The organism is Micromonospora sp. NPDC048040 (assembly GCF_055587185.1).
This window is the reverse complement of record NZ_JBVJGT010000045.1, coordinates 1-57,076: the sequence shown is the minus strand read 5'-3', so window position 1 is coordinate 57,076 and position 57,076 is coordinate 1. Positions and strand designations below refer to the sequence as shown.

Annotated in this window: 44 protein-coding genes and 8 pseudogenes (1 of these 52 cut by a window edge); 29 read left to right on the top strand and 23 right to left on the bottom strand. The window is 69.7% G+C overall.

Going from position 1 to position 57,076, the window contains the following annotated elements; all coding sequences use genetic code 11:
• From ACZ6O2_RS28635 to ACZ6O2_RS28615, 5 genes are all read left to right on the top strand, one after another.
• Window positions 1–800 carry the 3' portion of a hypothetical protein gene (locus tag ACZ6O2_RS28635; protein ID WP_466025007.1) on the top strand. The gene continues 178 nt to the left of window position 1, outside the view, so 800 of the gene's 978 nt are visible here — the last part of the coding sequence; the start codon falls outside the window, past its left edge; it ends in the stop codon at window positions 798–800.
• Window positions 801–969: 169 nt separating this feature from the next.
• Entirely contained in the window at window positions 970–1,431 is a 462-nt protein-coding gene (locus ACZ6O2_RS28630; RefSeq protein WP_466025006.1) for a UPF0158 family protein, read from the top strand.
• Window positions 1,432–1,544: 113 nt separating this feature from the next.
• Window positions 1,545–2,048, top strand: coding sequence for an NUDIX hydrolase (locus ACZ6O2_RS28625; RefSeq protein ID WP_466025005.1), 504 nt, complete (start codon window positions 1,545–1,547; stop codon window positions 2,046–2,048).
• 840 nt (window positions 2,049–2,888) lie between these two features.
• Complete coding sequence (locus ACZ6O2_RS28620; protein WP_466025004.1) at window positions 2,889–3,524, top strand: DUF4304 domain-containing protein; 636 nt, start codon at window positions 2,889–2,891, stop codon at window positions 3,522–3,524.
• 248 nt (window positions 3,525–3,772) lie between these two features.
• Complete coding sequence (locus tag ACZ6O2_RS28615) at window positions 3,773–3,994, top strand: hypothetical protein (RefSeq protein WP_350712722.1); 222 nt, start codon at window positions 3,773–3,775, stop codon at window positions 3,992–3,994.
• Window positions 3,995–4,146: 152 nt separating this feature from the next.
• Here ACZ6O2_RS28615 and ACZ6O2_RS28610 read toward each other — a convergent pair whose 3' ends face one another.
• Both ACZ6O2_RS28610 and ACZ6O2_RS28605 read right to left on the bottom strand, forming a co-directional pair.
• On the bottom strand, window positions 4,147–4,434 hold the full coding sequence (locus ACZ6O2_RS28610; protein ID WP_350712721.1) for a hypothetical protein: 288 nt from the start codon (window positions 4,432–4,434) through the stop codon (window positions 4,147–4,149).
• A 686-nt stretch (window positions 4,435–5,120) separates the two neighbouring features.
• A complete protein-coding gene (locus tag ACZ6O2_RS28605) occupies window positions 5,121–6,239 on the bottom strand; it encodes a hypothetical protein (RefSeq protein ID WP_466025003.1) in 1,119 nt (372 codons plus the stop codon).
• Window positions 6,240–6,634: 395 nt separating this feature from the next.
• On the opposite strand from ACZ6O2_RS28605, the gene ACZ6O2_RS28600 reads away from it, so the two are divergent.
• The 3 genes and pseudogenes from ACZ6O2_RS28600 to ACZ6O2_RS28590 all read left to right on the top strand — a co-directional run.
• Window positions 6,635–7,393: a methyltransferase domain-containing protein gene (locus ACZ6O2_RS28600; RefSeq protein ID WP_466025002.1), complete on the top strand. Its 759-nt coding sequence runs from the start codon at window positions 6,635–6,637 to the stop codon at window positions 7,391–7,393.
• A 112-nt stretch (window positions 7,394–7,505) separates the two neighbouring features.
• Complete coding sequence (locus tag ACZ6O2_RS28595; protein ID WP_466025001.1) at window positions 7,506–7,634, top strand: hypothetical protein; 129 nt, start codon at window positions 7,506–7,508, stop codon at window positions 7,632–7,634.
• Between the two features lie 687 nt (window positions 7,635–8,321).
• Window positions 8,322–8,784 (top strand): annotated as a pseudogene (locus ACZ6O2_RS28590) (transposase); the annotation flags it as partial.
• A gap of 95 nt (window positions 8,785–8,879) precedes the next feature.
• On the opposite strand, the gene ACZ6O2_RS28585 reads toward ACZ6O2_RS28590, so the two are convergent.
• On the bottom strand, window positions 8,880–9,326 hold the full coding sequence (locus ACZ6O2_RS28585) for an anthrone oxygenase family protein (RefSeq protein WP_466025000.1): 447 nt from the start codon (window positions 9,324–9,326) through the stop codon (window positions 8,880–8,882).
• 89 nt (window positions 9,327–9,415) lie between these two features.
• Between ACZ6O2_RS28585 and ACZ6O2_RS28580 the strand changes: the two genes are divergently transcribed.
• Window positions 9,416–9,994: a TetR/AcrR family transcriptional regulator gene (locus tag ACZ6O2_RS28580; protein ID WP_350711913.1), complete on the top strand. Its 579-nt coding sequence runs from the start codon at window positions 9,416–9,418 to the stop codon at window positions 9,992–9,994.
• Between the two features lie 530 nt (window positions 9,995–10,524).
• On the top strand, window positions 10,525–10,884 hold the full coding sequence (locus tag ACZ6O2_RS28575) for a hypothetical protein (protein WP_466024999.1): 360 nt from the start codon (window positions 10,525–10,527) through the stop codon (window positions 10,882–10,884).
• Window positions 10,885–11,216: 332 nt separating this feature from the next.
• Here the strand turns inward: ACZ6O2_RS28575 and ACZ6O2_RS28570 are convergent, their stop codons facing one another.
• Complete coding sequence (locus ACZ6O2_RS28570) at window positions 11,217–12,926, bottom strand: 3-ketosteroid-delta-1-dehydrogenase (protein WP_466024998.1); 1,710 nt, start codon at window positions 12,924–12,926, stop codon at window positions 11,217–11,219.
• A gap of 145 nt (window positions 12,927–13,071) precedes the next feature.
• Here ACZ6O2_RS28570 and ACZ6O2_RS28565 point away from each other — a divergent pair, with 145 nt between their 5' ends.
• The gene (locus tag ACZ6O2_RS28565; RefSeq protein WP_466024997.1) at window positions 13,072–13,632 is read left to right on the top strand and encodes a TetR/AcrR family transcriptional regulator; all 561 of its coding nucleotides are present in this window, start codon (window positions 13,072–13,074) and stop codon (window positions 13,630–13,632) included.
• A gap of 184 nt (window positions 13,633–13,816) precedes the next feature.
• Here the strand turns inward: ACZ6O2_RS28565 and ACZ6O2_RS28560 are convergent.
• Window positions 13,817–13,954, bottom strand: a pseudogene (locus tag ACZ6O2_RS28560) (IS30 family transposase); the annotation flags it as partial.
• 63 nt (window positions 13,955–14,017) lie between these two features.
• On the opposite strand from ACZ6O2_RS28560, the pseudogene ACZ6O2_RS28555 reads away from it, so the two are divergent.
• Both ACZ6O2_RS28555 and ACZ6O2_RS28550 read left to right on the top strand, forming a co-directional pair.
• Window positions 14,018–14,248, top strand: a pseudogene (locus tag ACZ6O2_RS28555) (integrase core domain-containing protein); the annotation flags it as partial.
• A gap of 49 nt (window positions 14,249–14,297) precedes the next feature.
• Window positions 14,298–14,703: pseudogene (locus ACZ6O2_RS28550) on the top strand (winged helix-turn-helix domain-containing protein); the annotation flags it as partial.
• Between the two features lie 88 nt (window positions 14,704–14,791).
• On the opposite strand, the gene ACZ6O2_RS28545 reads toward ACZ6O2_RS28550, so the two are convergent.
• From ACZ6O2_RS28545 to ACZ6O2_RS28535, 3 genes are read right to left on the bottom strand one after another with little or no spacing between them, the layout of a single operon-like run.
• Window positions 14,792–17,839, bottom strand: a complete 3,048-nt coding sequence (locus tag ACZ6O2_RS28545) for an LLM class flavin-dependent oxidoreductase (RefSeq protein WP_466024996.1) — start codon at window positions 17,837–17,839, stop codon at window positions 14,792–14,794.
• Window positions 17,836–22,962 carry an amino acid adenylation domain-containing protein gene (locus ACZ6O2_RS28540; protein ID WP_466024995.1) on the bottom strand — a complete coding sequence of 1,709 codons (5,127 nt, stop codon included), beginning with the start codon at window positions 22,960–22,962 and terminating at the stop codon, window positions 17,836–17,838. Before ACZ6O2_RS28540 ends, ACZ6O2_RS28545 begins: the two co-directional genes overlap by 4 nt.
• An 8-nt stretch (window positions 22,963–22,970) precedes the next feature.
• A complete protein-coding gene (locus tag ACZ6O2_RS28535) occupies window positions 22,971–23,867 on the bottom strand; it encodes a DUF5829 family protein (RefSeq protein WP_350711940.1) in 897 nt (298 codons plus the stop codon).
• A gap of 170 nt (window positions 23,868–24,037) precedes the next feature.
• Here ACZ6O2_RS28535 and ACZ6O2_RS28530 point away from each other — a divergent pair, with 170 nt between their 5' ends.
• The 7 genes from ACZ6O2_RS28530 (at window position 24,038) to ACZ6O2_RS28500 (ending at window position 31,024) form a co-directional block, all read left to right on the top strand.
• The gene (locus tag ACZ6O2_RS28530) at window positions 24,038–25,237 is read left to right on the top strand and encodes a beta-ketoacyl-ACP synthase III (RefSeq protein WP_466024994.1); all 1,200 of its coding nucleotides are present in this window, start codon (window positions 24,038–24,040) and stop codon (window positions 25,235–25,237) included.
• On the top strand, window positions 25,234–25,476 hold the full coding sequence (locus ACZ6O2_RS28525) for an acyl carrier protein (protein ID WP_350711942.1): 243 nt from the start codon (window positions 25,234–25,236) through the stop codon (window positions 25,474–25,476). Before ACZ6O2_RS28530 ends, ACZ6O2_RS28525 begins: the two co-directional genes overlap by 4 nt.
• Window positions 25,473–26,687, top strand: coding sequence for a beta-ketoacyl-[acyl-carrier-protein] synthase family protein (locus ACZ6O2_RS28520; RefSeq protein ID WP_357461039.1), 1,215 nt, complete (start codon window positions 25,473–25,475; stop codon window positions 26,685–26,687). The genes ACZ6O2_RS28525 and ACZ6O2_RS28520 overlap by 4 nt, the downstream gene beginning before the upstream one ends.
• A gap of 50 nt (window positions 26,688–26,737) precedes the next feature.
• Entirely contained in the window at window positions 26,738–28,285 is a 1,548-nt protein-coding gene (locus ACZ6O2_RS28515; RefSeq protein WP_350711944.1) for a GMC family oxidoreductase, read from the top strand.
• The gene (locus tag ACZ6O2_RS28510; protein ID WP_466024993.1) at window positions 28,282–29,763 is read left to right on the top strand and encodes an aldehyde dehydrogenase family protein; all 1,482 of its coding nucleotides are present in this window, start codon (window positions 28,282–28,284) and stop codon (window positions 29,761–29,763) included. The genes ACZ6O2_RS28515 and ACZ6O2_RS28510 overlap by 4 nt, the downstream gene beginning before the upstream one ends.
• 201 nt (window positions 29,764–29,964) lie before the next feature.
• Window positions 29,965–30,501, top strand: coding sequence for a flavin reductase family protein (locus tag ACZ6O2_RS28505; protein ID WP_350711946.1), 537 nt, complete (start codon window positions 29,965–29,967; stop codon window positions 30,499–30,501).
• 313 nt (window positions 30,502–30,814) lie between these two features.
• Entirely contained in the window at window positions 30,815–31,024 is a 210-nt protein-coding gene (locus ACZ6O2_RS28500) for an MbtH family protein (RefSeq protein WP_466024992.1), read from the top strand.
• Window positions 31,025–31,318: 294 nt separating this feature from the next.
• Here ACZ6O2_RS28500 and ACZ6O2_RS28495 read toward each other — a convergent pair whose 3' ends face one another.
• Window positions 31,319–31,834 (bottom strand): hypothetical protein, encoded by a 516-nt coding sequence (locus tag ACZ6O2_RS28495; RefSeq protein WP_466024991.1) that lies wholly within the window; start codon window positions 31,832–31,834, stop codon window positions 31,319–31,321.
• Window positions 31,835–32,824: 990 nt separating this feature from the next.
• Here ACZ6O2_RS28495 and ACZ6O2_RS28490 point away from each other — a divergent pair.
• The 3 genes and pseudogenes from ACZ6O2_RS28490 to ACZ6O2_RS28480 all read left to right on the top strand — a co-directional run bounded on the left by ACZ6O2_RS28490 (window position 32,825) and on the right by ACZ6O2_RS28480 (window position 36,191).
• On the top strand, window positions 32,825–35,434 hold the full coding sequence (locus ACZ6O2_RS28490) for a DUF4132 domain-containing protein (protein ID WP_466024990.1): 2,610 nt from the start codon (window positions 32,825–32,827) through the stop codon (window positions 35,432–35,434).
• A 363-nt stretch (window positions 35,435–35,797) separates the two neighbouring features.
• Window positions 35,798–35,923 (top strand): annotated as a pseudogene (locus tag ACZ6O2_RS28485) (IS30 family transposase); the annotation flags it as partial.
• Window positions 35,904–36,191: an integrase core domain-containing protein gene (locus tag ACZ6O2_RS28480; protein WP_466024989.1), complete on the top strand. Its 288-nt coding sequence runs from the start codon at window positions 35,904–35,906 to the stop codon at window positions 36,189–36,191. The pseudogene ACZ6O2_RS28485 and the gene ACZ6O2_RS28480, both read left to right, overlap by 20 nt.
• A gap of 243 nt (window positions 36,192–36,434) precedes the next feature.
• Here the strand turns inward: ACZ6O2_RS28480 and ACZ6O2_RS28475 are convergent, their stop codons facing one another.
• Window positions 36,435–37,109, bottom strand: a complete 675-nt coding sequence (locus ACZ6O2_RS28475) for a cytidylate kinase family protein (RefSeq protein ID WP_466024988.1) — start codon at window positions 37,107–37,109, stop codon at window positions 36,435–36,437.
• A 479-nt stretch (window positions 37,110–37,588) separates the two neighbouring features.
• Window positions 37,589–38,245 (bottom strand): hypothetical protein, encoded by a 657-nt coding sequence (locus ACZ6O2_RS28470; protein WP_466024987.1) that lies wholly within the window; start codon window positions 38,243–38,245, stop codon window positions 37,589–37,591.
• A 554-nt stretch (window positions 38,246–38,799) separates the two neighbouring features.
• Here ACZ6O2_RS28470 and ACZ6O2_RS28465 point away from each other — a divergent pair.
• The gene (locus ACZ6O2_RS28465) at window positions 38,800–39,372 is read left to right on the top strand and encodes a GNAT family N-acetyltransferase (RefSeq protein WP_350712472.1); all 573 of its coding nucleotides are present in this window, start codon (window positions 38,800–38,802) and stop codon (window positions 39,370–39,372) included.
• A 168-nt stretch (window positions 39,373–39,540) separates the two neighbouring features.
• On the opposite strand, the gene ACZ6O2_RS28460 is transcribed toward ACZ6O2_RS28465, so the two are convergent.
• Window positions 39,541–40,068: a VOC family protein gene (locus ACZ6O2_RS28460; RefSeq protein ID WP_466024986.1), complete on the bottom strand. Its 528-nt coding sequence runs from the start codon at window positions 40,066–40,068 to the stop codon at window positions 39,541–39,543.
• Window positions 40,069–40,247: 179 nt separating this feature from the next.
• Here ACZ6O2_RS28460 and ACZ6O2_RS28455 point away from each other — a divergent pair, with 179 nt between their 5' ends.
• The gene (locus ACZ6O2_RS28455; protein WP_466025010.1) at window positions 40,248–40,814 is read left to right on the top strand and encodes a DinB family protein; all 567 of its coding nucleotides are present in this window, start codon (window positions 40,248–40,250) and stop codon (window positions 40,812–40,814) included.
• A gap of 219 nt (window positions 40,815–41,033) precedes the next feature.
• On the opposite strand, the gene ACZ6O2_RS28450 is transcribed toward ACZ6O2_RS28455, so the two are convergent.
• Window positions 41,034–42,116 (bottom strand): FAD-dependent monooxygenase, encoded by a 1,083-nt coding sequence (locus ACZ6O2_RS28450; protein ID WP_466024985.1) that lies wholly within the window; start codon window positions 42,114–42,116, stop codon window positions 41,034–41,036.
• Window positions 42,117–42,201: 85 nt separating this feature from the next.
• On the opposite strand from ACZ6O2_RS28450, the gene ACZ6O2_RS28445 reads away from it, so the two are divergent.
• Together ACZ6O2_RS28445 and ACZ6O2_RS28440 are read left to right on the top strand one after the other, a co-directional pair.
• Window positions 42,202–42,798, top strand: coding sequence for a TetR family transcriptional regulator (locus ACZ6O2_RS28445; RefSeq protein ID WP_466024984.1), 597 nt, complete (start codon window positions 42,202–42,204; stop codon window positions 42,796–42,798).
• 315 nt (window positions 42,799–43,113) lie between these two features.
• Window positions 43,114–43,776 (top strand): Type 1 glutamine amidotransferase-like domain-containing protein, encoded by a 663-nt coding sequence (locus tag ACZ6O2_RS28440; RefSeq protein WP_466025009.1) that lies wholly within the window; start codon window positions 43,114–43,116, stop codon window positions 43,774–43,776.
• Window positions 43,777–44,140: 364 nt separating this feature from the next.
• Here ACZ6O2_RS28440 and ACZ6O2_RS28435 read toward each other — a convergent pair whose 3' ends face one another.
• From ACZ6O2_RS28435 to ACZ6O2_RS28395, 9 genes are all read right to left on the bottom strand, one after another.
• Window positions 44,141–45,163 (bottom strand): C40 family peptidase, encoded by a 1,023-nt coding sequence (locus ACZ6O2_RS28435; RefSeq protein WP_466024983.1) that lies wholly within the window; start codon window positions 45,161–45,163, stop codon window positions 44,141–44,143.
• Window positions 45,164–45,525: 362 nt separating this feature from the next.
• The gene (locus tag ACZ6O2_RS28430; protein WP_466024982.1) at window positions 45,526–46,515 is read right to left on the bottom strand and encodes a DUF932 domain-containing protein; all 990 of its coding nucleotides are present in this window, start codon (window positions 46,513–46,515) and stop codon (window positions 45,526–45,528) included.
• A gap of 74 nt (window positions 46,516–46,589) precedes the next feature.
• On the bottom strand, window positions 46,590–47,774 hold the full coding sequence (locus ACZ6O2_RS28425) for a MarR family transcriptional regulator (protein WP_466024981.1): 1,185 nt from the start codon (window positions 47,772–47,774) through the stop codon (window positions 46,590–46,592).
• Between the two features lie 370 nt (window positions 47,775–48,144).
• Entirely contained in the window at window positions 48,145–48,876 is a 732-nt protein-coding gene (locus ACZ6O2_RS28420; protein ID WP_466024980.1) for a hypothetical protein, read from the bottom strand.
• An 81-nt stretch (window positions 48,877–48,957) separates the two neighbouring features.
• Complete coding sequence (locus ACZ6O2_RS28415) at window positions 48,958–49,647, bottom strand: hypothetical protein (protein WP_466024979.1); 690 nt, start codon at window positions 49,645–49,647, stop codon at window positions 48,958–48,960.
• 309 nt (window positions 49,648–49,956) lie between these two features.
• Complete coding sequence (locus ACZ6O2_RS28410) at window positions 49,957–50,811, bottom strand: replication-relaxation family protein (RefSeq protein ID WP_466024978.1); 855 nt, start codon at window positions 50,809–50,811, stop codon at window positions 49,957–49,959.
• A 209-nt stretch (window positions 50,812–51,020) separates the two neighbouring features.
• The gene (locus ACZ6O2_RS28405) at window positions 51,021–53,489 is read right to left on the bottom strand and encodes a type IV secretory system conjugative DNA transfer family protein (protein WP_466024977.1); all 2,469 of its coding nucleotides are present in this window, start codon (window positions 53,487–53,489) and stop codon (window positions 51,021–51,023) included.
• Complete coding sequence (locus ACZ6O2_RS28400) at window positions 53,486–55,189, bottom strand: VirB4 family type IV secretion system protein (RefSeq protein ID WP_350712488.1); 1,704 nt, start codon at window positions 55,187–55,189, stop codon at window positions 53,486–53,488. Before ACZ6O2_RS28400 ends, ACZ6O2_RS28405 begins: the two co-directional genes overlap by 4 nt.
• Window positions 55,190–55,233: 44 nt before the next feature.
• Window positions 55,234–56,136: a PrgI family protein gene (locus tag ACZ6O2_RS28395; RefSeq protein WP_350712485.1), complete on the bottom strand. Its 903-nt coding sequence runs from the start codon at window positions 56,134–56,136 to the stop codon at window positions 55,234–55,236.
• Between ACZ6O2_RS28395 and ACZ6O2_RS28390 the strand changes: the two are divergent.
• Window positions 56,094–56,288: pseudogene (locus ACZ6O2_RS28390) on the top strand (DUF5372 family protein); the annotation flags it as partial. The gene ACZ6O2_RS28395 and the pseudogene ACZ6O2_RS28390 overlap by 43 nt on opposite strands.
• Window positions 56,289–56,520: 232 nt before the next feature.
• Window positions 56,521–56,841: pseudogene (locus ACZ6O2_RS28385) on the top strand (recombinase family protein); the annotation flags it as partial.
• Here ACZ6O2_RS28385 and ACZ6O2_RS28380 read toward each other — a convergent pair.
• A pseudogene (locus ACZ6O2_RS28380) lies at window positions 56,810–57,076 on the bottom strand (transposase); the annotation flags it as partial. The pseudogenes ACZ6O2_RS28385 and ACZ6O2_RS28380 overlap by 32 nt on opposite strands.

The following is a 57,076-nucleotide window of genomic DNA, read 5'->3' as shown; positions in this document are numbered from 1 at the left end:
GTGCCACTAGCCAGCTCGTCGCAGCGGGCGATAAGCACCAGATTGTTGTTCTTGACCACAACGGCGCAGTCCTCTGGCGTAGCAGCTGGGATCGACTCGGCGGCAGTGCCACCGTCGGCGCCGACTTCGACCTGGACGGCGACGACATCCTCTGGGTCCGTTTGGCCGGCACCAAGGAACTTGTCGCCATCCACGCCGCGACCGGCAAGGAGATCAACCGCACGCCGCTGCCCGGCCCCGAGGCTGCCTCGTTCGTGCACCGTCCCGCGGACACCTGGACCGGCTTGACGCTGCCCCATCCCGAGCCGTCACCCTCCATGCTCATCGGTCTTAACGCCGGACACATCGTGCTGCGACCGCTGGCCGGTGACGACCTCGCCGGTTTCAGCCCAGCGGGCGACCGCTATCTGACCACGGCATTCGACGGCTTTGTGTCCGTCCGCAACGTGACCACCGACAACGTGATCGCGGAGCGACACCTCGAGGACCTGCCGGACACGCCACGAGGCTGGCGATACGTGGACCGAGCTGTGTTCCTCACCGACGAACTGATCCTGATCGCTGTCAGCACCGCAGACCTGCCGGACGACGCCGAAGGCCATCTACTGCTGTCGGCGTGCAGGCTGCGATGCCGATCTCAGATGCGGTACCCGCACCCCCACAGATTCGGTTCCATCCATCCTGCACAGCAGCCAGGCCGATGGCTCACCCGCCATCATGAGGAGGACCTGCTTCGGCTGTGGCAGCTCGACGGTCGCCTCGACGATGAGCCGCTGCCGGGTCAGATCGCGCTGCTCTGACCGCACAACGCTGCGCCGGCCATGCCCGTTCGAGGGGAACGCCCGACGCCCGGATCTGCCGCGATCCGAGCGTCACGTAGCGAGCGTGGACGGCACGCCGGTAGGCGCCCGGACTGTCGCGTGCTATCGCTGGTCGAAACGCGGAATGAAGCGGGTTTATGGTGGCTGGATGCTTGACCTGAGCAGGCTGGACCTGGAGGAGATCGCTACCGCGCTCGAGGACCAGACCGACTGCGAGCACCGATGGCTGATCAACCCGCATTCCGCTGAGATCGTGTTCTGGACGACGGACGGCGGCATCGACGGACACACGCCCGTCGAACTTGACGACCTCGACCTGGTGGGCATCGATCCGCTGCGGTCCTACGTCTGGTACCAGGACTTCGCTGAGAGGATCAGTGACGCGGCGGCCGGCCGCCGACTCGCGCGAGCTATCCAGGGCCGGGGTGCCTTCCGGCGGTTCAAGAACGAGTTGCACGAGGAGTATCCGCACCTGCTGCCAGCATGGCACGCTTTCCGCGAGGTTCGCGCAAGGCGGCGGGCGGTTGAATGGCTGGTCGACAACTCGCTGGTCGACGAGGAAGCGGGCGAGCGTTTCGCGGCCGAGCACCCGGATCCCGACCTTCCCTGAGCTGGCGTCCACGCCGCGACTTCCTGTACGACAAACGCACGGATCTGCCGCAGATAGTGAAAGCTGTGACGTGCCCGTGCCCGTGCCCGTGCGCGGTGCTGAGGTGAGGTTGAATGGCCCCCGTGCCAAGCATGAGTCGGTCCCGGTACGCCGGCGTTCTCGCACATCACGACGACAAAGTCGTTCTCGTGTACGAGGAGTACCCACGGTGGGGCGGCCCCTACTGGAACATCCCGAGCGGGCGGATCGAGGACCACGAGACGCCGTTTGAGGGCGCCCGCCGAGAGTTGGCCGAGGAGACAGGTCTGGTCGTCGCAACCGCGGACCTCGTTCTTCATGGCACGGCGGCGGTGACCGGAGCAGTCACCGTCAGCCGGGTGTGGAACTTCACCGTCGACGTGGTGGATCCGACCCTGCACGTCCGCGACCCAGATGGTCTGATTCAGGAGGCCCGCTGGTTCCCCGTCGAAGAAGCAAGCCGCTTGCTTCATGAGTTGCCCTACCGGCCGCTGTCGAAGCCGTCAGTTGCGGTCCTCACCCGTCAGGCTCAGCCGGGCGCCCATTGGGCGTATTCCGATCCGGAAGCGGAGCCGGTTGTCACCTACCCCAACGGGTGAAGGACATTTGCCACGTCCCTGTCCTGCTGATGACCAAGATGCCCCGAGACCTTGCTGGACCGCGGCGACGAGCCCCGCGGACGGACTACAGCGTGTTCGCCTCCCGAACCGTTCTCGATCTCTGTCGTTTACCGGATCTGCCGCTGACATGGCGCGCCAGTCGTCTCGACAGCATCACTGTCAGTCCGGCATCCAGGTCGGCCGCCGCATCGTCAGACCATGATCGTCGGCGGCAGATCTGGCCAACAGCACCAGGGCCGGCGCGACTCACCGTGATTGCTGGAGCGGGCATCAACGCGAATACAAGACAGTCGGATTACCTGACCCTGCCAGTCATCCGCCGCGACTCGGCGTCCCGGCCGTCCCGGGCCGCCTCGCAGCGCTCCGCCAGCTCGTACTTCAGACTCCGGCGCCGGCCGCCGCTCAGGCTCTGGTCTTCCACCACCACACCACCCAACGACACCACGCCGCCGCCGGGTGGCACCTGGAACCGCTACAACCGTCATGACGACCTATCCAGGAGATCTCTTCCGGAGGTGGCCGCTCGCGGCTCTCTACAGCAGCAGCAACGAACCCCTTCGTCACTGCTGGTGAAGCCGCTCAGCGTCCGCCCACATGCTGATTTGCCGATGACAGTACGTTTGAAAACTGATGAACATGCATTTCGGCGTAGGTTGCCCGAGACCTCTGGAGTTTAGGCGGATTCGAGGTACGTGCTCTCGGTTTGTGTAGGTGTTGATCGGCCGGGTTGGTGGTGGCCCGTGCGGCGGAAGGGATGTTCCCCTGGGCCGCTGGTTTGCGTGCTACCCGGGGGTTGGCGGGTCACAGTATCGTCGGGACGTGTCTGATCTCGATACGCTGGTGCGGGGCCTAATGCGCGACGTCGGGGCGGCGTTACGCCCGCTGGGGTTTCGTGGTTCCGGTGGCCTGTGGCGGCTGGTCACGCCCGAGGGCGTCGCTGTGGTCCAGAAGCAGGGATCGCAGGGATCGACCTTCGACGCGAAACTTTTCTATCTAAATACGGCCGTGGTGCCGGCGGCGTGGTGGGAGTGGACAAAGGGGCTTGCCAGCCCGATCGACAAGGCGGGCGAGGCCGACGGGATCCGCGTGCTAGAAGGCAGGGTCGAGTGCGCCGATCCCGCCCACTCCGATAGCGGGTACGCCGACCGCTGGCGGGTGGCGGCCGATACGGACGTGGACCGGCTGCGCGCCGATCTCCTGGCTGGGGTGGCGCGGGCGGCGGACCGGCTGGTCGAGCTGTTGGAGCCGGGCCGCTACCTCGACGAGCTGCTGGCACTGCGCGACAAGCAGGTCGGCCACTGGCAGCCATTGGTGGTGCTGCTCGCCGCGCGCGGACCGTCGTCGGAGTTGGACGCCGCATGCGTCGGGCTGCGGGACGCTTTCGCCGGCCGTCCCCGCGCGGCCGAACATGTCGACCGCATCATCGACTGGGCACGGGCTCGCGCGTTGCGCTGACCGTCCACGCACGGCGCCAAAGGCGCAGCGGGCCTGGACCCATTGAAGGTCATCATGGCCACAGTATCCATGGAGATCGCGATGGCGAAGGAAGGCGTCTGGATCTGCCGCTGAGCGGGCGTCCCGGGTGTGTTACGAGGGTGCGTGCAGCGAACAGCCGTTCCTTTCCGGGATAGTGCGCACACCTGGCTCAGCCCGGATGGGCCACGATACGGTTCGAGCGTGATGGCCGGCCTTGCCAACAGCCCTTGATCTTCGTCGATGTCGACGGACCGCTGATCCCGTTCAAAGCCCGGCCGGTTACCCGCGAGCGGTCTCTGGGCGGTGCCGTCGTGCAGCCACTGGACGGTACTGGCAAAGTCGGCGGCCTGACCGCCGCGTTGGCGCCCCGGGCCCGCCGGCTGTTGGTCGACCAGGTCCGGCGGTACGCGGCGGGCGAGCCGCTCGCGAACGTCGTTGTCGGGCCGTAACCTGCGGGTTGATGTCATCGAGGGCCTGCAGGAGCGGGCTGGGCTGCCCGCCGTGTAGGACCGTGCTGACGACGTGTCGGCTCCCGGGTAAAGCCCGGGAGCCGCCGCGGTGAGGATTACGCCAGCCCGCAGTTGGGGCGGCACTGCCAGTGTCAGCAGTTGGCCTGGTACACGGCGAGGCCCTGCTGGTAATACGTGAAGTAGCGGCGTGCCAGGGTGCTGTAAAGGGTGCGGGTTGCCGGATCCTTGCTGCTGAGCGCCAACATGTTGTACTTGAGGTACATGTTGAGGTCGCTGGTGTACTGCGCCTGCAGGTCAGCGCAATAGGGGCTGGTCACCGATGTGGCCGCATCGGCCGCGTGGGCCGGTCCGGCGAGGCCTGCCACTGTGGTGGCGGTGATGGCGGTGGTGAGTGCGATGCGGAAAAGGGAATTACGCACGCCGCTCCTCCTTAATTGAGTCTCGTGAGTCCGCCGGAGTCGGTTGCCGGGCGGACCAACCTCTCGCAACAACCGGACGCGAACCTGAAGGCTTGAAGCGGTCTCGGCCGTGGGTGATTGCGATCGCTTGTTGCTGACATGGATGTTAGGAACGGCGTGCCTGCTTGGTCGTCGACCGCGGGGTTGATCAACGGGTGGACGACACCCGGTTCTCGCTCCACCCGTGGATGGACCCACGGTGGCCGCCCGGGCTCGGCGCGAGCAACCACAGGGCTGGTCTACGGCACACCAAGCGGGAGGCCGACCAAGGGAACATCCGCGCGATCTACTCTGACGTACGGCCAGCTGTCGGCACGGCGGGGCACGTCTGGTCGCCGACGAGTACTACAACGACTCGTCGCGGTTTGGACCGACGCCTGTATGACCTGCCACCAACCCGTGAAACCGTTACACCGCAATGAACGCCACAGAACCCAACGAAGCACGACTAGCACTCCAGCCGCACTTGCCTGATCTGAAGTTTTGGCAGCTCATCGGCATGATCGACGTCCGAGTTATGCCGGCTGCGCAACTGTGGATGTCGATGCTATTCGACGGATGGGTTGCGTGGTCGCACTATCTGTCTGTTGTGGTCGGTCGGAGGGCGGACAGGCTCCCGTGCTTGTGTTGATCGATGCTGCCGGTGCTCAGTAGGCAGCGCCGGGCCGGTGGGCAGCGGCGATTCGAGCACCGTCGAGCGTGACTGTTGTCGGTGATACGCCCAGGGCTGGCCACTCCATCGTGAGCTGCAGCGAGTGCCCGGGTGGTCGCGGCCACAGCCACGCCCGGTGGTCGGCGACCACGTAGTCCCGCATGACGGTGGCGCCGTGCCAGTAGCCCACGAGAGTCGGCCCGTCGGGTTGCTGGCTGTCGGTATCCCTGGCCTTCGCCGAAATCACCGGTGGCTGGCCCGGCCAGGCGATGCTCAGCCGGAGCGCATCGGGATGGAGTGGGCGGCGAACGGAGTGTCCGGGGAAGCCGAATCCGTGCTGTGCTACATCGCTGAACCTCTTCCATCCGGGCAGGTCCAGATCTGACCGCCGCGCATGGACGTTGAGGAGAATCAGGCACCCCGTCCGGTACACGGTCACCGCGGTCACGGTCAAGTCGAGACGGGCCGAGCGAAGGACGGCCTGGTCTACCGGCACTTGTACGCCGGGCTCGTCTGGCCACCGTACCCAGTCAGGGATGGACCACAGCGCTGGTGAGGTACGAAACTCCACAGTCGATGAAGTCCAGCCGCCTCGCCGAGTTTCCTCGTGTCGGTGGTAGGCCCCGACCCGGTCGGTGGCCTTGTGCACGACGGCGTGCGGAACGTCGGGGATCCTGTCGGCAGGCCAGACCAGGATCAGGTGTTCCTCGATCGGCTCGTCGTTCTCGCCCTTGGGGTCGTTTCGGGCGTCGTCGCGTCCTCGCGCCTGCAGCCGGAGCCAGTAGGCACCACTACCGGATGCAATGTCAAAGGTGGCGGCCGGTCCCGCCATGAGGGTCCGGATGGTCAGCCTCGCGCTGGGCAGCTCGAAACTCACGTCCACGACTTCGTCCCAGGATTCCGGGTCGAGGGCCGGTGGGACATCATGCGCCTCGACCGTGAGCCGAACCGGGCCGTACGCAGTGCCGGTGCACACGAGGGCCGTGTCGCCCCGCGGGCCGATGAGTCCGGTGCCTCCGGTGGTGGACTCACGGCTGATGTTGGCGTCGTGATCGGCCACAAGATACTGGCTGTGGTCAGCATCGACGGTGGTACGCACGCGGTTGAGCAGCATGCCGGACCATAGCAGTTACCGCCCGCTCACAGGATCCAGTGCCCGGCACCCACCGCCTGCGTTCGCCGGCACGTCGTGCCGTTGTTGCGATCAACAACGGAATGTGCGGGTCATGACCCTGCGTGGAGAATCAACGCACTGATTTGTCGCCGAGCGAGCGCTACGTCGCCCGGCGTGCTGCCACCCGCTCGCGCTGATGAGCGTGATGAGCCCCGCTTTTCGATCGCCCGCAGTCAGCAGCCAGCAGCCCAGGCACTTCCACTCCCATGCACTCATCTGCCGCGAACCGCTCGTCACGCAAGTAGCCGCTCACGGGTGTATGCATCCGGACGTGCCGATGAGCGGACGCGGCGTGGCCACGCAAACCAGTTGACGGCACCGGCAGGGTACTTGGTGTGCGTACGTTCAGTGAGTTGGTCGATGAGGCCGCCGTAGTGGACGTGACCGGCTGGGACTTCGACTGGCTTGAAGGCCGGGCAACGGAAGAGCGTCCGCCGTGGGGGTACTCGCGGTTGAACGCATCACGCCTGCCCCACGTCACCTCGGCCTTGGACATCGACACCGGTGGCGGCGAGATCATCGCCGAGGTGCCGCACCTACCGCCGAGAATGGTCGTCACCGAAGGCTGGCTTCCGAACGTCGAGCGCGCCCGTCACGCGTTGTCGCCCCGCGGTGTCGAGGTCGTGCCCGTCGAGCATGGACGGCCCCTGCCCTTCCCCGACGCCAGCTTCGATCTCGTGACGAGCCGCCATCCAGTGGACCCCAACTGGAGCGAGATCGCCCGCGTGCTCACCGATGACGGCACGTACCTCGCCCAGCACGTCGGGCCGGCATCCGCGTTCGAGCTCATCGAGTTCTTCCTCGGCCCGCTGCCGCAGGAGCGGCTTGGCCGTCACCCCGATCGTGAGGCCGCGGCAGCGCGGGCGGCCGCGCTCGAGATCGTGGACCTGCGCACCGCTCGCTGCCGGATGGAGTTCTTCGACATCGGCGCGGTCGTCTACACCCTGCGCAAATGCGTCTGGTGGGTGCCCGGCTTTACCGTGGAGCGGTACCGGGACACCCTCGAGCGACTGGACGCCCACATTCGCAACCACGGTGCCTTCGTGGCCCACTCGACTCGGACCCTCATCGAGGCCAGACGTGCACCCCGCTGAAACGCTCACCGAACGGCTTCCCTGAGGCTACCGCTCGTGCCGCCGGGCGAGCGCACTGGGCAGACGCGGCTCCGAAGGCTTCTTCGCCCGGCTCGACAAGGACCGCAACCTGATGTGGATCGCGGCGCTGACCGACTCCAACCCGTTCGAGAGAGTGGAGGTGCACGGCTGGCCGGTCGCGTTCACCAACAACTGGGGCAACTCGGTGACGGTCGACCTCAACCATCCCGACTTCGCCTGAGCCTCTGGCGCATCGGCAACTGGCGGGAGCAGGGCCGCGGCTCCGGCGGCGCCACCTCGTACCTGCTGCACATCGGCTGGTCGGCGCCGGGTGCTGCTGGACGTGGAAGGCGTCGCGAACTGTTACGCCGTCTCCTTGAGTAAAGTGGCGCGGCTCGGTTGGCGCGGTTGGGTCGAGCACCCATCGGCTGCGGTCCGGGGCCGCGGACCGTTACGACGGCTTGACTACGGGCATCCGGACTTGCCGAGGAGAGTGGGGGTGCTCGCAGGATTTTTACGTTGATGTCCGTGTGTGCTCTGGCGGGTATTGTCGTCGGGTGCCCGAGTTGATCGCACCTACCTTCCGCCTGCACGGTGCCTTGGCTTGAGGCTCATGCGGAGTGGGGTCCCGGGTTACACGAGGACGGCTTCGGGCTGGGCCCCTCCGACGAGGTGGATTCGCCGGCCGGGTTCGCGGCCTGGGTAGCGCGGCTGGCGGACCAGTCGGATCCGGCGAAGACGATCGACGTTCGCAAACGCCGTTGCACGCATCGATGGATCGTCGAGAGCGATCGCGTGCTCGGCGGGATTGCACTGCGGCACGGTAGCGACGACTACGTGCGGTGGGCCGGTCACATCGGGTACGGCATCCGGCCGTCCGCGCGTCGGCGCGGACTTGCCGCCTGGGCGCTGGGCCGGATACTCGTTGGGGCAGGCGGCCGACAGCCCACGGTTCATCCCGGTGCTGGGGAAGATCCGGATCCGTGGCCCAGTGGGGCGGCCTCGCACCAGGCCGGACGCGGTCGCCGGGGACAAGGCGTACTCGTCCCGCGGCAACCGCGCCCACCTGCGCAGGCGCGGCATCAAGGCCGTCATCCCGGAGAAACGGGACCAGGCCGCCAACCGGAAGACGAAGGGTCGCAAAGGGGGACGCCCCGTCGACCACGACGCCGAGTTCTACAAGGAGAGGAACACCGTCGAGCGCCTGATCAACAAGCTCAAGGCGTGGCGGGGGCATCGCGACCCGCTACGACAAGACCCCGGAAAGCTACCTCGCCGGGCTTCGGCTACGTGCCTCGGTGATCTGGATCAAAGACGTCATCCGAGTCAGAGCCGGGAGCCGCGCAGGTCATCGAGGGGCGCAGTTGTCGGGATCGCAGTTGTGGCTCTGAGCGGCAGCTGCATTCCGGGATGTCGGGATTTCCATGGCCCGCTGCCGCCCGGGGAGTGGGGATTGTGCGCCACCGGCGCGGTACCGGCCCGCGGGTCAGATGAGGGCGGCGACCAGCAGGGCGAAGGCGGCGATGATGACGGCGACGCGGACGTAGTGGAAGCGGTCCCAGCGGTTCATCTGCTGCTTCCAGTCGGCGGGCCGGTTGTCAGAGGTCCACGTCTTGCCCCGGTTGTTGATTGGGACGAGCAGCAGGATCGACATGATCACGCTGAGGATCAGCAGCGCGCCGGCGGTGACGACGAGGCCGTTGCCGTGGTGGTGCCATCCGGCGATGGCCCAGACCGCGACGAGGATGAGCGAGGTGATGTACCAGACCGGCATCACGGCGCCGAGCATCCGGCCTCCGTGGGCGCGGCCGAGTTGGCCACTGTCACCGGGGAGTGCGTTGAGGATCGGGTTGATGACGAAGGCGACGGAGAACTCCACCCCCACCATCAGGCCGACGACCACGATGGTGAAGACCTCGAGTGCGTTGAGCATGAAACCCTCCTGGCATCTAGTGTTGCTAGCCGGTGAGGCAACGCTAGTGCTGCTGCCGCTTGATTGTCTAGCGGTGCTAGGATCGAATCATGTCGGTACAGGAACGCAAGGAGCGCGAACGGGCGGCGCGCGAGCGCCTCATCGTGGCGACAGCCCGCGAACTCGCCGAGCAGCAGGGCTGGGACGCGGTCACGACCCGCCGGCTCGCAGAGCGCATCGAATACAGCCAGCCCGTCCTCTACAGCCACTTCCGCGGCAAACGCGAGATCATCGGCGCCGTCGCCCTCGACGGCGCCGCCGAGATGGCCGCGGCACTGCGGGCCGCGACCTCCACCGCGGACGGCCCACGCGCCCGGGTCACCGCCCTCGCCCGCACCTACCTCGACTTCGCCGCACGCAACCCGGCGGTCTATGACGCCATGTTCGAGCTCGACGGCGGCCTGGCCTTCGCGAGCGAGGACACCCCACAACCTCTTAAGGAGGCCTTCGCCGCCCTGCTGGAAAGCCTCGGCGAGGTCGCCGGGGACGGCGTCCACCCGGCACTGTTCACCGAGGTGTTCTGGGCGGCCGTGCATGGGCTGGCCACCCTGACCCGAGCGGGACGGCTGCCGCCGGAGGACACCGAGCCGAGGGTGGAGCTGCTGGTGGACCGGCTCGCCATGGTCTGACACACCATCCCGGCGGGCATGCAGCCGGGGCCCTCGGGCCCCGCCGCTGCCTGCCTGCGGCATCGCTTCCGGTCACTCGCGCCCATACGGCGCAGCCGCAAATCGCCGGGCCCCGTACCCCGGACGGGCACCCGCCCCGGAAGCTGCGATGCTCATTGATCACGACCCGATACGCGCGCTAAGTCGATCGAGCGGTGTGGCGGCGTCTTTGAGGGCATCCGGGACACCAAGTTCCGCCCCGCCCGGCGTTACTGGATCGAGATTTAGCGATAGGGTCAGGCGCGCGTATCTGCCACCAGTCGAGCGAGACCCGCCGTGACCGTACGTCGAGCCGGTGTGTGCGCGGACGTGCCGATCAGAGAACGAACGGCATCGGCCCCGGTGGCCGGGTATCGAGTACGTCTGATTCCTTCTGTGGCAGCATCGGGGCCGGGTGGCTGCCTTTTCGACACGTTGACGGTGTTTGACGAACTCCTGCCCACGTGTCGCGGCGCTGGGGCTGGACCGTTCTGTGGGAGGTAGGAGGATGCATGGCACTGGGGCGAGTGCTGGTGGTCGGTCTCGATCCCGTCAGGATCCCAGGCTGGGATCCTGAGCCGGTTGCGGCGGCGATAGCGCGCGGTCAGGCCCGTTTCGGCGATCACGGCATCGAGGCCGACCTGTGTTTGGTGGCGCCCGACGAAAATCCCGAGGGAGCGATCATCGAGGCGTTGACCCGCAAGGACTACGCCTGCGTGGTGGTCGGTGGCGGCATCCGCAAGCACGAGCCGTTGCTTGAGCTTTTCGAGAAGGTGATCAACCTGGTCCGGCAGCATGCTCCCGGCGCGGCCATCGCCTTCAACAGCAGCCCCGAGGACACCGCCGACGCCGCGCTGCGGTGGCTGCGGTAGGCCGGCAAAGACACCGCGTCCGGCCCGCGCCATCGATGCCGGTCGACGCCGTGCAAGGCGGGGATGCGATGCGCTCCCATGACCCGGAGGCCGGAATCTCGGCAGGCCTGGACGCAGGAGACTCGCGCCGGTTGGGCAGTGACCCGCGGCGGGGGTGAGGTGCTGGGCGGGGTGACACTGGAGCCAGCGGATTGAGTGCTCGACCGAGTCTTCCGGCCACGGCCTCCGTGCCGCATGGTGAGGTGCCGAGGAGCCGTCCAGGCTCGGATCGCACACGGCGGTCCTGACCACCCCGGGACTGGTCAGGACCGCCGTGTCGTGCGGCCGCTGCGCTAGGCAGCGGCGGCTCGCTCGGCCGCGTCGGAGGCGATGATGTAGCCGAACACCAGGCCCTGGCCGATGGTGGCGCCGGCGCCGGGGTAGACGGCTCCGAACACGTTGGCGGCGGTGTTGCCCTGGGCGTAGAGGCCCTCGATCGGCTCGCCGGCCTCGGTGAGCACCCGGCCGCGGCCGTCGGCGATCAGGCCGCCGCAGGTGCCGAGGTCGGAGAGCACGACCTTGACGGCATAGTAGAGGCGGCCGTCGAGGGGGCGCAGGTTGGGGTTCGGCACGACGGTGGGGTCACCGTAGTAGCGGTCGTACGCCGAGTTGCCCCGGCCGAAGTCCTCGTCGGTGCCGGCGCCGGCGTTCGCGTTGAAGCGGGCGACGGTCGCCTCGAAGGCGGACTCCGGGACGCCCATGGCGCGCGCGAGCTCGGCAGGGGTGGCGGCCTTGTGGGCGATGCCCGCCTCGTACCACTCCTTCGGGAGCGGCATCCGCGGGAAGGAGCCGCCCGCGAAGACGTAGCTGTTGCGGTAGGTCTGGTCGAAGACCAGCCACATCTCGCCGACCGGGTCGCCGTCGCGCTCGCGCTGGAGCACGGTCTGGCCAAAGGTCATGTAGTCGGTGGACTCGTTGATGAAGCGCTTGCCCTGGGAGTCGATCATGAAGGAGCCGGGCAGCGACCGCTCGGCCAGCAGGATCGAGGGCATCGCGCCGTCGGCGACCGGGTGCACGGCCGGGAACCACCACGACTGCTCCATGTTGCCGATCGCTGCGCCGCTCTCCTGGGCGATCCGGATCACCTCGCCGGTGTTGCCGACGGCGCCGAGGCTCACGTCCTCGACCAGCGAGGGCGACTGGTACTGCTGGCGCATCGCCATGTTGTGGTCGAAGCCGCCGGCGGCCAGCACTACGCCGAGACGGGCGGTCACGGTGACCTCGCGGCCTCGCTGGGTGAGTACGGCGCCGGTGACGCGGCCGTCCTCGACGACGAGACGGGTCAGTGCGGTCTCGGTCCAGATCGGTACGCCGGCCTCGATGAGTCCGGCGTACATGCCGCCGGCGATCGCCTGGCCGCCGGCGACGTACTCACGACCAATGACCTTGCCGCCCACGCCCTGCAGGACCCGCCTGATCGCCTTCGGGAAGCCCTTGCCCGGCTTCTTCGCCATCAGGTTGAGCCACTTGTAGTCGGCGCCGGTGATCGGCATCGGCAGCGGCGCCTCCATCGTGGCCGGCTGGAAGCGGCCGCGCTCCTTGCCCAGCTTGTTCAGGTTGAACGCCCGCGACTCGACCGAGCGACCGGCGGCGCTGCCGCCTGGCTTCTCGGGGTGGTAGTCGGAGTAGCCCTTGGCCCAGAACAGCTTCAGTGGTGTGGTGCGCTCGAGCATCCGCACGGTCTCGGCGCCGTTGTCGATGAAGGGCTGCCAGCGCTCGCGCGGGCTGGAGCCGGCGACCACGGCCTCGACGTACTCGGCGCCGCGCTCCTCGGAGTCGATCGCGCCGTCGCGCTCGAGCACCGGGTTGGCAGGGATCCAGAAGGCGCCGCCGGAGCGGGCCGTCGAGCCGCCGACGTGCTCGGTCTTCTCGGCGATGGCGACCTTCAGGCCCCGCTCGTGGGCGGCCAGTGCGGTCGCCATGCCGGTGCCGGAGCCGATCACCAGCAGGTCGACGGTGGTGTCCTCGACTCGGAGAGGCTCGGAGGGGTGTGGAGCACCCATGACACGGGTTCCTTTCTCGGTGGGTCGTAGCCGTGGCGCGGCGCTCTTCCCGTGGTGCCTGCCGGAACGGTGGTTCCAGAGCGTCGTGGCGAACATCGCCATCCTAGCCGTTCGGCTAGCAGGTGCTTGCCGCTAGGCTGGGAGAATGGTCACATCGAAGCCGGCCGCGCCGGGCCGCGACGGAGTCCTCGCGGCGGCGCTCGAGCTCTTCGCCGATCGCGGGATCGGCGCCACCTCGCTGCAGATGATCGCGGACCGACTCGGGGTCACGAAGGCCGCCGTCTATCACCACTTCCGGACCAAGGCCGACATCGTCATCACGGCGTTGCGACCCGGCCTGGACCAGCTCGCCGCGGCGGTGCAGCTGGCCGAGAGCCACACCGACCAGCGGGCACGGGCCGGCACGGTCATCGCCGGCATGGCCGAGTGCCTGGTCACCAATCGCCTCGGCTACCAGGTGATGATGTCGGACCCGACCGCCACGCGACTGCTGGAGTCCGACCCCGAGCTCGCGGAGCTCTTCAAGCGGGTACGCCGTGCCCTGGGCGGCCCGAGCCCCGACATGACCACCCGGATCGCGGTCGCCTGCTTCCTGAGCGCCTGCCTGGGGCCGGCCACCGACCCCGGCTGTGCCGACAGCACCGACGCCGAGCTGCGCGCGGCCGTGCTCGACGCGGGGGAGCGGCTGGTCCTTAGCCGCCTCTGAGGCGGATCCGTCCCGGAGGCAAGCTCGGGGCGCACGACAAGGATGGAATCGCCTGTGAGAAGGCCTGAACTCGGTCAACCTTGCGGCCAGGTCGCCCTGAGTGGCCGACCTGGCCGGGGCGGAGATCACTCGCACCTCCGACGGTGGCGGATGCGCCTATCCGTGGCGGTGACGGCCGCGGCCGAACCCTCATCGACTCATCATCCGGGAAGTCGAGGGGAAGCCTCCGGGCAATCTGCTCCGGACTCCACGCCCGCCCCCACCGCCGGTCGGCCCGCCGCCCGTGCCTGCGCCCGATCCACCGCACCGTCGGCCCGGCCGCCGCCCATCGATGTGGTGAAGACACCTTCACGTACGCCTCGGGCGAACGCCTTTCGCGGAACGCTTCGTGCGCAGCGTCCGCGCCGAGTGCACCGACCGGGTACTGATCTACAACGAACAGCACGCCCGCACCGTGCTCCGCGCCTACGAGGACCACTACGACTGCCACCGGCCGCACCAGAGTCTGGACCAGCATCCACCGACTACGACCCCGGCGCGGTCATTGCGATCGACAAGCCGGTCCGCCGGCGACGGGTCCTCGGGGGCGCGATCAACGAATACCGCCGAGCCTTAATCCACTCGCAAATCCCCAGCTCACGAATGCGACACACAATTTCGGCACGGTACAGGGGCTCCGCGCGGGCGCCGACGACTACGTGGTGAAGCCGTTCTCCATGGCGGAACTGCCGGCCCGGATCGAGGCGGTGCTGCGCCCGACCGCCCGCGCCGTGCGGGCCGAGGCGACGCTGTAGGTCGCCGACCTGCGGGCCGACCTCAACGCCCGGCAGGTCTGGCTCTCCGACCGGGAGGTGAACCTGACCCGCAAGGAGTTCGACCTGCTGATGGCGTTGGCCCGGCAGGGCGGGCACGGTCGTGTCCCGCGAACGGTTGCTGATGGACGTATGGCAGACCACCCGGAAGGCCGGGCACACCCTCGACGTCCACGTCGCGGCTCTGCGCGGCAAGCTCGACGACGTCGGCCTGGTGGAGACCGTACGCGGGGTGGGCTACCGGCTGCGCCCGAGCTGACGACACCGGCCGATTCTCAGATCATCCTCAAGAAATCCCGCCCCGTCGGCCGCTGGCGGCACGGCTGGCGTGTGCTGTCGCCACCGTGTCATCCCCCTGTTCTGGAGCTTCTATGAGAGACAGACGGACGGCCATCTTCTCCGTCCTGCTCGCCGCGACCCTCGCGGCGACCGTTGCGCCCGCGCCCCACGCGTCCGCGGCCGGCCCCGGCGAGGAGCGCTTCCAGCCGAGTGTCACCTATGACCTGTCGGTGACCGACGCCGAGCGCGACGCGATCCACGCGGAAGTCGAGGCGTTGGCTGGACGCGTCAACAGCGCGCGGGCGGGAGACGGCAGCTACGACCCGCTCACTCTGGTCGGGGCGATGCTGGACGGGTCGAGCTACGACTCCATCTCCCGGGGCGGCACGGCCGCGACGGCGTACCCCTTCCCGGTCAGCAACACCGAAGCCAACCAGCACGAGTACGACCGCAAGGTCGCCAAGCTCGCCTGGGTGGTCAAGCTGGCCACCGACCTGGGTTTCCCGGTGGTCGTCCAACGCCAGCCCGACAAGTACGTCTACGCGGAGATCGGTGACCCGGACGCCCCGGAGATGGTCATGGCGTTGAGTCACCTCGACTCGCCGACGGCTTCCGTTTCGCCGGCCCAGCTGGCGCGCTGGCGGGACGCCGATGGCAACCTCGGCACTCCTGAGGTTGTCCACCACGGCCCACTCCTCGGCGACCCGGAGCGGGTCGTGCAGCGGTACGACGACACTGCCGGCCCGGATCTGCACCCGTTCGGTGATGGTGGCGATGGCGGCGGCGGTGACCGACGGGTTCGGGTAGAGCCCGCCGAAGTCGTGGAAGTGCCGTTCCGGGGTCCACACGGCGGTGAACCCGTGCCGGTCGGCGAAGCGGGCGCCCTCGACGAGCAGCCGGTACCGGTTGTCGGCGGCGCCGCCCCGGTCACCGCCGAAGTAGAAGAGGCTGAAGTCCATCGGCCGGGCCTGCACCTCGGCGGGCACCGGGGCGTCGGTGGCCGTCGCGGCGCCGGAGGTGGGTTCGTCACCCCGGACGACGACCTCGAAGCCACGGGTAAGGGTCCACAGCAGTTCCAGCACGGAGATGTCGAAGGAGGCGCTGGTCACCGCCAGCCAGGTCGGCCCGATCTCGTCCCGGCCGCCGTCGGCGTCCGGACCGAACTCGCGGTCCATCCCCGCGAAGAAGGTACTCACGTTGCGGTGGGTGACCAGCACACCCTTGGGACGTCCGGTGGAACCGGAGGTGTAGATGACATAGGCCAGGTCGTCGGCGCGCGCCGGCCCGGCCGCCCCGGTCGGTGCCGGGTCGGCGGGCGGGGTGCCGGGGGCGACGGTGGTGACCGGCAGGCCGCCCAGCCGGCCGGCGAGGTGGTCGGTGGTGACCACCACCCGGGTACCGGAGTCGGCGACCATGAAGGTGAGCCGGTCGGCCGGCAGGGCGGCATCCAGCGGCAGGTATGCTCCGCCGGCCTTGAGGATGGCCAGCAGGGTCACCACCAGGTCGGTGCCGCGGTGCAGCAGGACACCGACCGGCACGTCCGCGCCGACGCCGTGGCCGCGCAACGTGGCGGCGAAGCGTTCGGCGCGCTCGTCGAGTTCGCGGTACGTCAGCCCGGGCTGGTCGCCGGGGCCGGCGTCCCGCACGGCGACCCGGTCGGGGGTGCGCCGGGTCTGCGCGGCGATGAGGTCGTGGACGAGCACGTCGGTGCGGCGTTCGACACCGGTGGCGTTCCACTCGGTGAGCAGCCGGTGGCGCTCGTCCGGGGTCAGGACGTCGAGCTGGCCGACCGGGGTGTCCGGACGGGCCAGAGCCGCGGCGAGAACCTGACGGAAGCGGGCGGCCATCCGTTCGGCGCTGTCGGGATCGAACAGGTCGGTGCTGTACTCCAGGCGACCAGTCAGGTCCGGCCCGCGCCGGGTGAGGGACAGGGTGAGGTCGAACTTCGCGGTGGCGGTGTCACCGGGGACCGGGGTGACCGTGCAGCCGGGCAGGGCCAGCCCCGCCGCGTCGGTGTCGTGGTAGCTGAAAAGCACCTGGAACAGCGGGTTGTGGGCCAGGTCTCGGCTCGGGTGCAACTCCTCGACGAGCTTTTCGAACGGCAGCTCCTGGTGAGCCAGGGCATCGCGGGTTTCGTCGCGGGTCCGCTCGACGAGCTGCCGGAAGGTCGGGGCGCCGCTCAGGTCGATGCGCTGGACCAGGGTGTTGGCGAAGAAGCCGACCAGTGGCTGGATCTCGGCGCGCTGCCGGCCCGCCACCGGCGAACCGACGACGACCTGCGCCGTACCGGTGTGGGCCCGCACGACGATGGCGAAGGCGGCCAGCAGCACCGCGAACGGGGTCGCGGCGGCCTGCCGGGCCAGCGCGGTCACCGCCCCGGTGACATCGGAGTCGAAGCGCAGGTCCAGGTGCGCGCCGCGGTAGGTCTGCGTGGGCGGGCGGGGCCGGTCGGTGGGCAGGCTGGCCAGCAGCGGTACGTCGGCGAGCCGGTCCCGCCAGTGGTCGACGAGCCGGTCGAGGGTGGCACCGGTCAGGTGACCGCTCTGCCATTCGGCGAAGTCGGCGTACTGGACGGGCAGGTCGGGCAGCTGGCGTCCGGTGTAGGCGGCGGTCAGTTCCCGCTCGATGATGGAAAGCGACCAACCGTCGCAGACGATGTGGTGGACGGTGAGGCACAGCCAGTGGTCCTCCGGGCCGAGCCGCAACAGGGTGGCTCGCAGCGGCGGGCCGTTGACCAGGTCGAAGCGGGTACGCGCCTCGGCCCCGGCCAGCGCCTCTGCCTCGGCGGCGTCGGCCACGTCGAGCACGGCCAGGGGTGTCTCCGCCGGTGGTAGCACGACCTGGCGCGGCTGGCCGTCCACCGCCCGGAACACGGTACGCAGCACCTCGTGCCGCCGTACCACCGTGGTCAGGGCCTGCCGCAGGGCGTCGATGTCGAGTCGGCCACGGATGCGGTAGCCCAGCGGGATGTTGTAGACGGGGTTGTCGGGGGTGAGCTGGTCGAGGAACCACAGCCGTTGCTGCGGGTAGGACAGCGGGTGGCTGCGCTGGGCCAGCCGTCGGGTCAGGTGTTGGGCCAGCAGGGCCCGCCGCGCGTCGGTGCCGGTGTCACTCATCGGTCCGCCTCGTTGTCCGCGAAGTCGTGCAGCAACTGGTCGACCTGCTCGGGGGTGAGTTGGTCGAGGTTCTGCAACAGGTCCTCCATCTGGTGCCAGTTACCGGCTGCGATGCCGCCCGGCCCAGCCGCACCGCCGTTCGGCGTACGGGTGTCGAGGGCGGCGACCAGATCGGCGACGGTGGGGGTCCGCAGGAAACGGGCCAGTGCCACGTCGGTGCCGAACGTCTCGTTCACCCGGGCCACCAGCCGCATGGCGAGCAGGGACTGCCCACCGAGGGCGAAGAAGTCGTCGTCGAGGCCGACCTGGTCGAGCCCGATCAGGTCGGCGCAGATCGCGGCGACGGTCCGCTCGGTGTCGGTTCGTGGTGGACGGAAGGCCACCCGCAGGCTGATGCGTTCGACCTCGGCGGCGGGCAGGGCCGCCCGGTCGAGTTTGCCGTGCTCCGTGAGGGGGAGGGCGGCCAGGGACACGTACGCCGCGGGCACCAGGTAGGGCGGCAGCCGCTCGGCGAGCCAGGCCCGCAGGTCCGTGGCGCTCGGCTCGGCCTGGCCGGCTGCGGGAACGACGTAGGCGACCAGGCGTCGACCGGCCTGGCTGTCGACGACGACCGCCGTGCCGGCCACCGCCGGGTGGTCGAGCAGGGTGTTCTCCACCTCGCCCGGCTCGATGCGGAAGCCGGAGATCTTGACCTGGCTGTCGATCCGACCGAGGAACTCCAGTACCCCTCCGGTGCGCCAGCGCACCACGTCACCGGTGTCGTAGAGGCGGGAGCCGTCGGCGTCGAACGGATCGGGGACGAACCGCTGCGCGGTCAGCGCGGGCCGGCCGGCATAGCCCCGGGCAAGACCGGGACCACCGAGGTAGAGCTGACCGGGTACGCCCTCGGGCACCGGGCGCAGCTCGTCGTCGAGCACGTACGCGGTGGTGTTGGCGATGGGGCGGCCGATGGGGACGGAGGTGGCCTCGTCGGGCAGGTCGGTGATGTGGTGCACCACGGCGAAGGTGGTGGTCTCGGTGGGGCCGTAGCCGTTGAGCAGCCGGGCCGGGGCGTGCGGGCTGCGCAGTAGTTGACGGATGCGGACCGGGTTCAGCGCGTCTCCGCCGACGAGCAGGTTGGTCATGGTGGCGAAGCTGTCCGGCCGATGCGCCATGACCTCGTTGAACAGGGCCGAGGTGAGGAACATGGTGGTGATGGCGGACCGACGCAGCTCGTCGCCCAGGTGACCCGGGCTCAGGATGGTGTCGCGGGGGATGACGCAGACGGTGCCGCCGTGCAGCAGGGCGCCCCACACCTCGAAGGTGATCGCGTCGAAGGACGCGTCGGCGACCTGGGCGATGCGTTCGTGCGGGCCGAACCGGACGAAGTCGGTGCCGCAGACCAGGCGCAGGATCGCGTGGTGTGCGACGGCCACTCCCTTGGGTCGGCCGGTGGAGCCGGAGGTGTAGAGGACGTAGGCGGCGCTGTCCGGGCGGGCGGGGGAGTCCGGGACGGCGTCGAGCTGGTCCTCCGGCCCGGCCTGCGGGTCGTCGCCGGTGACCACGTCCACGTCGTCGGTGGGCAGCAGCCCGGCCAGGTCGGCCCGGGTGACCACCACGCGGGCCCCGGAGTCCGCCAGCAGCCAGCGCAGCCGTTGCGCCGGGTAGCCGGGGTCGAGCGGGACGTACGCGCCGCCGGCCTTGAGGACGGCCAGGAAAGCGGTGATCAGGTCACTGCCGCGTTCGTACAGGACACCAACCGGGGTGTCGGTGCGGACACCCCGGCGGCGCAGCAGCCGGGCCAGCCGGTCGGCGCGGGCGTCGAGGTCGGCGTAGCTGAGGGTCTGCCCGGCGGACTCGACGGCGGGGGCGTCCGGTCGCCGGGCCACCTGTTCGGCGAACAGTTCGGGCACGGTACGGTCCGCGGGGAAGGCGGCGGCGGTCCGGTTGTACGTGTGGACGATCCGGTCCTGCTCCGCCGTGTCGAGCAGTGGCAACCGGCCGACCGGCTGGTCGGGGTCGGTCATGGCCGCGTCGAGCAGCCGGATGTAGTGCCCGGTCATCCGTCGCATGGTCGACGCGTCGAACAGGGCGGTGGCGTACTCCCAGATCAGGGTGATCGCCGCGGTGTCGTCGCGGTGGCCGTGCCCGGCGTGCTGTTCCGCGCGGGGCAGGACCACGATGTTCAGGTCGGTCTTGGCGGTGCCGTTGTGGCGTTCCAGGACGGTGCCGGTCAGCCCGGCGAAGCTCAGCCGCGGCATGGGGGAGTCGTGGAAGCTGAACATGGCCTGGAACAGCGGGTTGCGGGACGGGTCGCGCACCGGGCCGATGGCCTCCACCAACCGGTCCAGCGGCACGTCGGCCCACTCGTAGGCACGCGCGGCGCGGGTGTGCACCCGGCGGACCAGATCGGTGAAGCTGGGACGGCCGGACAGGTCGACGCGCAGCGGCAGGGTGTTGACGACCATCCCGATCATGCGTTCGGTCTCGGCGAGCCGCCGGTTCGCCACGCCACTGCCGATGATCATGTCGTCCTGGCGGGCGTAGCGGCTCAGCAGGGCGGCGAAGCCGGCGAGCATGGTGGAGTAGAGGGTGACCCCGTGCCGGCGGCTGTACGCGCGCAGCCGCGCACACAACTCGCCGGCCAGGTCGATCCGCAGTGACGCGCCGGTGAAGCTCTGGGTCAGCGGGCGAGCCCGGTCCAGGGGCAGCGCCAGCTCGTGCGGTGCGCCGGCCAGTTCCCGGGTCCAGTGCGACAGGTGCTGGTCGAGCGTCTCGCCCCGCATCCACCCGCGCTGCCAGAGCGTGAAGTCGCGGTAGCGGCAGACCACCGGCGGCAGGTCCGGCTCCCGCCCGGCGGCGTAGCTGCCGTAGAGGGCGGTGAGCTCGTCGATGAAGACGGCGAAGGACCAGCCGTCGTGGACCAGGTGGTGTTCGACGTGGACCAGGGTGTGGTCGTCAACGGCGTGCCGGATCAGCGCCCACCGGGCAAGCGGTGGGCTGGCCAGGTCGAATGGTTCGCGCAGGTACTCGGCCACGGTCTGCTCGGCCCGCTGGCCGCGCTCCGGCTCGTCGTACGCGGACAGGTCGACCATCGGGAGATCGATGGCGCAGTGGTCCGCGGTGCGTTGCTCGGGACCGTCCGGACCGGCGACGAAACCGGTACGGAAGATGTCGTGCCGGCGGATGATCTCGTTGAGCGCGGCCCGTAGTGCCGCCCGGTCGAGCTGCCCGCGCAGCCGGATGGTGGCCTGGGCGTGGTACGCCCGGTTACCGGGGTCGAGTTGGTCGAGGAACCAGATCCGCTCCTGGGGCAGGGACAGCGGCACGACCGCGTCGGGTGCGGCCGGGCGCAGCGGCGGTGGGCTGGGTGCGCGCTCGGTGTCGTCGGCGTCGTCGAGCGCGGCGGCCATGGCGGCGACGGTGGGGGATCGGTAGATGACCCCGACCGGCAGTTCACCACCGAGCTCGGCGCGGACCCGCGCGGCGAGCCGGCCGGCCATCAGCGAGTTGGCGCCGAGGGCGAAGATGTCGTCGTGCACGCCGAGGCGCTGGTCGGCCGGCGCGGCGTCCGTGGCGCTGGTATGGCCGAGCAGGTCGGCGACGAACCCGGCGAGGAGCTGCTCGGTGCCGGTGCGCGGGACGGCGACGATGTCGGTGAGGCCGGCACTGGCCCGGTCGGGTTCGGGCAGGGCGGACCGGTCGATCTTGCCGCTGACGGTCAGCGGCAGCGCGTCGAGGGTGACCACCACGTCCGGCACGAGGTACGCGGGCAGCCGTTCGGTGAGGTAGGCGCGCAGCCCGGTCGGGTCGTGGTCGCTGGCGGCGTACCCGACCAGGCGGGTGCCGTCGCCGGAGCCCCGGGCGACCACGATCGCGTCGGTGACGGCGGGATGCCCGGCCAGCACGGCCGTCACCTCGTCCGGTTCGACCCGGTGCCCCCGTAGCTTGATCTGGTGGTCGATGCGGCCGACGTAATCGAGGGTGCCGTCGGGATGGCGGCGCACCTGGTCGCCGCTGCGGTACCCGCGTGCGCCGGGCGGACCGTCCAGGTCGGGGACGAACCGCTCGGCGGTCAGCGCGGGCCGGGCATGGTAGCCCCGGGCGACGCCGGCTCCGCAGATGACCAGCTCACCGACCTCGCCGTCGGGTACCGGACGGCCGTCGGGGTCGACCACGGCGACGTGAACGCCGGTGACCGGTACGCCGATGGACGGTCGTCGGCCGTCGGCGTACACCTGTGCCAGGGTGGCCCAGACGGTGGCCTCGGTGGGGCCGTAGGCGTTGTACATGCGCCGGCCGGGAGCCCAACGCCGCACCAGCGACGCGGGGAGCGCCTCACCGGCGCAGATCAGCACGGCCAGGTCGGGCAGGGGCTCGTCGGGCAGGACGGCCAGTACCGACGGGGGCAGCGTGAGGTGGCTGATCCGGCGCGTCCGCAGGGTGGCGACCAGGTCCGGTCCGGGGGCGATGGCGGCCCGGTCCGCCAGGACCAGGGTGGCACCCGTGGCCAGCGCCATGGTGGTCTCGAACACCGAGGCGTCGAAGCTGGACGGGGCGAACTGGAGGACCCGGTCGCCGGGGCCCACCCCGAACGCGTCGGTCTGGGCCCGGACCAGGTTGGCCAGGCCGCCGTGACTGAGCAGGACTCCCTTGGGACGCCCGGTGGACCCCGAGGTGTAGATCGAGTAGGCGAGGTGCCGACCGGTAGGCGGCTGCGGCGGCGGATCGGGCGTCGGCCCGGAGTCCGCCACCGCCTCGGCCGGGTCGACGCGGCGTACCCGCCCGGCGGGCAGCCGATCCATCGTGGACCTCGTTGCGACGACCAGGCCCACGCCGGAGTCGGTGAGCATGTAGGACAGCCGCTCGGCGGGGTAGGACGGGTCGAGCGGCACCCAGGCGCCGCCGGCCAGCAGGGTGCCGAGCACCGCGACGACGGATTCGATCGACCGGTCCAGGGCGATCCCGACCGGTACGTCGGGCCCTACGCCGTGGCGGCGCAGGTGGCGTGCCATGCCGTGGGCGTGCGTGACCAGTTCGGCGTAGCTCAGCGACCGGTCGGTGGACTCCACCGCGATCGCGTCGGGGGTACGGGCGGCGTGTGCGAGGACCGCCTCGTGGAACAGCACAGAATCGCCGGGCATCGACGTACCTATCCTCCGGCCGGTGGGGTGAACGTCCAGTGGGCGGTGCCGTCCTGCCGTAGGACCAACCGCGAGGTGCGGCCGAAGACGAACTCCTGGTGCCGCTGCGGTGCCTCGTGCAGGTCCGTGGTGATGTCGAGAACCCCCTCGGGGGCGGTGGCCGAGCCGACGAGGGTGATGTCGACGCCCGGGCCGGTGATCCGGTACGTCGGGCCGGTGTCGGAGGCGGCATCACCGGTGAGCCCGGACGGGGCGGGCGTGAGCCGGTAGCCCATCGCGGTGAGCGCGTCGGCCATCCGGGCGGCCCGCTGCGGGCGGGCCCGCAGGGTGACCGCGGTGATGTCGCGCAGCCACCGCCGGTCGTGGGTCCCGGCGCCGAAGGCCGCGTCGAGGTAGCCGCTGCGCAGCAGCTCCCCGTCGGGTCCCCGGCGGGCGGAGACCGAGTCGAAGTACTCCCCGGTGACCTCGTTGAGGAACATCAGCAGCGGGCTGTCCTCGCCGAGGTCGACCCGAAGCATGTGGTACCAGGGCCTGGCCTCGCCGGTGTCGGCGCTGCTGCGGTGCACCAGTTCGTAGCGACCGCCGGGGCCGGCGTCCAGCACCTCCCGGGCCCGCTGCACAGAGCCGGGGTGTTCGAAGGAGAAAACCAGCCCGCCGGTGAGGCGGTGCGATCCGGGAAGCGCGCCGTCGAACAACTCCAGCAGGGTGTTCTCGCCAGCCACCCCGAGTGCCGAGTACTGCCCGGCGACCGAGCTGGTGACGTTCTTCGGTTTCACCCGGGCGAACTGTTCGCGCAGCATGTCGCAGGCGAATATCTCTTGGAAGGTGACCCCGTCGAGCAATACCACGACGTGGTCCAGTAGTGGGGCGGAAATGGCGTGCGCATGGCCCTGCGCGAATGGCACGGCGATTTCCTCTCGTCGTTCTACGGACGCTCCACCATGGGATTAAGGCGTGATCAGCCTAATTTCGCCGCCGGTCCTTCGAGTACTGGGGGAAACCCCACCGGGCAGAACCTAGGGGGCGCGGTGCGGGTGCCGCGGTGTTAACTGGCTACTGGCTGGAACCCAAAGAGATGCAAGGGATTCAATATGAGTCTGCCTGTTCGGCGGGTACCGTGACGACCCGGTCGGCCGTGCTCGCCGGGGTGGGTGGCTGGGTGCCGCCGCGCGTGGTCACCAATGCGGACCTCTCCGCAAGACTGGACACCTCGGACGAGTGGATCCGGTCCCGTACCGGCATCGCGCAACGCCACCTCGTCGATCCCGGCATGTCCACGGCGGACCTGGCAGTCGAGGCCGCCCGGCGGGCCCTGGCCTCCGCCGGGACGCCCGGCGTCGACGCCGTCGTGGTCGCCACCATGACGCCCGACCGGTCCTGCCCGGCCATCGCACCCGAGGTCGCCTCCCGACTGGGGCTGACCGGGGTGGCCGCCTACGACCTGAGTGCGGTCTGCAGCGGGTTCGTCTACTCCCTGGCCACCGCCGCCGGCCTGATCGCCACCGAACTCGCCGACCAGGTCCTGGTCATCGGCGCCGATGCGCTCTCCAGCGTGACCAACCCGGCCGACCGCACCACCGCCGTGGTCCTGGCCGACGGCGCGGGGGCGGTCGTGCTGCGCGCGGGCGGACGCGCCGAGCCCGGCGCACTCGGCCCCTTCGACCTCGGCAGCGACGGAGACGGAAGCGACCTGATCCAGGTGGCTGCCGGTGGAGCCCGGCAGCGACTGTCCGGTCGACCGACCGACCCGGCCGACTTCTACTTCACCATGGACGGACGTGAGGTGTTCCGCAACGCGGTCACCCGGATGGCTGCCTCGTCCCGCACCGTCGTGCGGCGCGTCGGCTGGCAGCTCGACGAGGTCGACCGGGTGGTCAGCCACCAGGCCAACATCCGCATCCTCAGCGCCCTCGCCGACGAACTCGATCTGGACCGCAAGCGAATCGTGTCCAACATCGACCGGGTCGGCAACACCGGTGCCGCCTCCATCCCGCTGGCCATCGCCGACGCCGACGCCACCGGCGTGCTTACCGCTGGCGATCGAGTCCTGCTCACCGCCTTCGGCGGAGGCCTGACCTGGGGATCGACGGTACTCGTCTGGCCCCGGTTGCGGCCCGTCGAGCGGCCGGAAGATCCACCGAGACCCGCCGCCGCGACGGACCCGGCCAGCGCCAGGACGGACCCCGCCCCGGCACTGCACCAACCGACGTCCGAGCCGTCGATCATCGGCCCGGCCACGCGGCGACCCACGGACCACGAGGAGCGTGTGACATGACCGACGTCTACCAGCAGATGGTGGAGATCCTCACCACCCGCTTCGAGACGGAGCCCGACGAACTAGGTCCGGACGTGACCTTCGAGGAACTGGACCTGGACTCGCTGTTCATGGTGGAACTGGCCCTGGTCCTGCAGAAGGAGTTCAACATCAGGATCGCCGACGAGGACGCCACGCCGCGTACCACCATCGGCGCGCTCGCCGGCGTCATCGAAGCCTCGTTGGCCCGCGCGGCGTGACCGGGATGGAGACCGCCGTCACCGGCCTGGGACTGGTCACCCCGGGCGGGATTGGCGTGGCGCGGACCTGGCAGACGGTCTGCGCCGGGGTCTCCACGGCGACCCACGACCCCCACCTGGCCGGTATACCCGTCGACCTCTCCTGCCGGGTGCCCGACTTCGACCCGCGCGCCGCACTCGGCCGCCGCCACTGGCAGTACGACCCGATCGTGCAGTTCGCGTTGGTGGCGGCCCGGGAGGCGGTGGCCGACGCCGGCCTCGACCCCGCGACCTGGGACGGCGCCCGGGTCGGCGTGGTGATCGGCTGCGGTATGTGGGGGGTGTCCACCACGACCGCCCAGCATGGCGTCCTCGCCGCCGAGGGGCCGCACCGGGTCTCCGCGCTGACGCTGCCGATGATGCTGTCCAACATGGCCGCCGGCCACGTCGGCATGGACCTGCGCGCGGGCGGTCCCAACCTGGTCACCGCCACGGCCTGCGCCTCCGGCAGCACCGCCATCGGGATGGCCCATGACCTGCTGCGCAGCCGGACCTGCGACGTGGTGGTGGCCGGAGGCACCGAGGCCGGCATCACCCCGCTCGTCGTCGCCGGGTTCGCGCAGATGGGAGCACTGTCGAAGCGCGCCGACCCGACCGCGTCCCGGCCGTTCGACGTCGGCCGGGACGGCTTCGTTCTCGGTGAGGGATGCGGCCTGCTGGTCCTGGAACGCGCCGAGGATGCCGCCGCCCGGGGTGCCCGGGTACGGGCCCGGCTGCTCGGCTTCGGCGCCAGCGCCGACGCGTACCACCCCACCACCCCCGATCCAGAGGGCCGTGGTGTCGAGCGGGCCGTGCGCGTCGCGTTGACCGGAGCCGGTCTCGTACCGGGCGACGTGGACCACGTCAACGCGCACGCCACCGGCACGCCCGCCGGTGACCTGGCCGAGGCGCGGGTACTCCACCGCCTACTCGGCCCGTCGCCGGTGGTGACCGCGAGCAAGGGGGCCCTCGGCCACGCCCTGGGTGCCGCCGGTGGGATCGAGGCGGCCCTGACCGTGCTGGCGGTGCAACACGGTCTCGTCCCGCCGACCGCGAACCTCGACGAACAGGACAGCGCCGTCGACCTGGACGTGGTCACCAAGGCAGCCCGAGAGCAGCGCATCGAGGTTGCCCTCAGCAACTCGTTCGGCTTCGGCGGCCAGAACGCCGTCCTGGTGCTGGCCGCCGCCTGACACCACACGTCGCCCGGCGGGCACCTGCCGGGCGGAAAGGGGCAACACACGTGACAGCGACACCTGCGGGCGCCGATGTCGTCGTCGTCGGTGCCGGATCCGCTGGCTGCGCTCTGGCCCGCCGGCTGGTCGAGCGCGGACTGCGCGTGGTCGTACTCGAGGCCGGCGGTGAGGACACCAACCCCGACATCGGTACGCCCGGACGGCTGGCCTACCTCTGGTTCGCCGAGGAGGACTGGGCGTATCACACCGTGGCGCAGCCGCACGCCGGGCACCGGCGACTGCACTGGCCGCGCGGACGAGTTCTCGGCGGCTCCAGCGCGCTCAACGGCATGATCTGGGCACGGGGCGCCGCCGCCGACTACGACCACTGGGCGTACCTCGGCAACGACGGATGGTCGTGGACGGACGTCCTGCCGGTGTACCGGCGCATGGAGGACTTCGACGCCTTGTCCCCGCTGCGCGGCACCGGCGGACCGATCCACGTCATGTCCCAGTACCGCCCGGATGCGATCTTCGAGTCCTGCATCAAGGCGGCGCAGGAGATCGGGGTCGGGATCAACCCCGACTACAACTCCGGCGAACTGGACGGGGTGTCGCAGACCCAATTGACCATCCGGGACGGCCAACGGCAGAGCGCCGCCGCCGGTTACCTGCGTCCCATCCTCGACCATCCGGGGCTCACCGTCGTCACCCGTGCGCACGCCCGCCGGTTGCTGTTCAGCCAGGACCGCTGCACCGGGGTCGAGTGGGAGCGCGACGGGCTCACCCACACCACCCACGCCGGCGTGGAGGTGATCGTCTCCGCAGGCACCATCGAATCCCCCCGGCTGCTGATGCTCTCCGGCATCGGTGACGCCGCCGAACTGCGCCGGCACGACATCGACGTCCGGGTGCACCTGCCCGGGGTGGGCCGCAACCTGCACGACCACCTGCTCAGCCCCGTCATCTTCAGTACCACCCGCCAGGTCGGACGCTCTCCCGACCTGACGCCGATGCAGAGCCACCTGTTCTGGCGTACGCGGTCCGGCCTGCCGGTACCCGACGTGGAGGCGCTGCACTTCCCGGTCCCGATGTACCAGCCGGGGATGTCCGGCCCATCCGACGGGTTCACCCTCCAAGCCGGCCTCGTCCGCCCGGTGAGCAGGGGACGGATCAGCCTCGTCGGCGGCGACCCGCACGCCGGGCTCGACATCGACCCCGCGGCGCTGGCCTGCGCGCAGGACGTCGACGCGCTCGTCGAGGCGGTGATCCTGTGCCGGGAGATGGGTGCCGGTTCAGCCCTGGCCGGCGGGTGGGGTGCGCGGGAGGTCTATCCGGGCCCGACGGTGCGTACTCTCGACGACCTGCGCGCCTACGTACGCGCCACCGCCGGTACCTTCCACCACCAGGTCGGCACCTGCAAGATGGGTGCCGACGACCAGGCGGTGGTCGACGCCCGGCTGCGGGTGCACGGTGTGCGGGGACTACGCGTCGCCGACGCGTCGATCATGCCGGCGGTGACCACCGCCAACACCCATGCCCCGGCGGTCCTCATCGGCGAACTGGCGGCCGACTTCGTCACCGCCGGCCACCACACCCGGCAGGAGCAGTCGTGACCCCGGCGACGATGACCGACCAGGTGTGCCAGCTGTTCATCGACGGCGACTGGCTCGAGACAGCACCGGGCGGGTACGGCACCTCGCTGGACCCGGCGACCGGGCAACCGCTGGCCCGCTATGCCCAGGCCGGCCCGGCGGACGTCGACGCGGCGGTGGCCGCGGCCCGCGCCGCGCTCACCGCCCCCGCCTGGGCCCTGATGACGGCCGCCGCGCGGGCCCGGCTGCTGTGGCGGGTCGCCGACCTGATCGACGAGCATGCGGACACGCTGGCCGAACTGGAGACCCGCGACCAGGGCCAGCCGCTGCGCGCCGCCCGTGGCTGCGTGGCCGCCGCGGCCGAGCACCTGCGCTACTTCGCCGGCTGGTGCACCAGGATCGAGGGCAGCACGGTGCCGGTGTCCTACCCGGACACGCTGCACTACACCCGCCGGGAACCGGTGGGTGTGTGTGCCCTGATCGTGCCGTGGAACTTCCCGCTGCTGATCGCGGTCTGGAAACTCGCCCCGGCCCTCGCCTGCGGCAACGCCGTCGTGCTCAAGCCGGCCGAGCAGACTCCGCTCACCGCCGCGTACCTCGTGGAGTTGTGCCGGCAGGCCGGCGTACCGGCCGGTGTGGTCAACCTCGTCACGGGCGGGCCGGACACGGGCCGCGGCCTGGTGGCCCACCCCGGGGTGGACAAGGTGTCGTTCACCGGTTCCACCGCTGTCGGCCGGGAGATCGGGCGGGTCTGCGGCGAGCAGCTCAAGCGGGTGACGCTGGAACTCGGCGGCAAGGCGCCGGTGATCATCGCCGGAGACGCTGACCTTGCCGCCGCCGCAGCTGGCTGCCTCAGCGGCGGGCTGGTCAACAGCGGCCAGTCCTGCACCGCCTACACCCGGCTGTACGTGCAGCGGACGCGGGCCGACGAGTTCGCCGAGAAGCTCGCCACCATGGCCGGGAAGGTGCGTGTCGGTCCCGGCCTGGCCCCCGACAGTCAGCTCGGTCCGCTCATCTCCGCCGAGCAGTTGCGGCGGGTGGACGACCTCGTGCGCACCGGTACCGCCGAGGGCGCCCACCTGGTCACCGGGGGAGGGCGGATCACCGCCGGCCCCCTCACCGCGGGCTTCTTCTACCAGCCGACCGTGTTCAGCGGGGTAACCGACGAGATGACCATCGCCCGGACGGAGATCTTCGGGCCGGTGCTGTGCGTCCTGCCGTACGACGACCCGGCGGAACTGGTCGATCGGGCCAACGACAGCGACTACGGCCTGTCCGCCGCGGTGTGGACCCGGGACCTGGCCACCGCTCACCGGCTCGCCGGGGCGATCCGGGCCGGGGCGGTCTTCGTCAACATGCCGCCACAGCCGGATCCGGCCGGGCCGTGGGGCGGCGTCAAGGCCAGCGGGATGGGCCGCGAGATGGGCGCCGCCGCGATCGAGGCCTACACCGAGATCAAGGGGGTGTGGCTGCACACACCCGCCGCCGACCACCCCTGACCGGGCCACCCGGCGGGGTGCCGAGCAGAGGCGGGTGGCGGCTCGAGATCAACCTGCCCGCGCGTACGCCGACGCCGCGAACTGCCGCTGCCGCCGCCGGAACACCGACTGCGGGCCGTTGCCGGTGTACGGGAGAACCATCCGTACGAGCGGCGGGTGGCAGACCCGACCGTCCAGCACCCAGCACCGGGGAGGAACACCATGACCGAGCCCGTCGATGACTCTCCGCCGGTTCGCGCCGATCCGGACACCCTGCGGGCGGTGCTGCGCCACCAGGCCAGCACCGTCACCGTGGTCACCGCTCCCGGCGCCTCGGCGGTCGGATTCACCGCCACGTCGTTCACCTCGGTGTCACTGCGGCCGCCAATCGTCCTGTTCTGCCTGGATCTCAGTTCGTCGAGTTGGCCCACCGTCTCCCGGGCCCGGCATGTTGGCGTGCACCTGCTCACCCGCCAGCAACAGGAACTTGCCCAGAGGTTCGCCACCAGCGGGATCGACCGGTTCGCGGCGCCGACCCGTTGGCGGCACGGGCCCGAGGGGGTGCCGATCCTCGACGACACCCTGGCCTGGCTGCTGTGCCGGGTGATCGACCGGGTGGTCGCGGGTGACCATGCGATCATGCTGGCCGAGCCGGAGCTGCTGCGGCACAGTGAGGTCGACTCGCCGCTGCTCTACCATCGGGGCCGGTACGCGGACCTGGCCAAGCGACCCGAGCCGGTCGCCGGGCGAGCGGCCTGAGCCGCCGACGTGGGTAGTTTCAGCGCTGGCTCCGGGCGGAACCGATCCTCGCGCCTGCCGGGCGTCCGAGGACCAGCGTGCCGTGACCGTACCGGAGCCGCCAGCGGCCACCTGAAAATCGCCAACAGTGAAGTCGACACCCGGATCCTCGTGACCTTGATTTACCGTGATGGATGTGATTGGTGGCTCCGCCTCCGTGTGGGGCGATCAATTGGATTTTTGTGATGGCCGCCGATGGGGTAACGCATCGGATGGTTGGTCGATATAATACTCATGTCTAATCTGTGGACACCGCCACACCTGGAGAGCAGTGATGGAAGCATCTGAGGACCTGCGCCGATACCACGTCGTGGTAAACGACGAGGAACAATATTCGATCTGGTTGGAGGGATCGGAGATTCCGGCTGGGTGGCGGGCGGTAGGCGTCACCGGCGACCGGGCGACCTGCCTGGCGCACATCGACGAGATTTGGACCGACCTGCGTCCGCGCAGCCTACGGGAGCATTTGGAAACGCAGGGCTGATCCCGACATCACCGCACCATTGCCGCCTGCCGGGAACCGGTGTGCCCCGCCTTTGGGCCGATCTACGTGGTTGCGTTCGACGGCGGCAACTCCCTGCTGGCAACCGGCAGCGCCGACAAGACGGCCCGGCTGTGGAACATCGACCCCGAGCAGATGGGCTCGCACGTCTGCGCCACCACCGGTGATGTCATCACCCAGGCCGAATGGGAGAAATACCTACCAAGGCATCCCCTACGCGCCGTGCGGTGGCTGAACCGGCGTCTCCGAGACCAGAGGCAATCCCAGAGCTCACACTCAGGTGCCCTGCCAGTGTGGGGTGTGGGCACGGACGTCCGCCGGTATGCCGATCCGCCCGTTCGCCAGAACGAGAGGCGTGATCTCCGTCGTCTCGTGGAAACGCAGGTAGCCGACGACGCGCTCGACGCCGTCGCCCCGATCGACCGCGCGCGAGCCCAGCCACTCCAGCAGCGTCCGAAGCTGGTAGAACATGTCGGGGTGCAGCTCCTGGCGCACTGTCAACGCCCAGCCGTCCGGCTGCTTCCGCTCGACCAACTCGGCGATCAGCGCGCCCCCCACTCGCCGGGCCGCGCCCCGCTGCCCGAAGATCGGCGCTGGTTCGGCGCTCTCCCACTCACAATCCGGATCGTCGGGATCACCCAACGGATAGGTCTCCCGATAGGCGTCCGTGCCGATCGGCAGCCGCTCGGGCCTGGGCCCCTGCCCCACGTTCCACCGCAGCTCGGCGAACTCGTCGTCGGTGAGGTCGCCACGCAGGTCGATGCTCAACACGATCTCGTACAGGTCTCCCACGGGGCGCACCCTACCGGTGCGTCCGGCTGCTCGCGGGCCGGCTCGGCCGGCCCGCGAGGTGCCAGTCGACGACGGGTGGTGCCGTTGTCCCACACTGCGCAGCTATGGGCGCCCGACTGAACGCTGGCGTAAGGCGAGGCCGAGTGACACCCCTCGGCGTAGCGGAAACCGCACCAACCGGGAGGACGCCGATGAACGCGCAGGCATGCGTCCACACTGACAGCGACCACTACCGACGCAGCGAAGGGTCCAGTTCATTACTGGCCAAAAACCTAAAAGGGGACCTATCGCTCGCATTGTCTTTAGCTGATCCGGCCCACTCTACTGTTCGTTGCGGCTGTCAGCATCTCTGTGCCAGCCCTGAGGATCGCCCGAGCGTGGCGTGCCATCGCTACAGTCCTGACAGCTGTAGACGAAATGAACGCCGTCGCCCTGCGCCGCACGTCGGCCTTCAGGCCTGCCTCGGGGTAGGGCATCCCCGGCGATGGCCGTGAACGTGGAACCCGCCTGTTCGCGGTTTGCCGACTAGTCGATAAGTCCTCGCCTGCCCAGCCAGGCGTCGCGCCTGGCGCGGGCTGAACGACCTGGAGATCGCGCCCTCATGTGAGCGACCAGTGGGTCAACGGTGCCAGTCCGGCGGACGCGATCGTGCCGTCGACGAAGATGACATGCCAGATCCAGAGGCGCACAGCACGGTCCAGATCTCGCACAAGTGGTCGGCTCCGGCACGACGTGCAGCTGACGTCCGTCGGCTACCCAGCGATCGTCGCCTTCCCCTGCGGCCGGCCCGGGCCTGGTCCAGCGACCGCGCCCGAGCGGCCAGCAGCGCGACCGTCTCGCAGACTGGCCGCGGCCGGTCAGAACGCCACGCTGTCAGTCCCAACGGCTACGGTGTCGCCAAGCAGCCAGCAAGATCAGCGGTCGGTGCGGGAATCGTGCCATCGCCACCACCATGCTGGCGATCGTCAGACAGAGCGTTCGGGACCCACAATGGCCAAGCAACACCTACTCACCTGCATCGGTGCCGGCTCGGCGAAGTTCTGGCAGGTCAGCCAGGACGGTGCCGAGCTGAGCATCCGCTTCGGGCGGCTCGGCTCCACTGGCCAGGCGCAGGTGAAGGAGTTCGACACTGCCGAGGCGGCAACCGCGGCCATGCGCAAGCTGGTCGCCGAGAAGCTCCGCAAGGGCTATACCGAGGGCACTGTCACCGCCGTGCCCGCACCGGCAGTCGGCCAGCCGACCGCGACAGCCGCCGCGCGGCCCGCCCCCGTCCCGGACCAGGAGACACTAGCGCAGGCGATGCCTTCAGCCGAGCTGCCGGACGCGACCACACATGACACGCAGGAACCCGCTCATCTCCAGCCGGCTCCGGCCGGGCCGGGTAGGGCCGACAACTCGAGCAACGCGGTCGCACCTGCAGAGGCGCTGCCTGAGGTGCTGGTCGACCCGCCGTGGTCGCGCCCCCGCCGGACCCGCGACCCGGTCGTCGTCGACGGTCTGGTGTGCAGCGACGAACCGAGCGTGACCTGGCGGCCGGGCGAGCGCGCCGCCTGGCAGGCCACGCCGTCCAAGTACATGTCGTGGGCGAACGACCCCCAGACGAACTGGACGCATGTCGCCGAGCACGTCGCCGGTGTCCGCAGCGACGACTACGTCTTCGAGCACCACGAGATCTCACTGTTCACCGCAGGCCCGCAGGAAGCCGCCGAGCCGGTGATCGAACACTGGCGCACTGACCACGTGTGGGACGCCGCAGACTGGATGCCCGCCGTGCTGGCCCGCTTCCAGCTCGCGGCGCTGCCGATGGCGCTCGACGCAGCCCGGCACGGCCCCGCCCAGGTCGTGCCCTGGCTTCTGCCGTTCGCCAGCCCGAAACTGGCAGCGCAGATGGCCGAATGGCTGGCGCGGCTGAAGTCGCTGCGGCCGACCGTTCTGGCGTGGCTGTCGCAGCACCCCGAAGCCGCGGCGCGGGCACTGATCCCGCCGGCACTCGGCCGGCCGGGTCCGGCCCGGGAGCGCGCGGAGCAGGCGCTGCGCGTGCTGGCGTCGGACAGCCACGAGGTCGTGCTGACGGCGGCCGCCGGATACGGCCCTGACGCGGCTGCGGCGATCGCGGAGCTCGTATCGGCCGATCCGCTGGACGCGCTGCCCGCCACCATGCCGGTGCTGCCCGGCTGGGCAGAACCCGACGAGCTCGCACCGATCCGGCTGCGCGACGAGCCGCGCGTCCTGCCAGACGAGGCCGTCCGGCACGTGCTGACGATGCTGGCGATCTCGCAGCCGGGCGACGTCTACGCCGGAGTCGAGCTGGTCAAGGTCGCCTGCGACGGGCCCAGCCTGGCAGGGTTCGCATGGTCGCTGTTCGAGTGTTGGCGGGCCGCCGGCTACCCGGCGGAGGAGCGCTGGGTGCTGCACTCGCTGGGCCTGCTGGGCGACGACACCACAGTGCGCGCGCTGACCCCGCTGATCCGGGTGTGGCCGGGGGAGAACGGCCATGCCCGCGCGGTGCACGGCCTGGACGTGCTGGCCGCCATCGGCTCCGACGTGGCGTTGATGCACCTGCACGGCATCGCGGAGAAGGTGAAGTTCAGCGGTTTGAAGCAACGCGCCAAGCAGAAGCTGGACGAGGTCGCCGAGCAGCGCGGCCTGACCTCGCAGCAGCTGGCCGACCGGCTGGTACCCGACTTCGGTCTGGCCGACGACGGCAGCCTCAGCCTCGACTACGGCAACCGCCGGTTCGTGGTCGGGTTCGACGAGCAGCTCAGGCCGTATGTCGCCGGCGCCGACGGCAGACGGCGCAAGGACCTGCCCAAACCCGGCGCGGCAGACGATCCGCACCTGGCCCCGGCCGCCTACCAGCGCTTCACCGCCCTGAAGAAGGACGTGCGCGTCGTCGCCGCCGACAGCATCCGCCGGCTGGAGCAGGCGATGGTGAGCCGCCGCCGCTGGAAGGCCGAGGACTTCAACCGGCTGCTCGTCGGGCACCCGCTGCTGTGGCACATCGTGCGCCGCCTCGTCTGGGGCCGCTACGACGACACCGGCGCGCTGATCGGCGGGCTGCGCGTCGCCGAGGACCGCAGCCTCGCCGACATCGACGACGACATGGTGCACCTGCCGGGCGAGGCCGTCGTCCGGGTGGTGCACCCGGTGGAACTCGGCGACAGCCTGCCCGCTTGGGCGCAGCTGTTTGCTGACTACGAACTCGTGCAGCCGTTCCGGCAGTTGGCACGAGAAGTGAGCAGCCTCGGCGCGGACGAGCGTGTGTCCAGTACGCTGGACAGGTTCGCTGGCCTGAAGGTCCCCACCGGGCGGCTGCTCGGGCTCGAGCGGCGGGGTTGGCGGCGCGATCTGCCCGAGAACCAGGGCTACCAGAACGCGATCGAGCACCGCCTGCCCGGTGGCCGCACCGTGGTCATCGATCTCAACCCGGGCATCCCCATCGGCACCATCACACACGAACCCGATCAGGTCCTGGAACGGGTGTGGCTGCGCGGCAACCGCGACGACGACGGCCTACACGGCAGTGCCGCCACATTCGGCGTCCTGCACCCGGTGACCGCCTCGGAGATCTTGTCCGATCTTGACGGACTCGTGTCGTGACCTACCAGGCCACGGCTCGCATCCGTCCACCTGCGCGGGTCGGTGCCCCGCATCGTGACCCTCCACCGGCTCCGGCCTGGGCGCGTGGCTTCGGCGTGTTGTGCCGAGTGGAGGTGGAAGGCACGGATCCTACGCTGTGGCCCTGACTCGACTGTTGCATTGGCAGATCATCACCGCCGTGGAGGTCAACCTGACGGATCGGCAGCCTGGCGCCGCCAGGGCAAAACCGATGCCATCGATGCCACCGCCGCCGCCCACGCCGTCCTGTCGGCTCAAGCCCGGTTGGCCAGGCCTCAGCCCTCGGTGACGACTCCGGCCTCGCGGGCTTTGACGACTGCCCGCACCCGGTCCGGTACGCCGATCTTGGTGACCGTCGCTCACGCCCTCAACAGCCGCCCCCGCAAGACACTCGGATGGCGAACTCCCGCAGAAGCCCTCAACGATCACCAACTCTCAATCCAAACAAGCGGTGTTGCGGCGACCCCTTGAACCCGGGAGGTACACCTCGGCCGACTTCGCCCGAGCCTGCGCCCGATGGAAGGTACGCCAGTCGATGGGGCGGGTCGGATCATGCTTCGACAACGCCGTCGCCGAGGCCACCTTCTCCACCATCAAGGTCGAGTACGTACACCGCCGCCACTTCCGCACCCGCACCGAGGCCCGGCTGAAGATCGCCACCTGGATCACCCGACTTCTACAACCGGCATCGCCGGCACTCCGTCTGCGACTGGCGATTCCCGGTGTTGGGGTGCGCTGATCTCAGTCGGGCCGCTACGAGATCCTGGGCCGGCCCTGCTCGTGCCGAATCCCACGACGACCGGCGCGGTGGAGGCGTTGGTCGGACCAGACCGTGGCTGGGCGTGGCTCGGCGTCGGGCTGGTCACCGTCCTTGCGGTCGCCGGCGTCAAAAGGGCCAAGCCCGACGAGCCCACCACAAACGACGGCTCAACCTCGAATTTCGACCATGATCCCGAATGGCGGCTGCCCTACTAAAGCGTGGTCAGTGTTTTTGGGTCTCCCAGACCGGCTGCTGGGGCTCGTCGTTGTGCACGATGATGTCGACGTGATCGGTTGGGCGGACCGTAGCGAAGTAGAGCTGTTGGGAGGGGATGTAACGCTCGCGCCAGCGCCGTTCGACTTCGGCCCGAGATGACACCCGGCGCTCTCGGATGACGGCACGATCCACGGTCGTCTCGAGCGCGGTCGACACGAAGATGCGCAGGTCCCACCGATCAATCAGTTCCGGGCGCATGAGGAAGACGCCGTCGAAGACCAGCACGGCGTCGGCGGGGGCAGTCGTGACCGGCGGGGACAGGGCAGTATCCGCGGTGCGGTCGTAGACCGCGTGTTGGAAGCGTCGATCTCCGCCTGGGCCGAGCGGATCGAGCAGAACCCGGTTCAGCGCGTCGTAGTCGTGGGTGTCGAAGTAGCAGCCTTCGGCCGAGTACTCGCCGCGTGGATAGCGCTGTGCCCGTGGGAAGAGGAAATCGTCGATTGTTGCGCGGATGACGTCGCGGCCCTGCATGCGCAAGGCGACGGCCAGTTCGTCGGCGAGGGTGGTCTTGCCTGCGGCGGGCGGTCCGTCGATGGCAACCCGCGTTGGGTGTGCGACTGTGGCGGACCCGACTGCCTCAGCCAGGCGGCCGAGCAACTCGTCGCGGGTGCCTTGGTCCATGTCCTATCCGTCCTAGCTAGTCTCGCGAAGGTTGCCATGTCGAGCCGACCTTATGCGCGCCAGGCTCTTCGCACGCGCCACTGTCCGAGTGAGCAAGGTTGCCGCATGTGGAAGCGGCTTCGGTCGCACACGGATGGTCATGCCGGCGCTGGTCGCTCGGCATAGCGTGACCGGTCATGCCGCGATCAGAGTGGGGGAGCGTGGAGTCAGTGTGCCGTCGGTGCCGGCCTGCGGCGAATCCGCCACCACAGGTGGACGAGGATCGGTGGCAGCGCGATCGCGGCGGCGGCGAACGCAAGTGCTCGGGTGCGCCGTTGCTGGATTTCTTCACGTAGTTCTTCGTAGGTGGCCTGGTGTTCGATGACGTCGCCGCGGGACCGTACGCATTCGTCGCCGGGCCCGATCTGGTGCGATGATCTAAGCACCTGAGGGACGGCTCGTAACTCGGTGGTCGGTCCATGATGGATTATGTCGGGGCCTCACGCCGATGCCCCCACGCTTTCCCCTGAATCGGCCAGCCGAGTGTGACGGCGCCAGCAGTCGGCGCCCCGCCCCAACGTGTCACCGAGGACGTTCGTGGGCGTGGGTGGCGAGCACCGCGCGCAGTTGCGATGGATCCGCCTCGACCAGCCCACGTTTCGGCAGCACCACTGACATTGCGCGATGCCCTTCGAGGCCAGCAAAACAAACGACCGGTTGGTCTCGATGTAGTAGGGATAGTGCGACCAGGCGGTCGTGGCATCCCCGGTGCTGGTGCGGAGATGGATGCCGGCATCGGTCGCCGTGGCGTGGACGGGCTGGGACAGCCAGGGGTTCCCGCGTACGAGGAGTCGAGCCTGCCAGCGATAGATCGCTGCGGTGAGGAGGCGGAGCAGCAGGATGGCGACCCCTGCGATGACGGCTGTCACCGCCAGCGCGATGGCCAAAGCAATGGCGGCGGCACCCGCCGACAGTTCCCAAATCTCGGCGGAGATGAATCCCATGATGGCGGCGCCCAGTGCGGCGACCGCGAGGACGGGAACCAGCCAACGACCCCATAGGCGGTGCTGCTGAGCTGCGATACTGTCGCGCAGATCGTCATCCGTCAGGGTGTAGGCAAGCTGAATCGGGCGGATCGTGGCGCGCGCGGGCAGCATAGATCAGCACCTTAGCGTGACGGGTCGTGGCGTGGCTCGCGGCCACAGTTGCGGTCTCCGTTGGACGGAACCGCTCCCGTTCCCCGTCGGCCGACTTGGCCAAAGTGGCCAGGGCATGGCGGTGAGCTGTTGCTGCCCAGCGTGCTCCGCAGCGAGCAGGCCAGATGGGGTCCGCGCATGACAGCGACAGTCCGATGCACCCAGGGCTCGGGTATCCGCTTTTCGGCACGTCCGGATGCATGCACCCGTGAGCTGGTTACCTTGCGTGACGAGCGCATCGCGGCAGGCCCGGGCGCCGTACGCCCAAGGCCAATGTGTCTGGGCAGTGCAGCTGCCACAACTCGGAGACGTTAGGGATGGCCAGACGCATCCGCTCTTCAGCGATTAGCGCATTACTCAGCATCACGACAAGCCTCTGCGGTCCGCGTACGGACGTGCCGATGAGCGGGCACGTCGTTCTGCCCGTCCCCTGTCTGCCGAGAAAGCCCGTTGCGAGTGGCCGGCATCGGATGTTTGGTTGATCGGCCACCAGTATGGGAGGCAAGATGACGCGTATGTCGCTGCCCACCCCCACGCTGCACACCGCTCGGCTGCGACTGCGTCCCTTCAACGACGCGGATGCGAACGGCCTCTTCGCGCTGCACAGCAGCGCCTACGTGCTGCGCTACTGGGACGCGCCGCCGTGGAGCGAACGCGTGCGCGCCGAGCGGTTCATCACGGCTTGCCGGCAGATGGCAGAGGAAGGCACCGGGACGCGGCTGGCGGTGGACCGGGTTTCCGACGGGGCGTTCATCGGCTGGTGCAGTTTGACCCGGTGGAATCCGGACTACCGCAGCGCGTCGCTGGGCTACTGCTTCGACGATGCCGCGTGGGGCCAGGGCTACGCGACGGAGGCCGCACGCGTTCTGCTGCGGTGGGCATTCGACACGCTGGACCTGAATCGAGTCCAGGCCGAGACCGATACGCGCAACGCGGCATCTGCCCGCGTCCTGGAGAAGCTCGGATTCGTGCGTGAAGGGACGTTGCGGGAAGACTGCGTCGTGAACGGCGAGGTCTCGGACTCGTGGGTTTACGGGCTGATCGGGCGGGAGTGGCGGCCGTCGTCCGAGCCGGTTCCCGCCCGCTAAGTCCTCCTCGCTCGCGAGAGGGCGCCCGGCCTCCGGGCGCTTCGTTCCGCTGGTTGGAGGGGCCGGCACAGGGCACTCTCTTGCCAAGATCCGAGAGCCGAGCGCAACGTAGCGCCACCCAGCCAGCTCAGCCCCATCATGCCGATCTGCCGATGAGCGGATGTCTGATCATGCTGAGCCAGGTTCGGGCCTGCGGCTTCTGCGCGAAGATGTGGTCCGTGACGAGCGTGGGGCATCGGCAACGCCTGGACGGCCGCCTGCTGGCCTGTCGGGGTCGGCCGGGTCGGGGCTGGCCCGCCGCGGGGACGCCTCGTAGGAGATGAACTCGAGCAGGCTTCCATCAGGATCGCGAAAGTAGACGCTCGTCCCTGTCCCGCCGGCACCGAATCGCGGAACAGGTCCTGTTTCCACCTCGACATTGTGTTGTCGCAGGTGTGCCACCGCCTCCTCGATCGGCCCCTCCCAGACGAAGCAGATGTCACTGTTCCCCGGGCGAACGGGGAGACGGGCAACGTTGTCCGCAAGGTCGACACCCGGCCCATGAACGTTCAACTGGTTGGGACCGACTCGGAACGCAACGCGGTCGCCGCCAACGCTGATCACCTCAGCACCGACGACATCACGATAGAAGTCGGTGGAGACCCGCCAATCCGAGACAGCAATGACGGCGTGGTCCAGCCGAGTCACGGGCACCATCTCACGACCCTACTTCGCGAGGTCGCCCACGGTCGTCCGGATCTGCCGCATTCCGCTCGTCGCGGCTGTCGACGACTGGTCCGGACCGGGAAGTGCCGTTGTGTAGGGCTTCGGGTCCTGACGTTCTCGTCGTAGGTTTGATTGGGTCGCCTGTCAATCTCTACTGTCGCGCCGTGGATGTGGACTGGAACGCGGAGTTGGTCGACCAACTTGAGTGGCACTGGCAGCATCAGCTTCGGCCACGGCTGGACGGGCTGACCGATGACGAGTACTTCTGGCAGCCGGTCCCCGGCTCCTGGACTCTAAACCGGCGCGGCCAGAGTTCTGCGCCGACGTCGATCGGCGCAGGCGAATTCACCTTGGACTACGCCAGCCCGCCCCACGACCGCGCGCCGGTCACCACGATCGCCTGGCGGCTGGCGCACCTCATTGACGTGTTCGGGCCACCCACCGCACCCCACTTCGATGGCTCGCTTGCTGGTCACCGGGCCGTCGCCTACCCGGACACCGCCGAGGCAGCACTGCGCCAGCTCGACGACGGGCACGATGCGTGGATCCGCGATGTCCGCCACCTCGGCGCAGCCGGATTAGCTCAGCCGCAAGGCACCATCTCACCGCCGGAGTACGCGGGCGCACCGATCGCGAGGCTCATCCTGCACGTCCACCGCGAGGTCATTCACCACGGCGCCGAGATATCGCTGCTGCGGGACCTCTATCTATGGAAAGGCAGCCGAGGTCACCTCTGACGTCCCAGTAGTCGTACCGATCTGGTGCACGCGCATGCCGCGAAGCGCTCGTCACGCAAGGTAACCAGTTCACGGGTGCATGCATCCGGAATTGCCGATGAGCGCATCGCAGCGCTCATGCCTTATCTTCGGGTCGCTTTCAGCGGTTCTGTCGCTCGATGCCGCGCCGGACGAGGCCGCGGATGCCGGGGAGGGTGATCGCTCGGATTATGGCGTCGTTCATCCAGACGTGACGTGGAACCGGCTCGGTGGCGCGTACTGGTACATGCCGCGGCGGGCGAGCGCCTGCCGCTTGACGATCTCGGGGCGTAGGCCGGTCTCCCATTCCGCGAGAGCGGAGGGGATGTCGTGGCCGTGTCGCTGTAGGGCGGTGCCGAGCTGGTTGGCGCCGGCGAGTGCTAGGGCCGCGCCGTGCCCGGCGAAGAGGGTGACGCACCAGGCCGCGTCGCCGAGGAGCACGGTCCGGCCGGTGCTCCATCGTGGCACATCCACCTGGCTGATTCGGTCGAAGTAGGCGCCGGCCGGGTCGGTCTCCAGGTGACGGATCACCTCGGGTACGCCCGCGGCCAGGTCTCCGAACGCTGCGCGAAGCGCGTCCACCGGTCCGCGTTCCAGCTCCCGCCGTGGGTTCGCGCAGCGGTACGTGAAGAAGGCCGAGGACCGTTGCGGGCCCAGGTTGATGATTGCCGCCGTGCGGCCTGGGCCGATGAAGGTCGTGGCGGACGACTCGGGTACGGCCGCTACCGGATGCGTAATCGGGAACGCGGCCACGACGTACGGCAGGTCGACGCGATGATCGGGGCCGAACATCGCAGTCCGGGTCGCGGAGTGAACGCCGTCGGCGCCGATGAGCAGGTCGGCGTCCTCGGTGGTGCCGTCGCTGAGCCTGATCCCTACCTGGTCGGCCTCCTGGTTGATGGTGGAGACGGTGGTGCCGAAGCGGATCTCGGCGTGGTCGCGTACCTCTTCGTACAGTGCGGTCTCGAGGTCGCCTCGGAACACCGTCATGGTGCGGGGGCCCAGTGTGGCCTCGGCGACGGCTGAGGGCACCGTGAGCTTCGGCCTCCCGTCCGCTCGGACCAGCACGGTAGTGAACAGGCCCAACGCGCGGTCGGAGAGGGCGGGGATCAGCCCGAGCCGCTCGGCGGCGTCGTAGCCCGCGCCGAGCAGGTTCACCAGGTAGCCACCGCTGCGCCGGGCCGGGGCGCGTTCCACGACGAGCGTGTGCCATCCGTCCAGGGTCAGTCGTAGGGCCGTGGCGAGACCGGCTATACCGGCACCGACGATCACCGCTCGTTTCATCCGCACTCCCAGGCCAGAATGAGCAACTGCTCAAACAGTATGAGCACATGCTCATATCGGCGCAACATGATTTAGACTTCGGGGCATGCCACGCGGAGTCGCCATCGCCGAACCTCGGCAGCACCTGTTCGCTGCCGCGGAACGCGTGATCGCCGCAGAAGGCCCCAGCCAGCTCACCAGCCGAGCCGTGACCCGCGAGGCCGGCGTCGCCACGGGGCTGCTGTTCGCCCACTTCGCGAACTTCGACGACTTCCTGGTCGGCTACGCGGTCGACCGGAGCTTCCAGATCGCCGGCGCTGCGGCTGGCCTACCCGGGCGCGTTGGCACCGGCACGGTCGCCGCGAACCTCAGCGAGACAGTCCTCGCGACCCCGTTGATCACCCTGCTGGCCATCACCCGGCTGATCGCCTCTCGGCCGGCGTTGGCGGCAGACGTCGAAGCGGTGCTGGGCAACGGAACCGCCGCACTGCGCCCACTCGAACGCGCAGCCGTCGAATACCTGGTCGCCGAACAACAACTCGAACGGATACCTGCAGGCACCGACACCGAGGCGCTGGCTCTGGCCGTGGTCGGCGTGCTCCACCACGTCGCACTCACCGACGGAACCGACCCGGCGGCAGATGGCCGCATCCGCCGCACCATGGCCGCACTGATCGACGGCTCCCAAGCCGTCACTTCCTGACTCGATCCCGCGCGACCAGACACCCGCCGCCAACCACCATCCGGACCTGCCGCGAAGCGCTCGTCACGCAAGATAGTCGGCTCACGGGTGCAAGCATCCGGACGTGCCGATGAGCGGTCGCCGCGACATGCGCATCCTGCGTGCGTCGGTCGGGTGCACGTGTTGTGCGGGGGTGGGACCGGGTGGAGGATTAATGGGCAATCGCACCCGGCGACCTGAGGGAACTCTGAAAAGGTTGCCCGACCTCCGATGAGTTCCAGCACGGTGCCGGGTCTTCAGGCATATCCACCTTTCGCGCGCGAATTTGGAGGCACCTTGAAGCTCTTGCTTACGTCAGGCGGCGTCACGAACCCAAGCATCCACTCGGCGCTCGTGCAGCTCCTCGGCAAGCCGATCGCCGAGTGCCACGCCCTCTGCGTCCCGACAGCACAGTGGGGTCACCCGATGTGCGGTCCGAAATCGGTGCGGGGTTTCGTAGCCGCCGAGCCCATGTTTCAGTACCTGTCCGGCCTGGGTTGGGCGTCGCTCGGTGTCCTCGAGCTCACCGCACTGCCCACCATCGGCGCGGAGCGATGGGTCCCCTGGGTCCGGGAGGCCGACGTACTCCTGGTCGACGGCGGCGACGCGACGTACCTGTGCCACTGGATGCGGGAGTCCGGGCTGGCCGATCTGTTGCCATCGCTGCCCGACGCGGTCTGGGTGGGAGTGAGCGCCGGAAGCATGGTGATGACGCCCCGGATCGGAACGTACTTCGTCGAGTGGCCGTCCGCGCCGGACGACCGCACCCTGGGAGTCGTCGACTTCTCGATCTTCCCGCACCTGGACGCTTTCCCCACGAACACCCTGGCCGACGCAGAGCGGTGGGCCGCCGAAATCGGTGTCCCGGCCTACGCCATCGATGAGCAGACGGCCATCAAGGTCGTCGACGGCTCCGTCGAGGTGGTCTCTGAAGGGAAATGGAAGAAGTTCGGGTCATAGCCGCCCGGCATCCGTGACGTCGCGTCGTTGGACGTGACCCCGTCGACTTGCAGCACTTCCGAGAGCGCCCGCCCATGTCGCAGGTCGCCTGCGTTGCGGCCATCCGGATCTGCCGCGAAGCGCTCGTCACCGAAGGTGACGTCGGCGCCGGTCGCCGATGTCTGGACGTGCTGATGAGCGCGCACGCGAACAGCGGTGCCGGCCGCGGGTCAGGGGTGCCGGATTCGTAGCGGTTCTTTTCCGGCTTCGCCACTGGTCGCACCTCGGACCTGGTCAGACGCGCGCTTCTGCCGTGATCCGCTCGTCGCGATTTTGACATTGCGACTCGGCGCCAAGCGGGATCGAGGCTGAGAACGTACGCCGATCAAGGTGCAACGATGCGGCGAATTGCTGCGATCCGGGTGATCCAACTACTCAGCCGAGTGATCTTGACAACGTCGCCGGTCTTCGGGGCTTGGATGATGAGCCCTTCACCGAGGTACATGCCGACGTGGCGCGGGTTGGCCATGGTGCCTTTGCTGCCGGGGATGAGGACGAGGTCGCCGGGCAGCATGAGCGCCGGGTCAGCCACGGGCTTCCCGGCGTTGGCCTGGTGGGTGGTGATGCGGGGGATTGAGATGCCGGCCGCCCGGTACGCCGACTGCATCAGCGACGAGCAGTCGCATTGCTTGTCGGGGTCACCGGAGTGTGGGTCGGTGCAGGTTCCGCCGAAGTAGTAGGGCGTGCCGAGCTGGTTCACGGCCCAGAGGATGGCGGTGGTCACGGCGGGTGGGGTGCTGGCGGGTAGTGCGAACCCGGCTGGGAGGGCGGCGAGCGCGTTGGTGGTGCAGTCGGCGAGGGTGCTGGTCAGCTGCTCCACCACGTGCAGGGCGTCGTTGGTCCACTTGGTGTACGCGTCTGGGAAGGCGGAGATCTGTACCGCCTGGGCGGCTTGGGTGAGCGGCATCGTCTCCCAGCCGGGGATGGTCAGGAGCTTGTCGAAGAACTTGCCCGCTTGGTAGGCGGGATCGGACAACTGCTCGACGGTGCCCCAGCCCTGGCTCGGGCGTTGCTGGAACACCCCGATCGAGTCGTGGTCGTTGCGGTCGCCGAGGAACGGCAGGTCTCGTAGGCCGGATTCCTGCATGGCGGTGGCGACGCCGACGACCCAGCCCCAGCGGGACACGCCCTTAGCGACGCCGACGTCGATGATGGTCGCGGCGATGTCGAGCTGCTCGGTGTCCCAGGTGCTGGTGTCGGGTGGCTGGCCGGAGGGGCGTACGGCGGGTGCGGCGGCGATGCCGCATCCGCCGGCGCCTCCGCCGAGGACGGACGACAACAGCAACATGGGCAGGCCGAAGCAGGCGACGATGACGACGGTGACGATGCCGATGATTGCCTTGGCCATGGTGGTTACCTTTCGTGCAAACAAAAAGGCCGGTCTACGCGCGAGTGCGCGGCCGGCAGGGGGTGAATTGGGGATACGGGTTAGAGGACGTGGATGAGCCGCAGCAGCCCGTGGGCCTTACGGAGGAAGTCGGCGATCAGATCGCTGGCCTCGAACAGCGGGTGGCGGCGACGCCTCGGTAGCTGGCGGCGTCCGAGGCGTAGTGGTAAGGGGGTAGCGGATATGGGCGCTCATTGGCTGCCCGCCCGGTTTGATCGCCACCTGGTCGTGCCCGGCTGTGCCATGGGGCGTGTCTCTTCCTGTTTGCGGGCCGGGGCGGCGGCACGGGTGACCGCCGCCCCGGGGGGTGTGGACGAGGGTGGTCAGACCTTGAGCAGGTCGAAGGCGGCCAGCTTCAGGTCGCCGACGTTGCCGGTCAGCACCCGGTTGGCGCGGGCGATCTCGTTCTTGGCGGGCTGGTAGTGGTCGAGGTACTCGGTGATGGCCTGGAATCCGGCCCACCGGCTGCCGGTGATGGCTTTCTGGGTGTCGGCCTCGCGGATCAGGTACTTAAGCGTGCCGAGCCGCTGCTTGGCGTTGTTGCGGGTCTGCTCGGAGGCGTTGTCCTTGACCGGCCACACCTGCGCGACGACGTTCTCGAACTCGCGCATGGTCAGCTCGGTCTGGAGCATCCGTTCGGCGGCTTTCTCGAAGGTCTCCATGTATTTCCACATCAGGCCGAGGGCTTCGCGGGCCTGGCTGATCTGGGAGTTGACGTTGGAGGTGTGCCGGAACGTGTAGTGCCCGACCGCGTTCGCGAAGGCGGCGCGTTGGGTATTTGCGCACACCACCCGGATCGGGCTGGCGTCCACCCGCAGCGCGGCGGTGCCGTCATGCGACGTGGTGCCGATCAGGTAGATGTCCATGCGGTCCACCCCGCCGATTTCCATCGCGTCCGGGAGCTTCAAAGTGACGAACACGCTCTTGCCTCGGCGCAGGCTGCCGGCGGTCTCGAAGTGGGCGCCGCCCACCTGATCCACGAGGCGATCCAGCATCTCGGCGCACTGTTCGTTCTGGACCACGGTGTAGTCGGTACCGACGATGCCCAGGTACTCCGTCTGGCCGGTGACCGGGTTGCGGCGCACGGTCATTCGCTTGTCGTCGGCGGGGATCTGCACCTCGACGCCGTCGACGAGGTCGATGCCGACGGTGCGGATGGTGCGGACGCCCCAGTCGCCGAGGCGGGCGGCGGCCATGATCTCCTCGGCCTTCATCGTGTCCTGGGTGACGGTGCCCAGCTGGTGCCAGGCCGACAGGCGGGCGCTGGCGAAGGCGGTCGTTCCGTCCGCGAACGTCTCCAGTTCGTGCGGCACGGGGTTCTCCTCTCGATGTGCCGCAGGGGCCGAGCACACGGCCCGGCCCCCGCAGTGGGACAGGGATTCGTGGGTCAGGACTGCTCGGCGGCGTTGCCGCCCTGCTCGGTGCTGCCGGCGTCGGCCGGCGCGGGGTAGGCGAAGGTCAACGGCGTGTCGGAGACCAGGAGGATGCGGCCCGCGGCGGCGGCCTTGGTGCAGTTGTTGCGCACCGCCCCGGAGCTGACCACGCGGCCGAGCTGCCCGCTGATGGCGGTGGCGATGTCCTGCGGGGTCATCGCCGTGCCGGGGTTGGCGGCCAGGACGTCAAGGGTCAGCTTCTCCAGCTCGCCCCGGCCGAACGGCTGGCTGCCGTCGGCGTTGACGGGGATGTCGCCGCGCCGGCCCACGCTCCTGGCGACGCCCGTTGCGCGGCCGGTGGTGCGGGTGGGCAGGGTGACGACGTGGGTCTCACCGTCCGGGCCGACGACGTGCAGCGTGCCGTCGGGACGTATCAGCGGCAGCACCGTCGCCGTGGCGCTCGGCGCGGTCGCCAAACTTCGGTTGACCTGGAGGCAGAGCGGGCAGCGGGGCGGCTCCGGGTTGGGGTCGACCTCGCTGGCCTTGGTCGGACCCGGGGTCCACCGTTCCGGCAGGCCGGGCAGGCGGCGCGCGGCGTCGGCCTGCTCCATTGCGGTCAGCAGCCGGGTAGCGGTCGGGTGCCCGATGCCGCTTTCGGCCACGATTACGTCGAGCGTTGCGCCGTCGTCGCCGTGGTCGGCCAAGACGCCCTTGATGGCCATGACCTTGCGGTCGCCGGGACGCGTCGGCTGCGCAACGGTGACCGCACGACCCTCGTCGTCCTCGCCCTCGTCGCTGTTGTCGTCCCGGTCGGTCTCGTTGCCCGGCCGGTCGGCCGGCTCGGTGTCGCCGGTGTCCGGCTCGTCGGCCGCGTTGTCGAGGTCCGGGCCGTCGAGATGCTCGGTCTCGTCCGCGCCGGCCGTGTGCTCGTCGCCGACGTCGGCGGCGTCGTTCGGCACAGCGTCGGTGGCCTCTGCCAGGGTTGCCAGGGACCACCGGGTCGGCGTGCCCTCGGCCGGGTCGGCATCGGTGCTCACCGCGACGATCACACCGGCGTCGGCCAGGGTCTTGATCGCCTTGTCGGTCGTCGACCGGGCCTTGCCGGCCTTGTCGGCCAGCTCGTGGACGTTGCCCTGACCGATCTCGGTCAAGGCGTCGAGGACGGCCCGCGTGGCAGGCGTCAGGGAAAGGTTCTCCATCGAGTTCCCTCCTTGGGAACGTGGGTTGGGAATGCCGGGCACGGTGTTGTGCCGGGCGGTGGTGCGCCGGTTCGCGGGCAGCGGTCGGCGTGGCAGGCGCGTGAACGGTGCGCTGCCGTGCTTGGTGCTGCTGGATTGCGGCCCGGTGGCCTCGGTGCTGCGGGATGCAGCCGAAAAGGGTTAGTGGCCAAAGACGGCAAACTCGTCGGCCGCGGTTCGCAGGATGTAGCGCCCGCACTCGGCGAGGTCGCGGTAGATCCCGGCGTCAGAATGGTGCGCGGCGGCGGGGATGGGATCGGCGGCGTGCTGGGCGAGGGTGTGGTTGGCCGCGAGGGCGACCGAGTGACCAGACCGCGTCGAGGTGCCGCTTCTAACTGGCGAGGTGAGCGAGTTCCGCCGGGGTGAGCTGGGTGGGGGTGCGGCTACTCCAGGCGTCGGAATGGCGCAGGTGCCACCAGCGCAGCAGCGACCGGCAGGCCGAGGCCAGGTCGTCACACACCGGCAGCGGGTACGCCATCCCGGAGTGGATCTGGCAACGCCGCGGGTCGGTGTACGCGGTCGGCGCCCACCTCTGGTCGGTCTCGGTGACCTCGCCGACGACGCGATCCGGGTACGGGATATCGAAGGCACTGGCGGCCTCGGCGTCGGGTATCACCAGCCAGGTGCGCGGGTCTTTGAGCCGCAGCGTCGCCACGCCACGCGACGGGTCGCCGCGCCGCAGGAGCAGATGCCGCTCGTCGCCGTCGCCGATCGACCGGTGGTTGCGCCAGGCACGGTAGGCGGTGACGAGTGCGGCCCCGAGCACGATGTGCCGCTCGCGGGCGACGAGCGCGTCGGTGAGCGCCTGGTGGTAGCCGGCCATGTGCAGGTCGGCGCGGGCGGCCAGCCCCTGCCGGGCCGTTTCGGCAAGCACACCCACCCGGACGAGGGCCTGGTCGAGGCTGGTGGTGCTGTCGGTGAACTCGCGGGCGGTCTTGTGCAGGACGCGGGCGAGTTCGCCGAGGGCGTCGAGGGCGGCGGTGTCGTGGCGCCACAGGTGCTCGGGTAGGACGTCGTTGGTGTCGGCGGCGATGCGCCGCAGCGCCGGATCGGTCAGGAACATCGGAATTCTCCTTGGCGGGCGTCGGGTGCGGACATGCCGAGGACCGGTCGCAGTGGGACTACGACCGGTCTTCGGTGTGTCTCAGGCGGAGGTAACTGTGACGGCGCACAGTCGTGCGTTGGAGCGCAGGCTGCGCACGTAGGCGCATGCCTCGTTGAGGAAGCGGAACTGGTCTGCGACGGAGTCGCTGGCTGGGGCGAGGAGGCGGCCGTCGGTGGTGATCAGCGCGTCGCCGATCAGCGCGATGCGCCAGTAGAGCCCGACGTAGGTGGCTTCGCCGGCCTGGTAGACGGACAGCTCGTAGGGGTCGAAGGATCCGGCGAGCATCGCCAGGACGCGGGGCTGTTGCTCGAAGCGGCGGCGGGCCTCGTCCAGGGTGACCTTGGCCGGGTCGGCGTGGTGCTGGGCGAGGTAGTCCTCCCAGGGGCGGGCGGGCTTGGTGCTGGCGTTGATGTGGGTGTTCCAGGCCCGCCAGCGCAGTGCGGCGCCGTTGGCGGCCTTGGCGGCGGTGCCGGTCAGGTCGAGGCGGCTCTTGCGGCCTCCGGCGGCCAGGGTGACCGCGCCGAAGCGTCGGGCGGCATCGAGCAGGTAGTAGCCGAGGAACCGGGTCAGCCAGCCGATGAGGCGGCGGTGGCGGACGCGGTAGCGGCGAGCCGGGGTGCCGCTGACGTGCAGGAGGTCGTGGACCTTCTCCGAGGCGGCGAACCAGTCGGCGTCTTCGCCGGGGGCGAAGCAGACGGTGACGACCAGATCGGTGAGCGACTTGGGCATGATGGCGTGCTCCCTTCGCGACAAGGGCGGGCATGAAATGGGGTGTGGGGTGGTGCCACCGAGCGCGACGTCTGAGCCGGGAAGCTGCCGTGAAGGCGCGGGGCGTGGATCACGAGCCGACCGCATGGGGTGGGCTGCGGGTGATCCCGCTGGAGCGGGCAGATCCGAGGAGGAACAGACGGGCGGCGGTGCGAGCAAAGAGGAAGCTGCACCGTAGCGTCGTGACCTGACAGCACCCGCCCTGTCAGGAACTGCGATCATGCCTGTGACCTGTACTGACAGAACTCGCCGTGCGCCTGTCAGGGTCTGTCAGAGGACGAAGCCTCCGTCGTCGTCGTAGTTCGGGTTGTCCGCCACGGGCTGGCCGTGGTCGCTGGGCAGTTCGGCGAGCCGAACCCGACCGGTGGCGCCGACCGGGAGCCAGACCGCTTCGGCAGGGTCGCTGGTGTGGGTGGCGGTCGCGACCGGGACATCGCCGCGCCGGGCGTGCAGGAGTTGGTGGAGGTGTTCCTCGCGGTGGTGGCTGCCGAGCCAGAACAGCACCGGGTAGCGGGGGCCGCCGCGGCGGATCAGCTGCGCGTACCGGTCGAGCTTGGCCACCACCCGGCCCAGGGGTTCGGTGCCGGTGTCGGCTTCCAGGAAGAACCCCACCGTGGTGTCGCCGACGCTCCACAGGCCGTGCCCGTCGGCGGTGATGGTCCGGTACTGCTTGGTGGTCAGCGACTCGGGCCACCACCGGTCCAACCGCGCCGCGGGGTGGTGGCGGGCGTGCGCGGTGAGCTGGACGAAGAACTCGTTTGTCGTGAGCAGGTGCGTCAGGTGTGGGTTCGCCGACAGCCGCTGCACGGTCTGCCGGCTCGTGCGGAGGGTGGGTTCGGGGCGTTGGTGGGCGGCGGCTTGGAACCGGTGCCCGTTGTGGCCGAGGGTCCAGTGCCATGGTTGGCTGCCGCCGCCGTCGCGGGCGAACCGGAACCGGTCCAGCAGGTCCAGGGCGGCAAGCTCGCCGAGGCGGATCTGACAGGTGCGGCGGGCGTGGAACAGGATGCGGTGGATCTGGTCGGTGGTGAGGACGTGGTGGTCGTCGAGGAGTTGGAGCAGCAGGCGGTCGCGGCTGGTGATGTGGGGATAGATGGCCAGCAGGCCGGCGGAGCGCGATTGCGGCATAGGTGGTTTCACCCCGTGGAGAGAGAGTCCCGTAGGGAGTCGGGATAAGTCGATCTCGCGTTCGGTCCTGTTGTCGGGCGGGTTTGGGCAGGTCAGGCACCTGACAGGGTGGGTGCGGAGGGCTCGTCTGGGGCCTCGTGTCGCGGACACCCCCAAACGAGCCCCCGATGCCGCACCCAGCCGAGCCCCCGAACGCACGACCCGAGTGGTCAGCGGTCGGGGGAGTGCATGCGCCGGCGCATCGCCGTGCGGGCGAGCTGCTGCATCGGTGGCTCACCATCAGCGCGGCGGTGGATGGCGGCGCACTCCTGCCGGATCGCGGTCGCCTCACCCACGACCCGGGCCGGCGGGTTGGTGGTGAAGGTGAACGCGGGCAGCTCCCGGTTGCCGACCAGCAGCCGGGCGGCAGCGGTGTAGACGTCGAGGTGGGCGAGGTCGTGCTCGTCCAGCTCGGGTGTGGTGTGCCGGGACAGCTCCCTGGCGTCAGCCGGGTCGACGGTGAAGAACAGCTTCGTCCGCGCGTTGGCCGACACCGCCGCGGCCAGGTCCTTGGGTAGCTGCGCCAAGTCCTGGTGCGCGAGCACCAGCCCGAGCCGGAACCCGCGGGCCTCGGCCAGCATGTCCCCGACACTGCCCGGCAAGGTGAGGAAGTTCTGGCACTCATCGATGTAAAGGCAGGCGTCCCTACGCTGGTCCTCGGGAATGGTGGCCCGCGCGATGGCGGCCTGCCACACCCTGGCGACGATCATCGAGCCGAGGATGCGGCTGGTCTCCTCGCCGAGGACGCCCTTGGGCAGCCGGCACAGCAGGACTCCGCCGTCGAGGACACGGCCCATGTCAAACGACGAATGGGCGTTGCCGATCACCGATTTCACGAAATCACGAAGCAGGAAGGCCCGCAGCCGGGCGAGGACAGGCGCGATGACCTGGCCCCGGAACTGCTCGTTGATGCCGTCGTACCAGAGCCAGAACCCGCCGAGCCCGTCCGGGTCGTCCAGGCCGTGGGTGAACCTGGCCCGAAACTCCCGGTCCTGCAACAGCGACGGAACCAGACTCAAGGTCGGTTTGGCGTGCCGCATCAGCGTGAGACAGGCGACGCGCATGGTGTCGTCCATCCGCGGACCCCATTGGCCTTGAAAAATCTTGGCGAAGATCCCGACGAGGTTGTCCACGGCCAGATGCGGATCACCCTGATCGTCGAGAGGGTTGAAACAGCCCGGGTTCTCCTGGTCGGGATCAATAATCACGATCCTTGTGCCGTGGGAGGCGGGCAGCCGGTCGAGAATGTCGGTGATGAGGTCACCACGCGGGTCGATGACCACCGTTCCACGGCCGGACTTGATGTCGCTGAGGATCATGTTCAGCAGCAGCGTGCTCTTACCGACGCCGGTCTTGCCGACCACGTGCACATGTTGGCGGGCGTCGGTGACGGTCAGGCCGACGCTGTGGTGACCGATCTGCGACCGGCCGAGCACCTTCACGCCTCGGCCGCCGGCCGGCACCTGCACCGGCGCCGGCACGGCCTTGGCCCGCGCCCGATTGAGGCCCGGCACCGCGAGGTCCTGCGGCAGCGCGGCGAGGGCCGCGAGCTCCGGCACGGTGGCCAGGAAGCCACGCCGCAGCCGCCGTGCGGCGATCGTGGCGACCGGTCGCGGCACCTTCATGCGTCGTAGCTGGTTCGGGCCGGTGTACGCCGCGGCGGCCGCGGCGATGGTGTGCCGAAGCTCGATGAGGCGTGTGCGGATGTGCGCGGCCCGCTGCGCGTCCGGTGGTGTTGTGCCAGTGTCGGCCGCCACGGCGAACCGGACCGCGATCTCGAAGTGGGGCACCCGCACGGCCTTGTCCACGACCGTGCGAGCGTCGGCGGCGGCCACCGGGTCCCGCGCGGCCGTCCGCCCCGCGGTGGAGCCCGCCGGGGTGTGCGGTCGGGACGAGCCGGGCGTGAAGACATCAAGAAGCCACAGCAGCGGTTCGATGGCCAGCCTCGTCGCGCCCGCGACGGCGCGGGTGGCCACATCGGGCCGCCCGTGGGGATGGCTGCTGGTGCTCGCCGCCGCCCGCCTCGCCGCACGGACGCGGCGAGCGGGTGCCGGGCGGGCGAGGATCTGCACGCACGCGTGTTCACGGTGGCGTACCTCGGCCCCGGCGGCGAGCAGCGCCCGCAGCGGGTCGGCGTCGTGCTCGCTGCGCAGCGGCAGCACGTCGGTGTGCTGCGGCCAGTGCGCCCCACCCACCTCCTCGGCGATGGTGTGCGGGATCGGCGCGGCGGCGTCGGCGGTGGTCATGGTCGCGGCGGGCCAGGCTGCCCGGACGGCGGCTTCGACCGCGCCCGGCGGCACCGTGCCGGGTACCCACACCCGAATGGTCAGGGCACGCCCGGTCCAGGTGTATTCCCAGCCGACGTGCGGGTAGCCGAACACTCGCCGGCGCCACACCGAGGGCGTCAGCACGCCGACGAGGGTGGTCCAGAAAGCGGCGGCGGCCTCGGCGGTGACCTGCGGCGGGGCGGCGATGGTCAACCACCGCGCACCGGTCGCGAACCGCCGGTGCCGCCAGGCGAGCACCTGATCGTGGCCGAACACCGTACCGACGATCGTGGCGGCGGCGATGAAGCCGAGCCACGGCCGGGCGATGATCCAATGCCCGACATCGGCGGGCCAGGTCGCGGTGGCCATCATCGGGCCTCCCCGATGCCGGTCACGGCGATCCGGTGCTCGGCCGCCGACCCGACAGCGCGGAACGGAATCCGGCTCCGGCCTGCGACGAGCAAGCCCTCGCCGCGCGGCGCCGACAGCAGCAGCCGTGACTCTCCAGCGGTCAGGCTGAACGCGTCACTAACGGCGTCGATGGACTGCGTGCTCTGGCGCATTAGCACCTGGGTCGCGGCATTGGACACCACGGCGAGGCCGAGGTCGGTCGACAGCACGTCGGCCGCGTCCTGGGTGATCACGCACAGACCCGCCGCGCGTTTGCGGGCCGCCTTGGCCATCCGGAACAGAAACCGGCTGCCTTCGCCGTCGCGCATCAGCAGCCACGCTTCGTCCACCACGACGAGCTGCCGCCGCCGGCGGGCGCCCGTGGCCGCAGTGTCGATGCCCGACCAGATTGAGTCGAGGGCCAGCAGCGTGCCCACGGTGCGTAGCTCGTCGGGCAGGTGCCGCAGCGACCACACCACCAGATGCCCGCGCGGGGTGGTGGTGGTCGGCCCGTCGAACAGGCTGGCGAAGTTCCCGACCGTCCAGGGGGCGAGCCGGGCGGCGAGCTGCCCCGCGGCCGGGTCGTCGTCAGCAGCCAGCACCTCGGCCAGGTCCCGCAACAGCGGCGCGGGCCTGGTCCAGGTGGCCGGGTCGCCGTTGATCCCCGCCGTGGCGTAGGTGGCGGTGATGGCCCGATCGAGGGCGGCGCGTTCGGCCGGCGGGGGAGCAGCCCCGAGCATGACCGAGATCAGCGTGTGTAGGTACAGCCCGCGCCGCGTCAGGGCGTCGGGCCGGTTGTCGGCGGGCAGGTCCAAGGGGTTGATGCGGACACCGGATTGGCCGAGTTGCACGACCGTGCCACCGACATGCTCGGCGAGGGGCGCGTACTCGTCCTCCGGGTCGATCACGCTGACGGTCGTGCCCTGGTACAGGTTGCGCAGCACCTCCAGCTTGACGAAGTACGACTTCCCCGCGCCGCTGCGCGCCAGGACCACGCTGTTGTGGTTGTCCTGCGCCCACCGGTTCCAGACCACCACGCCGTTGGACGTGGGGTTGACGCCGTACAGCACGCCGTCGGGTGGGGCGACGACGCCGGGGGCGGGGGCGGCGAGGTCCGCCGAGGCGAGGGGGAACGCCGCCGCGAGGGCGGTGGTGTCGAGGATGCGGCGCATCCGCAGCGGGTCCACGCCGACCGGCAGCGTGGCCACCCAGCCCTGCTGGTGGCGGAACGTGGCCGGCTGCAGATCGAGGAGAACGCTGGCGGCGGCCGACTTCACGCCCGCGGTGACGGTGCGCAGCTCGTCGAGGTCGCGAGCGTGAATGGTGACGTAGATGCCGACCTCGAACAGCTTCGCCGCGCCGCGGGCGACGCGTTCGGCGAGGTCAGCCGCGTCTGCCGCCGCCGCCTCCACCAGCGGGTCACCCAAGCGTCCCTGGTCGGCGTCCAACCGCCGAGATGATTCGAGGCGGGCACGCTGGCGTTTGAGCATCGGCGCGGCCAACTGCGGCAACACCGGGTCAAGGTGCACCGCGACATCGACCCGGCCGGGGTAGGACAGCAGCGGATCGAGCCAGGCGGGGCCAACCTCGGCCGGGTAGCCGCAGACGGCGTAGGTGGCGGCGTATCCGTCGCCGACCTGTACGTGCGACGGGGTGACCGACAACGCGGCCGGGGAAGGCATGCCTTCCCCGGCCGCGACACTCTTCTTCTTTGGCTTCAACAGGTTCACGGTGTGCTCCGTAGGGTGATTGGGGCGCCGGGCACCGCGCGAGGGCCAGGCGGTGGGGGAGAGAAGGGGTCTACTGCGGCGGCCAGCGCGGAGGCGACGGCCGGCCCGTCGAGTGCGGCGGCTTCGACACCGAGGCCGGACAGCGCGCGCACGGCGGTGTCTGCCGCGTGTTCCCCGGTGACGACGGCGAGGACCTGACGGCGCAGCGGATCACGCTCGTTGTCGAGGTCGAGAAGGAACTCGGCGTAGTCGTCGGCGGCGGCCCGCAACGCCGGATGCGGCAGGCGCGGCGCGTGGTCGACCGTCGCCTGCGCGTACGCGGTCAGGTCGTGCCGCTGGGCGGCCACGACGATCTGCGCCGGCCCGGTCAAGCTGTTGAGGAACCGACCGAACCCGTCCAGCAGCGCTGCCTGCTCGCTGCCGGTGCGTAGGTGGATGTTCGTGGTGCCGCAGGCGATCAGGACCTTGTCGCTGCCCTCGCTGGTGAGCACGCCGGTCGGGCTGACCGCCGTGACCGGAGAGCGCAGCGGCGCCGGGACGCTCGGCCTTGCGGCCACGACCGCGACCGCGCTTGCCCGAGCCGTACCCGGCGCGAGCGTGCGCGGACTACGGGACAGCGTGAACCCGTGCCGCAGCCACACGTCCAGCGGCAGGCCGTCACGGCGGCCGAGCGCCACCACGATCGCGATGGCCATCACGATGACCCCGGCGACGATCCAGACCACCGGCGGCAGCAGGGGCCCGAACGTGCGGTAGAGACCGAACCCCGCCAGGCCGACGCCGCCGATGATGCCGAGCTGCCGGAACGTCAGCCCGAACGCGATACGGTCGGGCTCGTTGACGTTGGCCGGAATCCGTGCCGTATACGGCCCGTCAGTCTCGTCGTACTTCGGACTCATTGGTGATCACTCATCCGTTCCATCCGTTGAAGGGGCAGAGCTTGGTTGTGCTGTTCACGCAGCGCAAGCGGCATGGTCTGTTCTTCGTGTGTGAGGTCGAGGGGAGGCCGCGGATCACGGTGGCTCAGGACTGGACCGACCGGGGTGTCGCGGCGGCATCGGATCGGCTGGCGGTGGAGGGCTTGTCGGCGGCGCGGGCGCTGATCGACAAGATCGATCCAGCGTTAGCGGTGGCGGATTCCCATGAACTGGCTCCCGACGCTGAAGTGAACGGTGGTGGCCCGAGCGGCCGGGAACGGGGACAGATGAACGGGTGGGACGTTCGCCAGGCCGTGATGGTCGTGGCGAACATGGTCGAATCGCTGTTGCACGGAGCAAGCAGTGATGACGTCCAGCTCGAAGATCACCTCGAGTCATCTGTCGAGGCTGGCGATCGTGTACCTGCGGCAGTCGTCGATGGCGCAGGTGCGGCAGAACACCGAGTCCACCGCCCGGCAATACGGGCTGGCGACGACCGCCGCCGAACTCGGGTGGCTGGCCGGGCAGATCGTCGTCGTCGACGCCGACCTGGGTGTGTCGGGCCGGTTCGGGTCCGAACGCGACGGCTACCGGGAGATCGTCGCGAAGTTGTGCATGGGCGGGGTCGGGGCGGTGTTCGGCCTGGAGGTGTCACGATTCGGGCGCTCGAACGCTGACCTGACCCGGCTGATGGAGTTGGCGAGGCTGACCGACACGCTGCTGATCGACGCCGATGGCGTGTACGACCTGGCTGCTCGAGGTCGCCGCGCAGGCCGGGGTCGGCGCCGTAGACCTCGTCGCCGGTCACCCACCCCGCCGGGACACCGGCGTCCAACGCGGCAGCGATCATCTGCCGGGCCAGCGCAGGCTTCGTCGCGAACTCGACCTCGTCTGGAACGCCGGCGGCGGCGAGACGCTCAGG

Excerpts from the sequence above, each read along its gene's own strand:
- ACZ6O2_RS28625 (WP_466025005.1), top strand. The coding sequence starts at position 1,545 with ATGGCCCCCGTGCCAAGCATGAGTCGGTCCCGGTACGCCGGCGTTCTC.
- ACZ6O2_RS28605 (WP_466025003.1), bottom strand. The coding sequence starts at position 6,239 with ATGCTGCTCAACCGCGTGCGTACCACCGTCGATGCTGACCACAGCCAG.
- ACZ6O2_RS28585 (WP_466025000.1), bottom strand. The coding sequence starts at position 9,326 with ATGCTCAACGCACTCGAGGTCTTCACCATCGTGGTCGTCGGCCTGATG.
- ACZ6O2_RS28630 (WP_466025006.1), top strand. The coding sequence starts at position 970 with ATGCTTGACCTGAGCAGGCTGGACCTGGAGGAGATCGCTACCGCGCTC.
- ACZ6O2_RS28450 (WP_466024985.1), bottom strand. The coding sequence starts at position 42,116 with ATGAAACGAGCGGTGATCGTCGGTGCCGGTATAGCCGGTCTCGCCACG.
- ACZ6O2_RS28465 (WP_350712472.1), top strand. The coding sequence starts at position 38,800 with ATGTCGCTGCCCACCCCCACGCTGCACACCGCTCGGCTGCGACTGCGT.
- ACZ6O2_RS28415 (WP_466024979.1), bottom strand. The coding sequence starts at position 49,647 with ATGCCCAAGTCGCTCACCGATCTGGTCGTCACCGTCTGCTTCGCCCCC.
- ACZ6O2_RS28400 (WP_350712488.1), bottom strand. The coding sequence starts at position 55,189 with ATGCCTTCCCCGGCCGCGTTGTCGGTCACCCCGTCGCACGTACAGGTC.
- ACZ6O2_RS28540 (WP_466024995.1), bottom strand. The coding sequence starts at position 22,962 with ATGCCCGGCGATTCTGTGCTGTTCCACGAGGCGGTCCTCGCACACGCC.
- ACZ6O2_RS28410 (WP_466024978.1), bottom strand. The coding sequence starts at position 50,811 with ATGCCGCAATCGCGCTCCGCCGGCCTGCTGGCCATCTATCCCCACATC.
- ACZ6O2_RS28435 (WP_466024983.1), bottom strand. The coding sequence starts at position 45,163 with ATGGCCAAGGCAATCATCGGCATCGTCACCGTCGTCATCGTCGCCTGC.
- ACZ6O2_RS28490 (WP_466024990.1), top strand. The coding sequence starts at position 32,825 with ATGGCCAAGCAACACCTACTCACCTGCATCGGTGCCGGCTCGGCGAAG.
- ACZ6O2_RS28545 (WP_466024996.1), bottom strand. The coding sequence starts at position 17,839 with ATGAGTGACACCGGCACCGACGCGCGGCGGGCCCTGCTGGCCCAACAC.
- ACZ6O2_RS28395 (WP_350712485.1), bottom strand. The coding sequence starts at position 56,136 with ATGAGTCCGAAGTACGACGAGACTGACGGGCCGTATACGGCACGGATT.
- ACZ6O2_RS28500 (WP_466024992.1), top strand. The coding sequence starts at position 30,815 with ATGGAAGCATCTGAGGACCTGCGCCGATACCACGTCGTGGTAAACGAC.
- ACZ6O2_RS28525 (WP_350711942.1), top strand. The coding sequence starts at position 25,234 with ATGACCGACGTCTACCAGCAGATGGTGGAGATCCTCACCACCCGCTTC.
- ACZ6O2_RS28475 (WP_466024988.1), bottom strand. The coding sequence starts at position 37,109 with ATGGACCAAGGCACCCGCGACGAGTTGCTCGGCCGCCTGGCTGAGGCA.
- ACZ6O2_RS28580 (WP_350711913.1), top strand. The coding sequence starts at position 9,416 with ATGTCGGTACAGGAACGCAAGGAGCGCGAACGGGCGGCGCGCGAGCGC.
- ACZ6O2_RS28420 (WP_466024980.1), bottom strand. The coding sequence starts at position 48,876 with ATGTTCCTGACCGATCCGGCGCTGCGGCGCATCGCCGCCGACACCAAC.
- ACZ6O2_RS28505 (WP_350711946.1), top strand. The coding sequence starts at position 29,965 with ATGACCGAGCCCGTCGATGACTCTCCGCCGGTTCGCGCCGATCCGGAC.
- ACZ6O2_RS28575 (WP_466024999.1), top strand. The coding sequence starts at position 10,525 with ATGGCACTGGGGCGAGTGCTGGTGGTCGGTCTCGATCCCGTCAGGATC.
- ACZ6O2_RS28445 (WP_466024984.1), top strand. The coding sequence starts at position 42,202 with ATGCCACGCGGAGTCGCCATCGCCGAACCTCGGCAGCACCTGTTCGCT.
- ACZ6O2_RS28470 (WP_466024987.1), bottom strand. The coding sequence starts at position 38,245 with ATGCTGCCCGCGCGCGCCACGATCCGCCCGATTCAGCTTGCCTACACC.
- ACZ6O2_RS28530 (WP_466024994.1), top strand. The coding sequence starts at position 24,038 with ATGCAAGGGATTCAATATGAGTCTGCCTGTTCGGCGGGTACCGTGACG.
- ACZ6O2_RS28595 (WP_466025001.1), top strand. The coding sequence starts at position 7,506 with ATGTGGATCGCGGCGCTGACCGACTCCAACCCGTTCGAGAGAGTGGAG.
- ACZ6O2_RS28460 (WP_466024986.1), bottom strand. The coding sequence starts at position 40,068 with ATGGTGCCCGTGACTCGGCTGGACCACGCCGTCATTGCTGTCTCGGAT.
- ACZ6O2_RS28565 (WP_466024997.1), top strand. The coding sequence starts at position 13,072 with ATGGTCACATCGAAGCCGGCCGCGCCGGGCCGCGACGGAGTCCTCGCG.
- ACZ6O2_RS28405 (WP_466024977.1), bottom strand. The coding sequence starts at position 53,489 with ATGATGGCCACCGCGACCTGGCCCGCCGATGTCGGGCATTGGATCATC.
- ACZ6O2_RS28425 (WP_466024981.1), bottom strand. The coding sequence starts at position 47,774 with ATGGAGAACCTTTCCCTGACGCCTGCCACGCGGGCCGTCCTCGACGCC.
- ACZ6O2_RS28570 (WP_466024998.1), bottom strand. The coding sequence starts at position 12,926 with ATGGGTGCTCCACACCCCTCCGAGCCTCTCCGAGTCGAGGACACCACC.